At 69.8% G+C, this 53,915-nt stretch carries 60 protein-coding genes, 1 tRNA gene and 1 riboswitch (1 of these 62 cut by a window edge); of the genes, 19 read left to right on the plus strand and 42 right to left on the minus strand.

What is annotated here, in order from left to right; translation table 11 throughout:
• Positions 1 to 343, minus strand: the start of a protein-coding gene (locus tag G412_RS37195; RefSeq protein WP_167546468.1) for a Hint domain-containing protein. 1,280 nt of this gene lie to the left of the window's left edge; only the first 343 of its 1,623 coding nucleotides appear in the window; it begins with the start codon at positions 341 to 343; its stop codon lies off the left edge, out of view.
• A gap of 76 nt (positions 344 to 419) precedes the next feature.
• Positions 420 to 1,157 (minus strand): hypothetical protein, encoded by a 738-nt coding sequence (locus tag G412_RS0116775; protein WP_028813098.1) that lies wholly within the window; start codon positions 1,155 to 1,157, stop codon positions 420 to 422.
• 156 nt (positions 1,158 to 1,313) lie between these two features.
• Between G412_RS0116775 and G412_RS0116780 the strand changes: the two genes are divergently transcribed.
• Complete coding sequence (locus G412_RS0116780) at positions 1,314 to 2,294, plus strand: type IV toxin-antitoxin system AbiEi family antitoxin domain-containing protein (protein ID WP_037649032.1); 981 nt, start codon at positions 1,314 to 1,316, stop codon at positions 2,292 to 2,294.
• A gap of 24 nt (positions 2,295 to 2,318) precedes the next feature.
• Here the strand turns inward: G412_RS0116780 and G412_RS0116785 are convergent, their stop codons facing one another.
• Complete coding sequence (locus G412_RS0116785) at positions 2,319 to 3,722, minus strand: FAD-binding oxidoreductase (RefSeq protein ID WP_051338418.1); 1,404 nt, start codon at positions 3,720 to 3,722, stop codon at positions 2,319 to 2,321.
• 112 nt (positions 3,723 to 3,834) lie between these two features.
• On the opposite strand from G412_RS0116785, the gene G412_RS0116790 reads away from it, so the two are divergent.
• A complete protein-coding gene (locus G412_RS0116790) occupies positions 3,835 to 4,866 on the plus strand; it encodes a helix-turn-helix transcriptional regulator (protein ID WP_028813101.1) in 1,032 nt (343 codons plus the stop codon).
• A 93-nt stretch (positions 4,867 to 4,959) separates the two neighbouring features.
• Complete coding sequence (locus tag G412_RS0116795) at positions 4,960 to 5,319, plus strand: antibiotic biosynthesis monooxygenase family protein (protein ID WP_037649034.1); 360 nt, start codon at positions 4,960 to 4,962, stop codon at positions 5,317 to 5,319.
• A 7-nt stretch (positions 5,320 to 5,326) separates the two neighbouring features.
• Here the strand turns inward: G412_RS0116795 and G412_RS0116800 are convergent, their stop codons facing one another.
• Positions 5,327 to 6,016, minus strand: coding sequence for a TetR/AcrR family transcriptional regulator (locus G412_RS0116800; protein WP_037649036.1), 690 nt, complete (start codon positions 6,014 to 6,016; stop codon positions 5,327 to 5,329).
• Positions 6,017 to 6,121: 105 nt separating this feature from the next.
• On the opposite strand from G412_RS0116800, the gene G412_RS0116805 reads away from it, so the two are divergent.
• Positions 6,122 to 7,072, plus strand: a complete 951-nt coding sequence (locus G412_RS0116805; protein WP_028813104.1) for a zinc-binding dehydrogenase — start codon at positions 6,122 to 6,124, stop codon at positions 7,070 to 7,072.
• Between the two features lie 62 nt (positions 7,073 to 7,134).
• Here the strand turns inward: G412_RS0116805 and G412_RS0116810 are convergent, their stop codons facing one another.
• The gene (locus tag G412_RS0116810; RefSeq protein WP_078607067.1) at positions 7,135 to 7,971 is read right to left on the minus strand and encodes an SGNH/GDSL hydrolase family protein; all 837 of its coding nucleotides are present in this window, start codon (positions 7,969 to 7,971) and stop codon (positions 7,135 to 7,137) included.
• Positions 7,958 to 8,575 carry a PadR family transcriptional regulator gene (locus tag G412_RS0116815; protein WP_028813106.1) on the minus strand — a complete coding sequence of 206 codons (618 nt, stop codon included), beginning with the start codon at positions 8,573 to 8,575 and terminating at the stop codon, positions 7,958 to 7,960. Before G412_RS0116815 ends, G412_RS0116810 begins: the two co-directional genes overlap by 14 nt.
• Before the next feature lie 107 nt (positions 8,576 to 8,682).
• Between G412_RS0116815 and G412_RS0116820 the strand changes: the two genes are divergently transcribed.
• Entirely contained in the window at positions 8,683 to 9,126 is a 444-nt protein-coding gene (locus G412_RS0116820; RefSeq protein WP_028813107.1) for a nuclear transport factor 2 family protein, read from the plus strand.
• 95 nt (positions 9,127 to 9,221) lie between these two features.
• Here G412_RS0116820 and G412_RS0116825 read toward each other — a convergent pair whose 3' ends face one another.
• Together G412_RS0116825 and G412_RS0116830 are read right to left on the minus strand one after the other, a co-directional pair.
• The gene (locus tag G412_RS0116825) at positions 9,222 to 9,914 is read right to left on the minus strand and encodes a permease prefix domain 1-containing protein (RefSeq protein ID WP_028813108.1); all 693 of its coding nucleotides are present in this window, start codon (positions 9,912 to 9,914) and stop codon (positions 9,222 to 9,224) included.
• A 71-nt stretch (positions 9,915 to 9,985) separates the two neighbouring features.
• Entirely contained in the window at positions 9,986 to 10,327 is a 342-nt protein-coding gene (locus G412_RS0116830) for a PadR family transcriptional regulator (protein ID WP_028813109.1), read from the minus strand.
• A gap of 84 nt (positions 10,328 to 10,411) precedes the next feature.
• On the opposite strand from G412_RS0116830, the gene G412_RS0116835 reads away from it, so the two are divergent.
• Both G412_RS0116835 and G412_RS34790 read left to right on the plus strand, forming a co-directional pair.
• Positions 10,412 to 10,900, plus strand: a complete 489-nt coding sequence (locus tag G412_RS0116835; protein ID WP_028813110.1) for a hypothetical protein — start codon at positions 10,412 to 10,414, stop codon at positions 10,898 to 10,900.
• Positions 10,901 to 10,905: 5 nt separating this feature from the next.
• Entirely contained in the window at positions 10,906 to 11,178 is a 273-nt protein-coding gene (locus tag G412_RS34790; RefSeq protein WP_037649093.1) for a hypothetical protein, read from the plus strand.
• A 36-nt stretch (positions 11,179 to 11,214) separates the two neighbouring features.
• Here G412_RS34790 and G412_RS34795 read toward each other — a convergent pair whose 3' ends face one another.
• Positions 11,215 to 11,718 carry an ATP-binding protein gene (locus G412_RS34795; protein WP_051338419.1) on the minus strand — a complete coding sequence of 168 codons (504 nt, stop codon included), beginning with the start codon at positions 11,716 to 11,718 and terminating at the stop codon, positions 11,215 to 11,217.
• 288 nt (positions 11,719 to 12,006) lie between these two features.
• Here G412_RS34795 and G412_RS0116850 point away from each other — a divergent pair, with 288 nt between their 5' ends.
• Both G412_RS0116850 and G412_RS0116855 read left to right on the plus strand, forming a co-directional pair.
• Entirely contained in the window at positions 12,007 to 12,858 is an 852-nt protein-coding gene (locus tag G412_RS0116850; RefSeq protein ID WP_028813111.1) for a helix-turn-helix domain-containing protein, read from the plus strand.
• A gap of 10 nt (positions 12,859 to 12,868) precedes the next feature.
• Positions 12,869 to 13,060, plus strand: coding sequence for a hypothetical protein (locus tag G412_RS0116855; protein WP_028813112.1), 192 nt, complete (start codon positions 12,869 to 12,871; stop codon positions 13,058 to 13,060).
• A gap of 119 nt (positions 13,061 to 13,179) precedes the next feature.
• On the opposite strand, the gene G412_RS0116860 is transcribed toward G412_RS0116855, so the two are convergent.
• The 13 genes from G412_RS0116860 to G412_RS0116920 form a co-directional block, all read right to left on the minus strand.
• A complete protein-coding gene (locus G412_RS0116860) occupies positions 13,180 to 13,836 on the minus strand; it encodes an OmpA family protein (RefSeq protein ID WP_028813113.1) in 657 nt (218 codons plus the stop codon).
• A 4-nt stretch (positions 13,837 to 13,840) separates the two neighbouring features.
• Positions 13,841 to 14,446, minus strand: coding sequence for a hypothetical protein (locus G412_RS40930; RefSeq protein ID WP_028813114.1), 606 nt, complete (start codon positions 14,444 to 14,446; stop codon positions 13,841 to 13,843).
• A gap of 32 nt (positions 14,447 to 14,478) precedes the next feature.
• Positions 14,479 to 15,045 carry a hypothetical protein gene (locus tag G412_RS0116870; RefSeq protein ID WP_037649040.1) on the minus strand — a complete coding sequence of 189 codons (567 nt, stop codon included), beginning with the start codon at positions 15,043 to 15,045 and terminating at the stop codon, positions 14,479 to 14,481.
• 41 nt (positions 15,046 to 15,086) lie between these two features.
• Positions 15,087 to 15,323: a hypothetical protein gene (locus G412_RS34800; RefSeq protein WP_037649042.1), complete on the minus strand. Its 237-nt coding sequence runs from the start codon at positions 15,321 to 15,323 to the stop codon at positions 15,087 to 15,089.
• 143 nt (positions 15,324 to 15,466) lie between these two features.
• Positions 15,467 to 16,549 carry a response regulator transcription factor gene (locus G412_RS0116880; RefSeq protein WP_028813117.1) on the minus strand — a complete coding sequence of 361 codons (1,083 nt, stop codon included), beginning with the start codon at positions 16,547 to 16,549 and terminating at the stop codon, positions 15,467 to 15,469.
• A gap of 88 nt (positions 16,550 to 16,637) precedes the next feature.
• Positions 16,638 to 18,041: a sensor histidine kinase gene (locus G412_RS34805; protein ID WP_244283052.1), complete on the minus strand. Its 1,404-nt coding sequence runs from the start codon at positions 18,039 to 18,041 to the stop codon at positions 16,638 to 16,640.
• Between the two features lie 182 nt (positions 18,042 to 18,223).
• On the minus strand, positions 18,224 to 19,111 hold the full coding sequence (locus G412_RS0116890; protein ID WP_037649043.1) for a DUF5936 domain-containing protein: 888 nt from the start codon (positions 19,109 to 19,111) through the stop codon (positions 18,224 to 18,226).
• 58 nt (positions 19,112 to 19,169) lie between these two features.
• Positions 19,170 to 20,105 (minus strand): type II secretion system F family protein, encoded by a 936-nt coding sequence (locus G412_RS0116895; RefSeq protein WP_028813119.1) that lies wholly within the window; start codon positions 20,103 to 20,105, stop codon positions 19,170 to 19,172.
• A 7-nt stretch (positions 20,106 to 20,112) separates the two neighbouring features.
• The gene (locus G412_RS0116900; protein ID WP_028813120.1) at positions 20,113 to 21,468 is read right to left on the minus strand and encodes a TadA family conjugal transfer-associated ATPase; all 1,356 of its coding nucleotides are present in this window, start codon (positions 21,466 to 21,468) and stop codon (positions 20,113 to 20,115) included.
• A gap of 149 nt (positions 21,469 to 21,617) precedes the next feature.
• Complete coding sequence (locus tag G412_RS0116905; protein WP_037649045.1) at positions 21,618 to 22,007, minus strand: TadE family protein; 390 nt, start codon at positions 22,005 to 22,007, stop codon at positions 21,618 to 21,620.
• A gap of 50 nt (positions 22,008 to 22,057) precedes the next feature.
• A complete protein-coding gene (locus G412_RS34810; RefSeq protein ID WP_051338420.1) occupies positions 22,058 to 23,635 on the minus strand; it encodes a CpaE/TadZ family protein in 1,578 nt (525 codons plus the stop codon).
• Between the two features lie 10 nt (positions 23,636 to 23,645).
• Positions 23,646 to 24,353 (minus strand): Flp pilus assembly protein CpaB, encoded by a 708-nt coding sequence (gene cpaB, locus G412_RS0116915; protein ID WP_028813122.1) that lies wholly within the window; start codon positions 24,351 to 24,353, stop codon positions 23,646 to 23,648.
• A gap of 154 nt (positions 24,354 to 24,507) precedes the next feature.
• Positions 24,508 to 25,425, minus strand: coding sequence for a hypothetical protein (locus G412_RS0116920; RefSeq protein ID WP_028813123.1), 918 nt, complete (start codon positions 25,423 to 25,425; stop codon positions 24,508 to 24,510).
• A 262-nt stretch (positions 25,426 to 25,687) separates the two neighbouring features.
• Between G412_RS0116920 and G412_RS0116925 the strand changes: the two genes are divergently transcribed.
• Positions 25,688 to 25,771: transfer RNA gene (locus G412_RS0116925), tRNA-Leu, on the plus strand.
• A 46-nt stretch (positions 25,772 to 25,817) separates the two neighbouring features.
• Here the strand turns inward: G412_RS0116925 and rdgB are convergent.
• From rdgB to G412_RS0116945, 4 genes are all read right to left on the minus strand, one after another.
• Positions 25,818 to 26,420: an RdgB/HAM1 family non-canonical purine NTP pyrophosphatase gene (gene rdgB, locus G412_RS0116930; protein WP_028813124.1), complete on the minus strand. Its 603-nt coding sequence runs from the start codon at positions 26,418 to 26,420 to the stop codon at positions 25,818 to 25,820.
• A gap of 19 nt (positions 26,421 to 26,439) precedes the next feature.
• On the minus strand, positions 26,440 to 26,835 hold the full coding sequence (locus tag G412_RS0116935) for a hypothetical protein (RefSeq protein ID WP_028813125.1): 396 nt from the start codon (positions 26,833 to 26,835) through the stop codon (positions 26,440 to 26,442).
• Positions 26,836 to 27,000: 165 nt separating this feature from the next.
• Positions 27,001 to 27,732: a ribonuclease PH gene (rph, locus tag G412_RS0116940; protein WP_028813126.1), complete on the minus strand. Its 732-nt coding sequence runs from the start codon at positions 27,730 to 27,732 to the stop codon at positions 27,001 to 27,003.
• 116 nt (positions 27,733 to 27,848) lie between these two features.
• On the minus strand, positions 27,849 to 28,082 hold the full coding sequence (locus G412_RS0116945; protein ID WP_028813127.1) for a PTS sugar transporter subunit IIB: 234 nt from the start codon (positions 28,080 to 28,082) through the stop codon (positions 27,849 to 27,851).
• A 219-nt stretch (positions 28,083 to 28,301) separates the two neighbouring features.
• Between G412_RS0116945 and G412_RS0116950 the strand changes: the two genes are divergently transcribed.
• Entirely contained in the window at positions 28,302 to 29,597 is a 1,296-nt protein-coding gene (locus G412_RS0116950) for a PTS transporter subunit EIIC (RefSeq protein WP_028813128.1), read from the plus strand.
• 317 nt (positions 29,598 to 29,914) lie between these two features.
• Positions 29,915 to 31,183, plus strand: coding sequence for a PTS transporter subunit EIIC (locus G412_RS0116955; RefSeq protein ID WP_028813129.1), 1,269 nt, complete (start codon positions 29,915 to 29,917; stop codon positions 31,181 to 31,183).
• 76 nt (positions 31,184 to 31,259) lie between these two features.
• Here G412_RS0116955 and G412_RS0116960 read toward each other — a convergent pair whose 3' ends face one another.
• The gene (locus G412_RS0116960) at positions 31,260 to 32,012 is read right to left on the minus strand and encodes an MBL fold metallo-hydrolase (protein WP_028813130.1); all 753 of its coding nucleotides are present in this window, start codon (positions 32,010 to 32,012) and stop codon (positions 31,260 to 31,262) included.
• A 174-nt stretch (positions 32,013 to 32,186) separates the two neighbouring features.
• On the opposite strand from G412_RS0116960, the gene G412_RS0116965 reads away from it, so the two are divergent.
• The gene (locus tag G412_RS0116965) at positions 32,187 to 32,648 is read left to right on the plus strand and encodes a type II toxin-antitoxin system PemK/MazF family toxin (protein ID WP_028813131.1); all 462 of its coding nucleotides are present in this window, start codon (positions 32,187 to 32,189) and stop codon (positions 32,646 to 32,648) included.
• A 447-nt stretch (positions 32,649 to 33,095) separates the two neighbouring features.
• Here the strand turns inward: G412_RS0116965 and G412_RS0116970 are convergent, their stop codons facing one another.
• The 5 genes from G412_RS0116970 to G412_RS0116985 all read right to left on the minus strand — a co-directional run bounded on the left by G412_RS0116970 (position 33,096) and on the right by G412_RS0116985 (position 36,649).
• Positions 33,096 to 34,046, minus strand: a complete 951-nt coding sequence (locus G412_RS0116970; protein WP_028813132.1) for a PLP-dependent cysteine synthase family protein — start codon at positions 34,044 to 34,046, stop codon at positions 33,096 to 33,098.
• Positions 34,046 to 34,324, minus strand: a complete 279-nt coding sequence (locus G412_RS0116975; protein ID WP_028813133.1) for a MoaD/ThiS family protein — start codon at positions 34,322 to 34,324, stop codon at positions 34,046 to 34,048. The genes G412_RS0116970 and G412_RS0116975 overlap by 1 nt, the downstream gene beginning before the upstream one ends.
• A gap of 113 nt (positions 34,325 to 34,437) precedes the next feature.
• Entirely contained in the window at positions 34,438 to 34,551 is a 114-nt protein-coding gene (locus G412_RS41620) for a putative leader peptide (RefSeq protein WP_341860590.1), read from the minus strand.
• 259 nt (positions 34,552 to 34,810) lie between these two features.
• Positions 34,811 to 35,794, minus strand: coding sequence for an ABC transporter substrate-binding protein (locus G412_RS0116980; RefSeq protein ID WP_425274481.1), 984 nt, complete (start codon positions 35,792 to 35,794; stop codon positions 34,811 to 34,813).
• A 40-nt stretch (positions 35,795 to 35,834) separates the two neighbouring features.
• Positions 35,835 to 35,962: riboswitch (cobalamin riboswitch) on the minus strand.
• Between the two features lie 48 nt (positions 35,963 to 36,010).
• The gene (locus G412_RS0116985) at positions 36,011 to 36,649 is read right to left on the minus strand and encodes an HD domain-containing protein (protein ID WP_028813135.1); all 639 of its coding nucleotides are present in this window, start codon (positions 36,647 to 36,649) and stop codon (positions 36,011 to 36,013) included.
• A gap of 795 nt (positions 36,650 to 37,444) precedes the next feature.
• Here G412_RS0116985 and G412_RS0116990 point away from each other — a divergent pair.
• Entirely contained in the window at positions 37,445 to 38,659 is a 1,215-nt protein-coding gene (locus tag G412_RS0116990) for a glycosyltransferase (protein WP_028813136.1), read from the plus strand.
• Positions 38,660 to 38,837: 178 nt separating this feature from the next.
• Here the strand turns inward: G412_RS0116990 and G412_RS0116995 are convergent, their stop codons facing one another.
• Entirely contained in the window at positions 38,838 to 39,368 is a 531-nt protein-coding gene (locus G412_RS0116995; RefSeq protein ID WP_028813137.1) for a GNAT family N-acetyltransferase, read from the minus strand.
• A 144-nt stretch (positions 39,369 to 39,512) separates the two neighbouring features.
• Between G412_RS0116995 and G412_RS0117000 the strand changes: the two genes are divergently transcribed.
• The gene (locus tag G412_RS0117000; protein WP_028813138.1) at positions 39,513 to 40,496 is read left to right on the plus strand and encodes a GlxA family transcriptional regulator; all 984 of its coding nucleotides are present in this window, start codon (positions 39,513 to 39,515) and stop codon (positions 40,494 to 40,496) included.
• Here the strand turns inward: G412_RS0117000 and G412_RS0117005 are convergent.
• The 4 genes from G412_RS0117005 to clpS form a co-directional block, all read right to left on the minus strand.
• A complete protein-coding gene (locus tag G412_RS0117005) occupies positions 40,480 to 40,896 on the minus strand; it encodes a M67 family metallopeptidase (RefSeq protein WP_028813139.1) in 417 nt (138 codons plus the stop codon). The two genes, G412_RS0117000 and G412_RS0117005, sit on opposite strands and share 17 nt — an antisense overlap.
• Positions 40,897 to 41,193: 297 nt before the next feature.
• Positions 41,194 to 42,639, minus strand: a complete 1,446-nt coding sequence (locus tag G412_RS0117010) for an amino acid permease (protein WP_028813140.1) — start codon at positions 42,637 to 42,639, stop codon at positions 41,194 to 41,196.
• A gap of 407 nt (positions 42,640 to 43,046) precedes the next feature.
• Positions 43,047 to 43,649, minus strand: coding sequence for a DUF2017 domain-containing protein (locus tag G412_RS0117015; RefSeq protein WP_028813141.1), 603 nt, complete (start codon positions 43,647 to 43,649; stop codon positions 43,047 to 43,049).
• On the minus strand, positions 43,649 to 43,963 hold the full coding sequence (clpS, locus tag G412_RS0117020) for an ATP-dependent Clp protease adapter ClpS (RefSeq protein ID WP_037649048.1): 315 nt from the start codon (positions 43,961 to 43,963) through the stop codon (positions 43,649 to 43,651). The genes G412_RS0117015 and clpS overlap by 1 nt, the downstream gene beginning before the upstream one ends.
• 82 nt (positions 43,964 to 44,045) lie before the next feature.
• Here clpS and G412_RS0117025 point away from each other — a divergent pair, with 82 nt between their 5' ends.
• Both G412_RS0117025 and G412_RS0117030 read left to right on the plus strand, forming a co-directional pair.
• Entirely contained in the window at positions 44,046 to 45,374 is a 1,329-nt protein-coding gene (locus tag G412_RS0117025) for a nicotinate phosphoribosyltransferase (RefSeq protein WP_028813143.1), read from the plus strand.
• A gap of 212 nt (positions 45,375 to 45,586) precedes the next feature.
• Positions 45,587 to 46,171 carry an isochorismatase family protein gene (locus G412_RS0117030; RefSeq protein WP_028813144.1) on the plus strand — a complete coding sequence of 195 codons (585 nt, stop codon included), beginning with the start codon at positions 45,587 to 45,589 and terminating at the stop codon, positions 46,169 to 46,171.
• Positions 46,172 to 46,264: 93 nt separating this feature from the next.
• On the opposite strand, the gene G412_RS0117035 is transcribed toward G412_RS0117030, so the two are convergent.
• Positions 46,265 to 46,579, minus strand: coding sequence for a hypothetical protein (locus G412_RS0117035; protein WP_028813145.1), 315 nt, complete (start codon positions 46,577 to 46,579; stop codon positions 46,265 to 46,267).
• A gap of 122 nt (positions 46,580 to 46,701) precedes the next feature.
• Positions 46,702 to 49,059: an immune inhibitor A domain-containing protein gene (locus G412_RS0117040; RefSeq protein ID WP_106964115.1), complete on the minus strand. Its 2,358-nt coding sequence runs from the start codon at positions 49,057 to 49,059 to the stop codon at positions 46,702 to 46,704.
• 430 nt (positions 49,060 to 49,489) lie between these two features.
• Here G412_RS0117040 and G412_RS40185 point away from each other — a divergent pair, with 430 nt between their 5' ends.
• Positions 49,490 to 49,831, plus strand: a complete 342-nt coding sequence (locus G412_RS40185; RefSeq protein WP_037649051.1) for a hypothetical protein — start codon at positions 49,490 to 49,492, stop codon at positions 49,829 to 49,831.
• On the opposite strand, the gene G412_RS0117050 is transcribed toward G412_RS40185, so the two are convergent.
• Both G412_RS0117050 and G412_RS40935 read right to left on the minus strand, forming a co-directional pair.
• A complete protein-coding gene (locus tag G412_RS0117050; protein WP_028813147.1) occupies positions 49,820 to 50,596 on the minus strand; it encodes an RDD family protein in 777 nt (258 codons plus the stop codon). The genes G412_RS40185 and G412_RS0117050 overlap by 12 nt on opposite strands.
• A 73-nt stretch (positions 50,597 to 50,669) precedes the next feature.
• On the minus strand, positions 50,670 to 52,718 hold the full coding sequence (locus tag G412_RS40935; protein ID WP_078607072.1) for an RDD family protein: 2,049 nt from the start codon (positions 52,716 to 52,718) through the stop codon (positions 50,670 to 50,672).
• A gap of 323 nt (positions 52,719 to 53,041) precedes the next feature.
• On the opposite strand from G412_RS40935, the gene G412_RS0117065 reads away from it, so the two are divergent.
• On the plus strand, positions 53,042 to 53,515 hold the full coding sequence (locus G412_RS0117065; RefSeq protein ID WP_028813149.1) for an SsgA family sporulation/cell division regulator: 474 nt from the start codon (positions 53,042 to 53,044) through the stop codon (positions 53,513 to 53,515).
• Positions 53,516 to 53,521: 6 nt separating this feature from the next.
• Here G412_RS0117065 and G412_RS0117070 read toward each other — a convergent pair whose 3' ends face one another.
• Entirely contained in the window at positions 53,522 to 53,905 is a 384-nt protein-coding gene (locus G412_RS0117070) for a VOC family protein (protein ID WP_028813150.1), read from the minus strand.
• Positions 53,906 to 53,915 lie beyond the last annotated feature (10 nt).

A 53,915-nucleotide genomic window follows, 5' to 3' on the forward strand; every position in this document is an offset into this window, starting at 1 on the left:
TACCGTCGCCGTCACCGCCGTCACCGTCGCTGTCGGACGCAGGCTGCTCGCCACCCCGCCCGTCACCCTGCCCGTCACCGCCGTCGTCCCGCGCCTGCGGGTCGCCGCCACCCCCGCTCCCGCAGTCGCCGCCCCCGGTCACCCGGCACACCGCCGCGCCCACCTGCTGCGAGATGGTCTGCCCGAGCCCGGTGGCCACCAGCGCGGCGATGATGGCGGCCACGACCAGCACGAGGCCCGCGTACTCCAGCGTCGTCTGCCCGGACTGGGACGTGCGCAGCCCCAACAGGCGGGCTTGCGTGCGCGGTTGACGCCTGCGGGGCCGGCCGAAGTGGAGTGCCATGTCCGTGACCGTACGGAAACCGCCGCTTCCCGGCATGGGCCCAGGGGCCCACGCCGGGCTCAAATTCCGTCGGCCATCAGGGCAGCTTCGCGGCCTGGGCTGTGGCGAGCCGGGCGGGTATCTCGGGCGTTTTCGCGTCGATGAAGTTCGCGGTGTAGAAGATGACGACCGTCGATCCGGTCCGTACGAGCTGGAAGACGAGCGGCACCCTGGCCCCCTCGAACGACCCGGTGACCTGGTAGGCGAGGGCCTCCTGCCCCGCCTTGGGCGCGGGCAGCTCCTTCACCTCGGTGTACGTGGAGGGGCCGTCGCCACCGGTGGTCCTGAAGCCACGGCCGCACGCTCCGATCGCGTCCTTCACACCCTGGAGCACCTGCACCGCGCTCCCCTGTGGGTACGACGTCAGGATCTCGGTGACGACCGTCTGATCGTCCGTGCCCTCCTCCGACTCGTCCATGAGGGTGCGGTGGACAGCGGCGGACGGGGCGGGCTCGGGGGCACCGTTGATGACGGCGGCGAGCGCCTGGCACTCGGGCTGCTCGGAGCGCTCCTTGCCGGTTTCACCGCCGCCCTGCAGGGGCGTAACGGTGAAGCCCGGTACGTCGCCGCTCACCAGGGCGACCTTCTTCAACTCACCTTCGCCGAGGGTCGCGCCGGTGCTGGTGACGGGCTTGTCCGCGGCGTCGGGGGCCGTCGGCCCGGACGAGGTCGACTCCTTCGTCCCACTTCCGGACGAAGGCGTGCCACATCCCACTGTTGTGAGGAACAGGCACAGAACCAGCGCCGCTGCGGCCGCCGTTGCTGTCTTCTTCACGACTCATCGCTCCTCTGCGCGCGCGGCCACTGGATGCAGGCACGGTAACAACGACCGGCCCACCAGTGCGTGGGCCTGTGGACCCAGACGTCGTAGGGCGCGAGAGTTATCCACAGGGGTCGCGCGGGCCGGGCCCCGCCTGCGAACCTCGATGACATGAGCCGCACCACGGGGGAACCGGAACTGGTCTCGCTGACCGCATTGGCCCAGAGCCAGCGCGGTGTCCTGCTGACACGTCAGGCCGCCGAGCTGGGCTGGACGCCGTCCCGCCTCCACCGCCGGCTCAAACGGGACGGCTGGACTCCGGTCCGCCGGGGAACCTGGGCCGTACCCGGACTCGCGGTCGACCGGACGGTAAGACTGCGAGCGGTTCAACTCGCCCACCCCCGACTGATCGCAAGCCACCGGACGGCGGCGTGGCTGCACGGGATCGAGCTGCCGTGGACGACGAACACCACGGAGCCGGGGCTGGAGTTCACGACTCCCACTGACACGAGCACATCCATCACCCTGCCCCCACAGGCCCGCGTACACCGGGCGCCGCTGCCCTCGGGAGCCACGGCGTACATCTCCGGGATCCGCGTCACCGCGGTCACCCGTACCCTCGCGGACCTGCTGCGGTCGAGCCCGAGGGAGGAGGCGCTGGTCGCTGTCGAGTCCGCGGTGTCCATCCGCCCGCTGCGGGGCGACCCAAAGTCCAGACGCCCCGCGTTCACGCACCTCGCAGCGATCGGCGACGCGCTGGAATCCGGCCCTCGGCGGGGGGTACGGGCCGGGCGCGCCCGGCTGGCACTCGCCGACCGGAGGAGCGGCTCACCCGCCGAGACCGTAGCCCGCCTGCGCATACACGACGCGGGCCTGCACCCCGAGCCCCAGGCGCACGTCAGACGGCCGGGCGGTCGGCGTCTGTCGGTGGACTTCCTGTTCCGGGCGGAGGGTGTAGCGGTGGAGATCGAGGGCTACGCGTACCACGGCGACCGAACGGCCCACGACCGCGACGTCCGCCGCTTCAACGAACTCGCCCTGTGCGGAGCCATCCGCAGGTCGCTGCGCTTCACCGCGATCGACGTCTACCGCCGACCGGACACAATGATCGACGAGATCCGCAGCGCACTGACACTGGCAAGCGCGGTCTGACGCCCAACGCCCTCCACCCCGTCCCTAGACCGTTGCCCGTCCCCCGTCCCCCGTCCCCCGCGGCGGGATGTTGTAGTTGAGGCGGAAGAGGTTCTCCGGGTCGTGGGCCGCCTTGATCTCGCCCAGCCGCTTGATCACTTCGGGTGTGTAGGCGGTACGGACCCGCTCCCGGCCGGCGTTCTCGCCATAGCCCATGAAGTTCAGGCTTCTGCCTGTGCTCCAGGGCTCCAGCGCGTCGAAGAGGCGCTGGAGGACCGGTCGGCTCTCCTTCTCGGTGCCGCCGAACAGCAGCGTGACGACGGACAGGATGTACTGCGCCTCCCGGTGCGACACCGCGTTGGGGTGCGCGGGCGCCGCAGCCAACGCGCCGCCCAAGTGCCGCAGTTCCACCACACACGGCACCGTCGCCTGCGGCCCGGCGTGCTCCAGGACCGTACCCAGCGCTTCGTCGCCGAGCCCCTCGAACAGGGCGACCTCCCGCAGGAACGGCACCGCCACCGGCGGGTCGTCATGGATGGACGCGCTCTGTGCGTACGGCATCTCCCGCAGCGCGTCGAAGAGCGCGGGGCCGGCCGTGTCACGCAGCGGTGCGACCAGCCGCTCGCCCTCTTCCTGGCTGCCGGTGAACGCGATCCGTACGTGGTAGATGTGCCGGCCGCGCATCGGCTCAGGCACTTCCTCGACGTCCGGCATCGGGATCAGCGCCACCGAGGAGTTCATCTCCTGCGGCAGGCCGGCGGTCCAGCGAAGGTACGCCCGCAGAACATCGGGCGCCGCTTCGGCGTCGTAGAAGATCCCCCCGCCGTACAGCCTGGCCACCGGGACGAGGCCCATGCGCAACCGGGTCACGATGCCGAAGTTGTCCCTGCCGCCCAGCAGCGCCCAGTACAGGTCGGGCTCGCTGTCCGCGGTGACGTGACGCAGGCTGCCGTCGGCGGTCACCACGTCCATGCTGCGCACCTGGTCGGCCGCGTAACCGAACGAGCGCACCAGCAGTCCGATTCCACCGCCCAGGACGTAGGAGACGACGCCGACGTGCGGCGCGGAACCGTTCAGCGGCGCCAGCCCGTACGGGACCGTCTCGGGGATGACCTGCTCGAAGCGGACACCGGCCTCGACGGTCACGGTGCGCGCGGCGGGGTCCACGTCCACGCCGCTCATCCGGCCGGTCGTGATCAGCAGGCCGCCCTCGGCCGGCACCGAGTAGCCGTGCCCGGTGGCCTGCACCGCGACAGGCAGCCCGTGCTCCGCAGCGAACCGCACAGCCGCCTGGACGTCCTCCGCCCGGGTGGCGCCGACGATCACGTCGGGCCGGTGCCGCACCGCGAGGTTAAACCCGGTCCGCTCCTCGTCGTAACTCTCGTCGCCGGGCCGCAGGACCGGGCCCTCGACATGGGATACGAGCGTTTCGATGTCAATGTGCCGCACAACGTTCTCCGTTCGGTTCGTCCGACGGCCACGATCTTGAGGCTGAAACCTGACACCCACCGACAGGTATGCAGGAGAGAAAGCAGAGATAAGAGGAGAGGAGACTCCACACATGAAGTTCGACCGACTGTTGTCCACCCTGCTTCTGCTGCAACAGCGCGACCTGGTCCCGGCGACCGAGCTCGCCAAGCGTCTGGAGGTATCGGTTCGCACCGTCTACCGCGACGTCGAAGCGCTGTCGGCGGCCGGCGTGCCGGTCTACACGGAGCGCGGCAAGTACGGCGGCATCCGGCTCCTCCCCGGCTTCCGTACGGACATGACCGGGCTGACCAGGGACGAGGCGCGGGCGCTGTTCGTACTGGTCGGCCAGAGCGCGCACTCGGCGCTCGGGCTCGACCACGCCCTCGGTTCCGCGCTGCGCAAGATGATGGCGGCGCTGCCCGAACCGCACCGGCCAGTGGCCGAACTCAGCAGCCGCCGCGTCCTGATCGATCCGGACCGCTGGCTGGCCGGGCCACGCGCCGAGGCCGGCCTGGAGGTGCTGTACACCGCCGTGCTCGCCGACCGGCGGCTGAGCATCGGCTACCGGCACAGCGGCAGCACGAAGCTGAACCGCTACACCGTCGATCCGTACGGACTGGTCTGCAAGGCGGGCACCTGGTACCTCGTGGCCGACCATGGAGGCGGACCACGGCTGTTCCGCACCGACCGGCTCTCCGACTCCACCGTCACCGCCGAACCGGTGTGCCGCCGCGACGGCATGGAGCTGGCGCAGGTGTGGGAGGAACTTCGGCTCGAGGTGGAGGACCGCGGTACGGCGATACGAGTGGTGGCACGGGTGCGCCGGCACCGACTGGACATGGTCAGACGGATCACCGGTGCGAACTACCGCGGCCCGGCCTCGCCCGCCACGACCCCAGGCGGCAGCGCCGAGGCGGGCGCAGGCCCGGGCGCAGGCCACGGCGCCGACCAGGACGCCGGCGAGTGGCTCACGGCCGAGCTGACCTATCCGGTATTCACCGCTGTCCGCCAGTTGCTCCAGTTCGGCACCGACGTCGAGGTCCTCGGCCCGCCGGAAGCCTTGCGGGAACTGTCCAGGGCTGTGGCCAGCCTCTCCTCGCTCTACCCACCGAGCACGGGTTGAGCCGACCACGCGGCACTGCTCGGCGATGTGCAGGGAGTACGTCCAACTCGGCCTGCTAGAGGGACAGTTGTAGGCCACCTATAGAGTTCGGCCATGACCACAGACAACCAGCCGGTGGACGCACCGGGCTCGTCCGTCACGTTCATCAACATCTTCGAAGTAGCTGCCGAGCAGGTCGACGCGTTCGCCGCCCAGTGGGAGCAGCGCGCCGCAATCATGAGCACCAAGCCGGGTTTCATCGACTCCCGGCTGCACCGGGCCCGTTCGTCGGAGAGCCGGTTCCAGCTCGTCAACGTGGCTCACTGGGAAAGCCAGGAGGCGTGGGAAGCCGCCACCGCGGACACGGAGTTCCAGGCCCGAACCCGAGCCGCGCGGGAGAACAAGCAGACACCGATCACGGCAAACCCAGCCTTGTACGACGTCGCTGTCGACTTCTCCGTGCCCCGCGGCTGACCATGGCCTAACCGGTGCGCAGTGTCGCCGTGAGCGTGAGGCTGCCGGGGAGCGCCGCGCAGGCGTCGCGCACGTGGGCGGCCAGTTCGCCTCGTACGGGCATGCCCGGCTCGGGCACCCACGCGTCCAACGCGCAGTGGAAGGCCGCGACCAGCATGTCCACGGCCAGCCGTGGCCGCAGGTCGACCGGTGCGGCAGCGGCAGCGGCACCACCGCCACCGCCACCGCCGCCCGCGAAGTCCAGCCGCCGATGCAGCAGCTCCAGCGCCGCCCGGCTCGTGCGGTGGCAGAAGTGCAGGCCGTGCGCGTCCATCGACGGCGTACTCGCCGCCAGTTGGCGGCTGATCAGCACCCGCCTCGTCCAGCGGCCGTCCGCAGCCATCCTCTCCACCGCCGCGAACAACGCGTCCCGCAGCATCTCCAGCACCGGGCGGTCGCCCGGCTCCCGCGTCTCCAGCTCGTCGAGGAAGGCCAGCCACAGGTCCTGCGTGGGCGCCATGGCCACGTCTTCCTTGCTGCTGAAGTACCGGAAGAACGTGCGCTTGGAGACCTCCACCGAGTCGCAGAGCTCGTCGAGAGTCACCCCACCGAAGCCCCGCTCGCCGAACAGCTCCAGAGCGCTGTCGATCAATGCCTGCCGCGTACGCAGCTTCTTGCGCTCTCGCAGCGGCAACTCGTTCGTCATGGGCGCCGTCATGGAGGCAAGAGTACCCAAGGGCACCTGAGAGGTAAAAGCCACTTGCACACTTGTGCCACCCAGTGGCATAAAGAGGGCTCCTCGACCAACGAAAGGGTGCCCCCCATGCGTGCTCTGCTCGTCGACCGTCCTTCCCGCTCCCTGTCCGCATCCGCCGGACTGCGGCTGGGAGAGGCCCCCGATCCCCAACCCGCCCCGCACCAGGCCCTGATACGGGTGACAGCGGCCTCCCTCAACTACGGCGAGGTCCGGTTCAGCCTGGCGGACACCCCCGACGGCACCGTCCTCGGGTGGGATGCGGCCGGCGTGGTGGAGCAGGCCGCCGCCGACGGGTCCGGTCCGGCAGTCGGCACACCGGTCGTGACCCTCGGTCTCGACGGCGCGTGGGCCGAGCTGCGCGCCGTCGACACCGACTGGATCGGCACCGTCCCGGCCGGAGCCGATCTCGGGTCCGTCAGTACGGTTCCCGTCGCGGGAACCAGCGCCCCGCGAGCCCTGCACCGCCTCGGCCCGATCCTCGGCAGGCGGGTCCTCGTCACCGGAGCCACGGGCGGCACGGGCCGGTACGCCGTCCAACTCGCCCGGCGCGGCGGCGCGTACGTCATCGCATCCACCGGAGACCCCGAGCGCCACGGCGACAGCCTGCGCGCCCAGGGTGCGCACGAGGTGGTGACGGGGTCCGGACTCCCCCACCTCAAGGAGCCGGTGCACGGCGCCGTGGATCTCGTGGGAGGACAGCAACTCATCGATGCCTACAGCATGCTGGCCGAGCGCGGCACACTGGTCGCCGTCGGACACGCCGCGCATGAGGGCGAGACGTTTCCGTACGGCGCCCTCTTCGGCGACAACGGCCGGCACGACCGCTCGATCGTCACCTTCTCCCTGCCTGCCTGCGACGGCCTCGCCCCCGACCTGACGTGGCTCGCACAACGTGTCGCGTCCGGCGAGCTCGACCCGCAGATCTCATGGCGCGGCGGCTGGGAGAAGGCCGGGGACGCCATCGGCGCACTGCTCGAACGCCGGCTCCACGGCAAGGCGGTCCTGGACATCACCTGACACCCCCGGTCCGTGACGCCCCGCTCCCTGACGCCCCAACCCCCCCGGCTCCATGCCGTGTGTTACGGGGGCGGAGACACCGCCCACAGCTGCGACCGCTTCGCCGTACGCCCGTCGCCGGAGGATTGGCCGCGCAGACGCCGGCCCAGCCAGGGGCCCAGATGCGCGGCGATCCAGCGGAGTTCGGCCGTCGCTGCCCGCCGGCCGGTGACGGCGGTGTACGGCGGCAGGGGTCGCGTCCACCCGTCGTCGGCGCCGGGGAGCTGGACGGCGTGGGCTGCGGCGGCAGCGAACCGTTCGTGGCCGAGAGGGCTCAGATGGAGCCGGTCCTCCGTCCAGACGCGCGGGTCGACGGCGAAAGCGTGCCCAGCGGTTTCGACGACCGGGACACCGTGGCGGGCGGCCGCCGCGCGAATGCCCGCGTTGAGGGCGTGCACACGGGGCCGCAGCGGCCGGGCGAGCGGCACGATCTTCCCGACATCGGGGAAAGTGACCGTCACCACGCGGGCCCCCGCAGCCGTGAGCGCTGCGAACATCGCCTCCAGGTGCCCGACCACCTCAACGGCGTCGAACCGTGGCCGCATCAGGTCGTTGACCCCGGCGACGACCGTCGCGAGGTCGGGGCGCAGCGCCAGGGCAGGCGCAAGCTGCTCGGCGCGGACCTGGCCAGCGAGGCGGCCCCGTACGGCGAGATTGGCGTACTGCAGGTGGGGGTTGACCGCCGCGAGATGTTCGGCGAGACGGTCCGCCCAGCCGCGCAGGCCGGTGGCGTCGTCGCCGTCGCCGAGGCCTTCGGTCTGGCTGTCACCGAGGGCGACGTAACGCTCGTACGGCAGGCCGGGCGCACGCGGCACGCCCGGCACCCCCGGCGCGTCCGGCACACGCTCAGCGCTCGACATGAGCCGCCCGCCTCTCGCGCAGTACGGCCGCGACGCGCATGCTCCACTCCCGGTTCTCCTGCTCCAGGGCCAGGCCCCGCAGGCAGGTGAGGTACGGGCCGATTCGTTCGCCCCGGCGCAGGAACTCCTCCTCGTCCAGCTCGCCGCGCATCTTGCGGAGCACCTTGCCGAAGAGCTCGATCTTGGCCTCGGCCACGGACGCCCGTTCCTCAAGCTGCTCGATCACCGGACCGGTGTCGACGGAATCGGCGGCCTGAACCTTGACCAACAGGTCGTCACGGATGAAAGACGGCTTCGACGAGGCGGCGGCGAAGGCGTCGAGCTCGGCGAGACCGGCGTCGGTGACGCGGAACAGCCGCTTGTTGGGCCGCGTCTCCTGGATCACTTGCCGCCCTGCGACCAGGCCCTCCTTCTCCAGCTTCGCCAGCTCGGCGTAGAGCTGCTGGGGCAGGGCGTGCCAGAAGTTGGCTACGCCGATGTCGAACGCCTTGGCGAGCTGGTACCCGCTGTACTCGCCTCGGCCACCACTGTCGCCGCCGGTGTCACCGGCGTCACTTCCGTCACCGACCAGCAGCGCGGCGAGTACCGCATGTCGCAATGCCATCGATGCGACCCCTTCCCTTTCGTAGCACTCCCCGCCATCATCATAGTCAAGAAAATGACTATTCAGATCGCTGACTATAAGAACGAGGTGAGGTCACGGCCATGACTATGGGAACCGCTACCGCCGATCGCTTCCGCGCCGCCGTGGAGAAGGGGGATCTCGGCGCCCTGGACGCCCTGTTCACCGACGACATCCGCCTCTACAGCCCGGTGAAGTTCCGCCCGTTCGAAGGCAAACCGTTGGTCATGGGACTCTTCGGCGTGCTGCTGCGCACCTTCGAGGACTTCCGTTACGTCGGCGAGTTCGCCGGCACGGCGGAGACCGGCGCGGATGGCACCGAGACGGCGTCGGCGGTCTTGCTCTTCCGTACGGTGGTGAACGGCAAGGCAATCCACGGCATCGACCTGCTGCACTTCGACGAAGCGGGCCTGGTCAAGGAGTTCACGGTGATGGTCCGCCCGCAGTCAGCGGTACTCGCACTAGGGGAAGCGGTGCTGGCAGGCCTCGTGGCGGACGGCCTGGTGGCAGCGCCGACCACACCGACCGCGTGACCGTGAGCCCTGCCTCTTGACCGGCGCGGTCGACGATCCGCGACTGATGCCGTCCTTGTCTTCGACGACGGGGTCCTCGACGACGGGCTACCCGGTCACCGGGCAACCGCCGCCCCCACCCGGATCGGCAACCGGGCACATTGCCGGCACATGCGGGCCGAGGCCGCCATGGCGGCGTGCGACGCGGCTGCGAGCGAGCCGGCCAGCGCGACCAGGGGCCAGTTCGTGGCCAGGAGCGAGGCGATGGCGAGCGCGAGGGTGGCGATCGCCATGGCCACGCTCGCGGTCGTACCAGCCCATGCGACCGCGAGCGGCAACCGGTGCGGCGTAGGCAGCCAGCGGGCGAGGGTGCCGGTGGCTGCCAGCCCGGCCGCGGCGAGCAGTGCGCCGACGCCCGCGACGCTGGCCAGGTGAACAGCCAGCAACTGGGCCGTACGCGGCACCATCCACTCCCCGCCGGGATCGGTGCTCCACACCAAGTACCAGCAGGCGATCAGGAACGGCGCGGTGAGTACGACGGCTCGGGCGGTGTGCCGGGCCTGGGCAATGGTCAGCTCCCGCTGACAGCTAGGCACGAGTTCGTCGGGACTTCCGAACTCCCGCACCGCTTGCCGGGCGGCTCGCTCGCGCGGCACTCCCTCGCGGGTGTACGCCGCGACCGTCTCCGCGAGGCCGTCGCGTACCTCCTCGATCATCCGGGCCTTGACTCGGGCCGGACCGCGCAGGGCGCCCGCCAAGGCCACGACGTAACCCTCGACAGGGTCGTCGAGTTCGGAGTCGGGATCCAGGACGAGGCCGCCGTCGAGGCCGCGATCGAGGCCGTCGTCGCGGTCGCGGTCGGCCGGCCGACTGGCGGCGTTCACGTGGCAGGCCGGGGCGGCGGCGCCGGGTTCAGGACAGAGCCGATCGCTGCCGTGAACTCGCGCCATGCCGTGCGCTCATTGGCGAGACTGTTCCGGCCGGCGTCGGTGAGCTCGTAGCAACGCCGTCGCCGTTCGCCGACGGAATCCCAACTGCTGCTCAGCAGCCCCAGCCGCTCCAGCCGGTTCAACGCCGGATAGATCGTGCCCGTACGCAGATCGAGCACGCCTCCGCTGCGTTGCTGGACCGCGGCGATGATCGCGTAGCCGTGCAGCGGGCCCGCTTCGAGCACGGCCAGCAGCAGCCCGTCCAGGTGTCCTCGTACCGCGTCTGCCCTCATAGGTAGGCAGCCTACCCAAAGACGCTGTAGGCATGGTACCTATTGGCAGCCAACATATAGCTGCCCGGCCCCGAGGAGCCCGCAGTGACCAAGCTGCTGCTGTCCATACATGTCCTGGCGGCGATCCTGGTGGTCGGACCGATCACCGTGGCCGCCTCGCTGTTCCCCCGCTACGCCCGGCAATCGGCAGCCGGCGGCGAGGAGCCTGACGACCGAGCCGCCGGGATCGCCGCGCTCCTGCACCGGATCTGCCGCGGCTACGCCATCGCCGGAGTCGCCGTCCCGGTCTTCGGGATCGCCACCGGCGCACAGCTCGGCGTCCTCACCGACGCCTGGCTGATCGCGTCGCTCGCCTTGACCGCGATCGCCGCGGCCGTCCTGGTCCTGGCCATCCTGCCCAGCCAACAGCGCCTGCTCGCGCCGCCCACGCCCCCGCCCCCGCACCCGGCGGGCCACGACGGGCGACCCCCCACGGTGACCCGGCTGACGATGCTCACAGGCATGTTCAACCTCCTGTGGGCGATCGTCGTCGTCCTGATGATCGTTCGCCCCGGCTCGACGACGGGAGCGTGAGCCCGTTGCGCGCGTTGCGGATCGCGGCCGGTGTCGAAGCGGCCTCCCTCGCGGCCCTGCTGCTCAACCTGCTCACCACGCACACGGAGGCGGTCAGTACGCTCGTCGGCCCCCTCCACGGCACCGCCTACCTCGTTGTCATCGCGACCACTTGGCCTGTCCCGGCCGCCGCCTCATCGGGCGCCCGATGGCTGGCCCTCGTCCCCGGAGTGGGCGGCCTGCTAGCCCTGCGGCGGATCCGCAGCCACCTTCGCCGCCCCCGCGACGCCATGACCTAACCCTCCGGCTGGAACGACGCCACCCGTGCGCCGAAGTCACCGGGGCAGGAAGGCCCAGGACTTGGTGCCGTGGTGGCGTGACTCCGGGCGTACTGCCGCCTCACCCACGCCCCAGTCGCCGCCCCAGTCGTCGACCACGGCCGCGAGCAGCCAGAGGGAACGCCGGCGCCGGTCCTCGCAGAGGATTACGGCGTCAGGGTCGACGTGGCGGGGGTGCTGGTCCCAGACGACCACGCGGAGCGCGTCGTTGCGGTGGCGGAGGGAGAGATAGAGGTCCTCCCCATGGGCCGACTTCGTCGCTGCGGCCACGAACTCAGTCGCGACGAGGAGGGCGGGCAGCCCGAAACGGTCCAGACCGTGGGCGCGCAGTGCGGAGGCCATCGCACCGCGCACGATGGCAGCGCTGCGGGGTACGCAGGGCACCGTAAGGCTGAGCGCGAGCCCACTGTCCGGGCGCCGAGGCAGGTACGGGCCGGGCTCGGGCCCCTGACCGTGCCCGGCGCCGGCCGGGCAGAGTGCGGTGCGGATGAATGGAAGCATCGTCGACTCCCTTGGTGGAGGGCAGGGCGTGTGGGTGTACGTGTGGCGTAGCGGTACGGGTGATGAGTGGTGGGCCTGTCTCCCTGACGCGGGACCGCCCCTCCCAGGGCAGGAGGTTGCGGGCAGAACCGCGCGATGCACTTCCAACTCACGTACGCGAGCCGTGCATTACTTACCGTAGGGCCGTCACGGCCTAATTTGGCCTTCCAATCCGCGAATTAAGCCCATCGTGGCTCTCTCGCACGCACAAGCGGCAGACTGCACCCGACGCACATCGAAGGGAGCGGCATGGCAGCGAGGACCTCGCCCACGGAGCGGCAGAAGCGACTGGGCGCCGAGCTGCGCAAAATGCGAACATCCGCAGGGATGTCAGCCGAGTTCGCGGCTGGGCTCCTGGCGATCGATCGCGGCAGGCTCTCGCACATCGAGACCGGCGTGCGTGCGATCGACGCCGACCGTGTGCGCACGTTGGCCTGCAACTGCAGCTGCACAGACAAGGAGTACGTCGACGCGCTGATCGAAATGGCCCAGCCCCGCCAGCGCGGCTGGTGGGAGCGGTACCGGGGCAGTCTGCCGGCCGGACTGCTGGACATCGCGGAACTGGAGGCCGGCGCCACTCGCATGCGTTCGGCCCACTCCGTGCACATCCCAGGCATGCTGCAAACGAGCGACCACGCCCTCGCCGTCTTCCGCGTCGTTGTCCCGCCCCTGCCGGAGCACGAAGTTGCGCTGAGGCTCGCACATCGCGTGGAACGTCAGCAGGTCCTGGAGGGTACTTCCCCACCCGAGTACGTCGGCATCGTCCACGAAGCCGCCTTGCGTATGCAGTTCGGCGGACGAAACGTGGCACGCGCCCAACTTCAACACCTACTGGCACTGTCGGAGCGGGACCACATCAGCTTGCTGGTCATCCCGTTCGCGGCCGGGGCCTTCCCAGGGGCCGGTCAAACGGTCAACTATGCCGAGGGGCCGGTTGCCCAACTGGACACAGTGCAGATCGACAGCACACACGGCCCGGAATTCCTCTATGCCGATGCCCAGTTGGCGAAGTACCGAGCACACCTCGACTGGATGGAACGGATCGCCCTGCCACCTGAAGCGTCACGGGACTTCATCCATGACATCGCACGACAGATCTGAGGAGGCCTCCATGCCGGACATCATGTGGGAAGAGCCGTTCTGCGGCGAGGGAGCCAGTTGCTTCCGTCTCGGTACCGACGCACAAGGCAACGGTTACATCGCCATCAACGGCGAGGAGGCGCACTACCTCACCGACAGCCACGAGGCGCTGCGCACCATGATCCGCGACATCAAGGCCGGCAAGGCGGACCACCTCTTGTAGTCATCGGCGGACCCGGTCGGCGTCGGCAACCAATTCGCCGACGCTGGCCGGGCTCAGCGAGCCATCCTCCCGCCAGGCTTCCCCGCTCGCTTCTCTCATGTGCCAGCTCATGTGCCAGCTCAGCTCTCAGTGCCCGACTCGGACACTTCGCCGCGCGGGAACGAGACCTCTACACGCCTGTTCTTCTTGCGGCCTTCCTCCGAGTCGTTATCGGCGATCGGATAGTCCTCGCTGTACCCGCGAATCTCGAACGTGACGGTGGAGTCAAGGGACTTGTTCAGTTCCTGCTGCACCGCGTCCGCTCGCTTCTTGGACAACACCTTGCCGTGCTCGTACGAGCCGAGGTCGTCCGTGAATCCGAAGACCCGGATCTTGGTCGCCTTCTGGGCGAGGATCTCGTCGGCAATGGCCTTGATACGGGACGCGGCCTCCGCGTTGAGCTTGGCACTGTCCTTGCCAAACAGCACCTCTGCCTGAAGCGCGAACTTCACGTCGGAGTTCGTGTCCTCGCGCCGCTCCTCGCCGCCGAGGTCTTCGACGACGGACTTGATGTCGATGACGCGGGCGGGGGCGAGGGTGGCCCCGTCGCCCAGTTTGAGGCCTGGTGAGTTGGAGTCGACTTCGGGGGGCGGCGATGACGTGGTGCTGCCGGGGGGTGCGCTGGGTTCGGGGTCGGCATGGGCGCTCGTCACGGACAGGCCCGTGAACAGCACCGCTGTGGCAAGAGTGGCTGCGGCGAGGTGCGCTGGGCGACTTCGGGAGAGGGTGAAGGACATGGGGTCACTCGCCATCGGAGATCTCGATGGTCGCCACGGGCATGTCAGCGATTTGGAAGTCAACCTTGACGGTTTCCGCCGGGGGGGCAGGGAACTGGGCGTACCACGTCTTCTCCTCGTTCTCCTTGAAGCCGCCGGAGAACTGAGTGCACAAGCAGCGCCCATCGGTGTCGCGAAGAATGAGGTACTTCTTCTTCCCAACCTGGTCCACCAAGGAAGCGCCAGCCATGGAAGCAGCGTTGCCGGAGAGCTCCTTTTCGTTTCCCCTCCAAGAAGTGGGGTTCCAGAACTTCCCACTACCGTTCTTCATTTTGCCGGAGATCGTGAGGAAGCCTCCCTCGTCCCGCACCGCTGAGTTGACAATGAGAGTGGTGTTGTTTCCGCCACCAGTCACCTCAGCCAAGACAGTCTCTTCAACCGGGCCCGGTGACTCCTCGTCCCTGGGCTTCTCCTTTCCCTTCCCGCCGGAGTCAGCGGGCGTCGAAGACGAGCCCGCATTGGGCTTGTCGCCCTCGTCCCCGCCGCAACCGGCCACCGTGAGGACCAAGCCAGTCGTGATCGCCACCGCGGTCAGTGCCCTTCGGGCCTTCATGGCGTGCCGCATGCTCATCGCTTACTCTTCCTTTTCTTTACGTTCGCTCGTCACTCGGCCAGATGAACGGAGAACAGGTCCTTCGGGTACGGCAAGTCAGCTTCGACGAAGTCTTTAGGGTCGATTTCCCAGAGCCCGCTACCCTCGCAGTCAATCTCGATCAGCTTCGCCGGGTCGCTGCCGCCCACCATCTCGCATCGGGGCTCGATCACAGCAGTGGCGTCGGCCTTGGCGCGTGTGTTCTCCGTATCCGGGATGACAGAGTCACCCACCGTGAAGCGGGTCTCGATCCTGGCCGTAAATGCGGGGTAACCGTTGACCTCGGTGAGTTCGACCGGACCATCAAGGTTCGAGTCGTTTTCACCAGCGAGCTGCGCCGCAGCAGCCTCATATCCGCCGCCGAAGTCCCCCTCGGCCATCAACCACCTCGGCCATGCAACGGGATCACCCAGGTGCTCGAAGAAACCGTCGGTCAGCTCGTCCCGTGCATCCTGAGCCGCAGCGAGTGCTGCCGCGTCAGCGGCCGACTGGCCGGCATTGCGGGCAACAGCCGCCTGAGCGAAGGCAAAGTACGCGAACGCAAGAAAGAGCAGACCCCCCACCACCACGACGTACATGGGGAGGGTCTGCCCTCGGTCCTGCCGAAACCTGCCAGACGTCAGCCGCCGGTGATGTCGTCCACGGCATCGCCGATAGCCGTCGAAATTGTCTCGTCCAAGTTCAGCTCCCGAACCGCCACCACGATCAGCGCGATCACAACCACCAAACCCGCGTACTCCACGACACTCGCGCCCTCGTCCGCCCGCTTCTGCATGCGGGACACGACCGTGTTCCGCCAGTTCGTGATCGCGAGCTGGGTCTTCGTGGCGGTCTTGAGCGCGATGTCCTTCGACATGGGGTACCCCTCCGAGTTGGGCCGACGTGTGTGTCTCGACACGAGCAACGTACGTCGGAACAGGGGTCCCGCCAGAGGGCCCGTGGGCCCAACTCTGGGCCCAATAGCCGGATTGGGCCCGGCACAGCACTGCACTCGTCCGCTCAGCCATGACTGGTCGTCCCCCTCGCCGATCCCAGCCACAACGCGATCGCCTCGCTCCTGCTCGCGCTGTGAAGTTTCGCGAAGATGCGGTTGATGTGGTTTTTGACGGTCTTCTCACTGATGAAACAGGTGGCGGCGATCTGCTGGTTGCTCATCCCTGACGCGATCAGGTCCATGACCTCCACCTCCCTCGCACTCAGCCCGAAGTCCTGCGTACTGCGCCCCCGCCGACCCGGTGGCCGACCAGTTGAATACTGTGCCATGTCCGATTGCATCTGCGAAGAGTTTTCGCTCAGTCGTCCCGAATCCAAGACATCTGGCCCGCTATTGGGCTCCCGCGAAGCGTGTGCACTCGCATCGCCCGCCCCCGCGTGGCCAGGAATCCGACTCGCGCCCGTGTACGGCGCACCCGTGGCGTACACCGTGCCGAGCCCCTCCGGAAGCTCCGTCCCCGCCCCGGCCGGGGCAGCGCCGCCACCACCGCGCATATGGGCCAGCAGCGCGTCCTGCGCCGACGCCGTGAAGTGGGCGCGGCCCTCCTTGATGTCCCGTACCGCGCCGACCAGTTGCTCTGCCGTGAACTCGCCGTGCACCAGGTAGCCGCCCGCGCCGAGCCGCAACGCCTCGCGCACGATCTCGCTCTCGCGGCTGTACGTCAGCATCATCACCGGCGCCACCTGGACCAGGTACGGCAGCGCGGAGATGCCGTCGACGCCCGGCATCCGGACGTCCAGCAGCACGACATCCGGGCGGTAGTGCTGAGCCGCGGCCAGTGCCTGGCGGCCGTCGGCCGCCTCGGCGACGATCTCCACGTCGTCGCGGCCCCCGAGCAGGACGGTGAGGCCTGCCCGTACGACCGGATTGTCGTCGGCGATGAGGACGCGCAGGAGGGACGGCGGACCGAAGGGTTCCAGGGGGAGGGAAGGGTCGGGGAATGCCGCCGCCGGCGGGGGAACGCGGATCCCGGCGGGGGTGTGTTCCGAGCGGGGTTCGACCGTGTGCGACGACGTGTGCTGGGACACGTGGGACGGCGACGACACGGACTGACGGGGCCCGGAGCTGTACGAGCTTTCGTCCGGCATGGTGCGGCCTCCTCTCGGGAGAGTGAGTGGGGACGGAGTGACGGGGGACGGTGACTGGGGACGGTGTGGGCGGGCGGTCGTTGGCGGCTCAGTTCGTCAGGCGGCGTGTCGACGGTGGCAGCGGTGGAAGCGGTGGCAATGCCGGCAGGGGCTGTCGCGGCTGAGAGCCTGTCGCGCCCGCCGGTACCAGCGCCGCCGTCGGGAGTTCCAGGCGTACTTCAGTGCCTCCCGCGCTGCGGCCCCGGCCGATGCGGATACGAGCACCGATACCGGCCGCCCGCTCGACCATCCCCACCAGCCCGAAGTGGCCGGCCTTGCGCAGGTCGTCGAGGCTGATGCCGGCGGGCAGGCCCCGGCCGTCGTCGAGCACGCTGATGCGCAGTACGCCGTCCACCAGGCCGCACTCCACCGTCACGCGGGAGGCGTGGGCGTGGCGGTGGCTGTTCTCCATGGCCTCCGTGGCGATCGTCAGGAGGTGGCGCGCGATCGCATGGGGAACGGTCACCGGCACGGGAGAGGGGGCGGGAGACAAGGCCGGGGACGGCGACCCACCCAGCGGCGACAGCGGCGTCCCGCCCGCCACCCGAAACGCCGTCGCGATCCCCGTCCGGTGGCCGAAGTCCGCCAGCCGCGCCGCGAGTTCGTCCGCGACCAGCACTCCGCCGGTGTCGTAGTCCGCCTGTCGGCGCAGGTCGGACAGGATCTCGCGGGACTCCGCCGCCGCCCGCCGCGCCGAGCGCGCGACCATGCCCGCCTGGTGCTTGACGGTCAGCGGGTCCATCCGGTCGGCGGACTGCGCCAGCCCCTCCGCCGCCATCGCGACGCCGTGCAGGGTCTTGGCGACCGAATCATGCATCTCCCTGGCCAGGCGTGCCCGCTCACCCTCCACCGCGTCCGTGACCGCGAGCCTGGCATTGGCCTCGGAAAGCGCCTGCGTGGCCGCCCCGAAGCGGAACATCAGGTTCCGCAATGTCACGCCGATGATTCCGGCCGCCACGCAGAAACCGCTTATCAGCAGCGTGCTGGCCGGGCTCGCCATCCGCTGCGCCCACGCCGTGTAGGCCGCCGCCAGCAGCAGGATCTGGATCGCGGTGAAGATGCCAGCGCCCCGCCAGCCGTACAGCAGGCCCGCGAGGAGCGGCGTACAGACGGTGGCGTAGCCGAGGGCCGAGTCCGGTGAGGCCGTCAGCAGCAGGACGGAACCGAAGAGCACGTCGACGCCCATCAGCGTGCGGTACTTGATGAGCAGCGGGCCGAACACCTCCCAGTCCCGCAGCATCGCGTACGAGCCCACGAAGCTGAACACCACGGCACCGCCGACCAGCCAGCCCCCGACCTGCCCCTCGGCCCTGGCGAGCGCGAAGGGTGCCCCGAGCGCGATCATGGCGAGGCGGAAGCCGAAGACCTGGCGGCACAGCGCCTGGAGGGCGTTGATCTGGATCGGGATGCTCGGTGCCGGTACGTCGTCGGCCAGGGCGGACGCGGGGGGCATGTCCGGGGCGGCCACACCGCCTTGCAGCGCCGGCCCGCCACTGTGCGAAGACCGGGGGCGGGAGCGGAACCCATGCCGCAGCCCATCCCCCGGCCCGCGCCCCAGCCCGCGCCGCAGCCCATGCCCCAGCGCCTGCCCGAGCCCCTGACCGAGCCGGATCGTCGGAAGCGACACCATGGCCGTCAGCCGCCGAAGACCGAGCCGAAGTCGGTCTCCGACCCCAGGAACATGTTGGCCACGATGAGAAGCAGCGTGGCCGGGACCATGAACGCGAGCGTGACCACCGTCGTCTTGGGGATGGCCTTGGCGGCGCGCCGCCGGGAGTTCTGGGCATCGGTGCGGCGCATGTCGTTGGCGATCTGGATCAGGGTGTCGGCGATCGGAGCGCCGAGTTCCTCGCCCTGCTGGAGCGCCGTCACGAACTGGGAGACCTGTTCGGACTCGTTGCGCCGGCGCAGTTCGTCGAAGGCCTGGCGCCGGCTCACGCCCATGTCCATCTGGCGCAGGGTGATGCGTACCTCGTCGGCCCATGGGCCTTCGTACTTCTCCGAGACGCGGTCCAGGGCCTGCCGGAAGCCGAGGCCCGCGCTGACGACGACGGCGAGTACGTCGAGGAAGTCGGGCAGGGTCCGCTCGATGACGTCCTTGCGTTCACGGATGGCCTGCCAGATGGTGACGTCGGCCGCGAACCACCCGTAGGCGATGCAGAAGACGCCGAAGAGCGGCAGGTCCTTCATCAGAAGTACGAGCGCCGAGAAGCCGCCGAACAGGCCGTACACGGCGCGGCGCGCGGCGTACCGGTCGACGGTGAGGCCGCCGGGGTTGCCCGCCATGTCGATCTTGCGGCGCTTCTTGTCGACGAGCCTCGGCCCCATGATGCGAAGGACGGTCGGGGCGAAGCGCATGCCGAGGCGGTCGACCGCCGATTCCGTCCCCGAGACGCGCGAGGCGCCGATCTCCAGGGCGACGGCCAGGTCGCCGGGGATCTTGGCCTCGGCGCGGTACATCCTGATGCCCTGGAACACGCCCGCGACGCTCAGAGCGACCACCAGCGCGAGAAGCAGTCCCATGCCGGACACCTCCTGTTTCAGCTCGTACGGGCGATTCGGGTTTCAGGGGCGGGCGGGCTCAGACGTCGATCTTGCCCAGGCGGCGCATCGCTATGAAGCCGAGCGCGTAGAGACCTATGGCCACGATCACGACGATCTGGCCGACCGGGGTGCCCGTCATCCGTGCCATGGAGCCCGGAGTGACGGAGTTCAGCATGATCATCGCGCCGAGGCCGAGCAGCGGGATGGTGTACGCGGTGGCATTGACCTCGGCCAGCATGGTGCGAACCTCGCGACGCGTCTCCTTGCGCTCCTCCAGCGTCTCGGTGAGGTTGCGGAGCGATCCGACGACCGTGCCGCCGGCCCGGTTGGAGAGCACCAGGGTCGTGACCAGGACGACGAGTTCGCGCGACGGCAGGCGTTCGGCCAGCTCTCCCAGGGCGTCGTCGATGGACCGGCCGACCGCCAACTGGTTCGCCACGCCCGCCAGTTCCTCGCCCGCCGGTGCTTCCAGCTCCTCGGCCGCCATGCTCAGCGCGGTACGGAGGGCCAGTCCGGCGGCCGTCGCGTTGGCGAGTATGCGGGACAGGTCGGGAAGCTGGTTGATGAAGGCCTCGATCCGCTTCTGCCGCTGCCAGTTGAGGAACGCGCTGCCGCCCCAGACGGCGACCAGACCGGCGACGGGGCCGAAGAAGGGCGCCAGTACCGAGGCGGCGATCAGCCAGAGGGCGGCCACGCCGACGACCACGTAGACGAAGAACTCGCCCGCTGTCAGGTCGAGTCCGGTGGCCGAGAGGCGTACGTGGATCCTCTTGCCGAGAGCGGTCTTCCGCAGCCGCCGGTCGACCCCCCGGAAGCGCCGCTGCCTGCCCACGGCGTGCGGGCCCGTGATGGCCAGGCGGTCGACGATCGCGGCACGCTGGGCCTTGCCCGAGACGTACGTGTGAAGCCCGGCGACACCCAGGGCGCCGCAGAGCAGCGTGCTGCCGATCGCCAGCATTGCGGGATTGTTCATCGCGTACCTACTGGGCCTCTCGTACGTAGAGCGGATTGAGCGGGTCGAGCGGATCGTCGGGGTCCGTCACGCCGAACGCGGGCGGGATCGGCTCGTTCGCCAGGTGGAGCCGGTCCGCGATACGGCGTGGCAGCCCCAGATGTTCGAACCGGCCGTGGACGACGCGGTCCGCGCTCATCGGCTGGGCGGCGAAGCGCGAGACGGTCGCGATCTGGAACCGCTCCCGGCCGTGGGACACCAGAATCGCGATCTCGCTGATCTTGCGGGAGCCGTCCGCCATGCGCGCCAACTGGACCAGGACGTCGACGGCGCTGTTGATCTGGTCCCTGAGCGCCTCGAACGGAATCTCGACCTCCGACATCGAGCCGAGCGTCTGGAGGCGCATCAGGGCGTCCTCGGCGCTGTTGGCGTGGACGGTGGCGAGCGATCCGTCGTGGCCGGTCGACATCGCCTGGAGCATGTCGAGCGTCTCGCCGCCACGCACCTCACCGACGATGATGCGGTCGGGGCGCATGCGCAGGGAGTTGCGTACGAGATCACGGATCGTGATCTGCCCCTTGCCCTCGACGTTGGCCGGGCGGGTCTCCAGGCGGATGACGTGCGCCTGCTGGAGCTGGAGCTCGGCGGCGTCCTCGACGGTGATGATGCGCTCGTGGTCGGGGATGAGACCGGAGAGCGCGTTGAGGAGCGTGGTCTTGCCGCTGCCCGTACCGCCGGACACGATGACGTTGAAACGGGCGCGCACGAGGGCCGACAGGAGCATCAGCATCTGCTCGTCGAGCGTCCCGAGTTCGATCAGTTCCTGGAGGCGGTACGCGCGCGGGAAGCGGCGGATCGTGAGCGTCGGGCCGGTCAGGGACAGCGGCGGGATGATGACGTTGACGCGCTCGCCGGACGGGAGACGGGCGTCGACCATCGGATTCGACTCGTCTACACGGCGGTTGACGGTCGAGACGATGCGTTCGATGGTCTGCATGAGCTGCTCGTTGGACGCGAAGCGCATGGGGAGCTGCTCGACCCGGCCGGCGCGCTCGACGAAGATCGAGTCGGGGCCGTTCACCATGATCTCGGTGATGGACGCGTCTTCGAGGAGCGGTTCCAGTACGCCGAGTCCGAGCGCCTCGTCGACGACGCGGCGGATGAGCTGGGAGCGCTCGGCGGTGGAGAGGACGGGCCCCTCGCGGCTGATGATGTGGGCGAGTACGCGCTCCAGCCGGGCCCGCCGCTCGGCGGCCGCGAGCGAGGACATCTCCGCGAGGTCGATCTCCTCAAGCAGCTTGGTGCGGTAGGTGGCGACCAGGTGGCCGTCCTCCCGCCCTCCCGCGTGCTCGTCGGGGGCGGTGATGCGTGCCCGCAGACTCATGTGCGTGACTCCTTGTTGGTGCGGATCGCTGGTGCGGACCTCTCGTGGGGCCTCTCGTGGGGACGTTCCGTGCGGACCTCTCGTGCTGACCTCTCGTGCGGACCTCTCGTGGGGGCTCTCGTGGGGCCTTCCGTACGAAAGTGGGGCGGTTACGGCTCTTCCTCGTCGGCGGGCATCGTCACCGAACGCTCGACCTCGCCGAAGCCGTCCATGCCGGGGACGACCGAAGGGATGGACACCACGGCCGTCGCGGTGACGTTGGAGCCGCCGCCCACATTGATGTCCGTACGTCCGGCCAGCCAGTTGCTCATGGCCGCCTTGCCCGTGGCCGCTCCCTGCCCCCGCAGCTCCTCCTGCGCCTCCGTACGCGCCGCCGCCCGCGCCGCCGTGCCCGCCTGGGAGGCGGCGTAACCGACGATGCCGAGCTGGATGCCGGCCATGGCGACGATCAGCAGAATGGGCAGGAAGCCGGCGAACTCCAGAATGGCCGCGCCCCGGTCCCGCTCCCGGCCGTTGATCCGGCGGCGTAAGACATTCATTGCCCGTCCCCTTCCAGCGCGGCGCCCGCCTTGCCGTCCACGTCCCACGGTTAGCTGCCGGCGCCGGGGAACAGGATCGGGGTGCTCAGACCCACATCGGCCTTCCACAGGTTGCCCTCCTGCCCACAGTCGATCCCGGTGGCGTCCTCCTGCCACGACGACGGCAGGTGCTCCTCGGCAGCGGCCACACATGCCGCCTGCGGGTCATCACCGCGCGTCGCCGCCGCCGTTGCCGCCCGCGCCCCCTCGTCCGCCGCGTTGCCCGCCAGCGAGAACGTGTAGCCGAACAGCACCGCCTGCCACATCGCAATCATCACGAAGAGGATCAGTGGCGCCATCCCCGCGAGCTCGACCGTCACCGCCCCCCGGTCCCGGTCCTTGCCCCGCCCCAGGAACCCGATCGCGCCCCGGTCGCTCCGCAGCAGCTTCCCGCCGCCCTTGCTTCCCGCGCCCGCCGCCGGCTTCACCAGCCCCAGCTCGCCCGCCAGCGCCCACAGCGCCTGCCTGACCGTGCCCCGGCTGTCCAGGTCCTGCATCCGGCCGGCGTCCGTCGCCGCCTGGAGCTCCTTGAAGCTGGCCGGGATCGCGGCCCGCGCGACCTTCGTGCCCGTGATCCGCTCCACCAGCGGCGGCTGGATCTCCGTGTTGCGGTTGTGGCGGTTGACGACGGTGGTCGTCTCCTCCGCCTTACGGATCTGGAGGCGGTCCCACATCCGCACCATGCGCTTGGCCGCCCGTACCGCCACCACGTCCGGCGTGACGACGAGCAGCGCCTGATCCGCCATCTCGACGGCGGCGGCGTTCGCGCTGTTCATCTGCGTACCGCAGTCGACGACCACGACCTCGTAACGGTTGCGGAGCGCGCTCACCACCTGCCGCGCCACCCGGTCGGTGACCTCCTCGCCCCGCTCCCCCTCGGCCGGTGCCAGCACCAGGCTGACGCCCGTGGGGTGGGAGAAGACGGCGTCCTGGAGTACGCGCGGCGAGATGTCGGCGATGCCGGCCAGGTCGACGATCGAGCGGCGGAACTGCACGTCCAGGTACGACGCCACGTCCCCCGACTGCAGGTCCAGGTCCACCAGCGCCACCGAACGCCCCGACGCCTTCGCCGCCAGAGCGAGCTGTACGGCGACAACCGTGGCCCCCGTGCCCCCCTTCGCGCCGGTCACCGTCACCACCGTGCCACCCGGCCCCGTGAAGACGTCCGGCCCCGAGCCCAGGTGGCGGCGTACGCCCGTGGACCAGGAGGCGGCGCCCTGCACGCGGGCCGCCAGCTCCTCGTAACCGAGCGGCAGTCCGACCAGGCCCCGCGCGCCCGAGTCCATGGCGGCGGTGAAGAGCGCGGGGCCGGTGTCGGCGGTGACGAGCACGACGCCGACCGCCGGGAAGCGAAGAGCCACCTCCCTGATCAGCTCCAGCGCGGGCACGGGCCCGATGCGCTCGTGCACGAGGACCACCTCGGGCAGCTCGTCGAGCGATTCGCCCGCGAGCCGCGCGAGGGTGTCGAGGAGCGAGGTGGAGTCGGTGACGGGCGCGGCCGGTTCCGCGTCGGGGAGCTGGCTGAGGAGAGTGGTGATGGCGCGGGCGGCGTCAGGATCGCCGACCGCCGGGAGGATACGAGTCGTCATACGCCGGTCCTCACTTGTCCCCGTCGAGGGTGTACTCACGGTCGCGCGGCGAGATGGTGGTGTCGCTGCCGTCGGCCACGAGGGCCAGGCGCACATGCTCGGCGAAGGACTCTGCGTACGCCACGCGCTGGGCATCGAGCGTGTTCAGAGCGAAAGTGATCGGTACGGCGTCCTTGGCCCGCCGGCTGCGGTCGTTGCTGCCGGGCTCCAGGGCCGTGATCTTGCCTACGTCGAGCACACGGGCGCCGGAGACGATCACCTGGGACTTGTTCGGCTGCCCTTCGTCCTCGCCCTCGAAGGTCGCGTAGATATTCACTCTCGAACCGGGGTTGATCTTGCCCGCCACCCCGGTGGCCGCATCGATCATGATCGCGATTTCCTGCTCGCCCGAACCGAGTTCGGGTTTCTTCACGATCATGTCGCTCTGGAGGAGGGAGCCCTTCTGGAGCTGGGTGACCGCGATCTTGCCCCGTACCTCTGCGATGTCGGTTACGGCATTGGCGGAAAGCCATCGCTTCGGCATCGAGATCTTCTCGAACTGCCCCGCGTCGAGCTGTTTGTACGGCGCCACGTCGTTCTTGAGCCGGTACGCCGCGACTTCCGGGCCCACTTTCGAGTTCACATCGCTGATCACCGAAAGCACGCCGGCGAACGCCCCGAAGGCGCAGAGAACCGACAGGAGCAGCAGGATGATGCCGCGGCGCTGACGTGAGTTCATGGAAACGGGCTACCTCGATCAGAACGTCGGATCAACGGACAGTGAGCGGGGTGGTGCGCGGTGCGGCTCGGGGGGCTCGGGTGCGGCGCGTGCATGAGGCGGTGGAACGGTGGAACTGCCGTGCTGCTTGAGGGATATGGTGCCCCGCACGGCGCTACGGCGACCCCTGGTTCAAGACACCGGCCGCGCGGGATTGGTTCTCCGGCGGGGTGAGGGGGGCCGAGCAGAACCCGCAGCGGTCACCGATGAGTTCGATGCCGCACCAGTGGCACTTCTCCCGCCGTACGGACGCCACGAGTTGGTAGAGCACGGAGATGTCCGGCAGAAAGGCGGCGAACTCGATCATTTTCGCCGTCCCCCACCAGCGCGGGGAGTCGGCGGGCAGTCCGGTTTCCTGTACGCCGGAAACCTGCCAGGCGGGGGCGAGCGTCGCGGTGACCCAGTCGGAGACGAGGGTCCCTTTGCCGACGAGGAGTTGGGTGGCGAATTCGGGCCCGCTGAGCCCGGCGCCGGCCCCGGAACCACCGCCCACACCTCCACCGGCCCCCGCACCCGTCCCACTGCTGCTGATTTTGATCAACTGCGGATCGGGATTGGCCAGTACGCCGAACTGCGAACCCGGCATCCAGGATTTCGCGTGCGACTTGAGACTGACCGGCACCCGGTCCAGCTTCGTGACCGAGTTGAGCAGCGCGCCCGCGTAGATGTAGTGCGACAGCAGCCGAGCCGCCGACGCGACGACGCCGGCGCTGAAGTCGCAGATGGACAACTGCCGGAGCTGGCGCACGAGTACGGCGATGCCCAGCGGCGGAAGGTCCAGCTTCAGCAACGCCAGCCGGTCCGTCTCCAGCATGGAGCGGATGGTGTGGAGGCGGCGTTCATGGGCGGTGGCGATCGATGCGGGGTAGACGGCAACGACGTACCCGTACCGCTCCAGCATGACGTTCATGCCGACGAGCGCGGCTTCGAGCGGCTGGGCGTCCGGGGCCTGGAGAAGGGCGGCGGTCGGAGTCTGCTGATCGGTGGGCGGCAACACCAAGTCGGCACTGGTGACTGCGATCGCGGTCGGCACGTTGGTTTCCCCGTTCACTCCGTACGCCGCTGCTCCCGGCGTCCGCAGATCGATGCTGCTCCGTCGTGCTGCACCAGCACTTTATCCACGGCCTACGTGGCGGAGAACACTTTTCGTTTTTCTCATGCGCAGCCGTGGCCGGCCGGGGCCGAAGTGGGTCGCTCGCGGGTGAGCACGCCAACGGGCGGGCGCGGCAGGGGCGGCGCGTCAGCGACAGCGCGCACCATGGCTGCCGCCGGCCCAGTAGAATGGCTGGCGGCTAGCGGCCGTTGCTGAATGGTATAAGCGGAGGTTTTAGGTGCCTCTGGGCGTTTCGCCCATGTGGGTTCGAATCCCATCGGCCGCACAGCATCGAAGGGCGCCCCGGTTGACGGGGCGCCCTTCCTCGTACCTCAGCCCAGCAGTTCCCGCACCACCGGCACCAGCGCCCGGAACGCCTTGCCGCGGTGGCTGATGGCGTTCTTCTCCGCCGGGGTCAGTTCCGCGCAGGTCACCGCGTAGCCGTCGGGCTGGAGGATGGGGTCGTAGCCGAAGCCGTTCGTGCCGGCCGGGGTGTGGCGCAGGGTGCCCTGGAGGCGGCCTTCGACCACGTGTTCCGTGCCGTCGGGGAGGGCCAGGGCCGCCGCGCAGGCGAAGTGTGCCGCGCGGTGCGGGGCGTCGATGTCCGCAAGCTGGGCCAGCAGGAGGTTGAGGTTCGCCGCGTCGTCGCCGTGGGTGCCCGACCAGCGGGCCGAGAAGATGCCGGGGGCGCCGCCCAGCACGTCGACCGCGAGGCCCGAGTCGTCGGCCACGGCGGGGAGGCCGGTGGCCCGCGCCATGGCGTGGGCCTTGAGGAGGGCGTTCTCGGCGAAGGTGACGCCGGTTTCCTTGACGTCGGGGATCTCGGGGTACGCGTCCGCGCCGACGAGGTCGTGGTGGAGACCTGCGTCGGCGAGGATCGCGTGCAGCTCGGTGATTTTCCCGGCGTTGCGGGTGGCGAGGATCAGGCGGGTCATGCCCCCAGTATCTACGGGCTTACGGAGTGCAGACCTTGCCGATCTCGGCGGCGGCGTCGGTGACGGGCCCGATGTCAGGGGTCTCGTCGCCCTTCTCGACGGCGGTGCGGACGTTGTCGACGGCCTTGTTCATGTCGTCGACGGCCTTCGACAGGTCCGCGTTGTCCGTCGTGTCCTCCAGGCTCGTCAGTTCCTTGTCGATGTTGTCGAGGGCCTCGGTGAGCTGCGTGGGGTCGTCGGCCGCGGTGGACACGGCCGTGGACAGCTTGTCGACGCTGGCGGCGATGGCCTCGGCGGTCTTCACGCAGTCCATCGCCTTGTCGAGGGCTCCGCAGCCGGCCAGGCCGGTGAGCGTGACGGCGGTGACGACGGCGAGTGCGATACGGCTGCTGTGACGGCTACGGCGACTGCGCATGGAGCGGGTCCTCCCCCAGGTACACGGATGTCGGTGTACGGATACGGGCGTGCGGTGTGCGTGTGCGGTCTTCGGGTGTGCGGACGGGCGTACGGTTCGGCCCGTACGCCCGTGCCGCGAAAGACGCACAAGTGGGCGTCCGCGGTTGCTCGCGGGCCGTCGGGGTCAGAGCGAGCCGTCCAGCGCCTTCACCTGGATCGCGGTGAGGTCGGCGCAGCCGCCGCTCGCGAGGTCGAGGAGCGCGTTCAGTTCCTTGCGGTCGAACGGTTCCGCCTCCGCCGTACCCTGGACCTCGACGAAGCGGCCGTCGCCGGTGCAGACGACGTTCATGTCGGTCTCGGCGCGGACGTCTTCCTCGTAGCAGAGGTCGAGGAGCGGGACTCCGCCGACGATGCCGACGCTGACGGCGGCGACGGTGCCGATGAGCGGCTTGCGCCCGGCCTTGACGATCTTCTTGGTCTGAGCCCAGGCGACGGCGTCGGCGAGGGCGACGTACGCGCCGGTGACGGCTGCGGTGCGGGTGCCGCCGTCGGCCTGGAGTACGTCGCAGTCCAGGACGATGGTGTTCTCGCCGAGGGCCTTGTAGTCGATGACGGCGCGCAGCGAGCGGCCGATGAGGCGGCTGATCTCGTGCGTACGGCCGCCGATCTTGCCGCGTACGGATTCGCGGTCGCCGCGGGTGTTGGTGGAGCGGGGCAGCATGGAGTACTCGGCGGTGACCCAGCCTTCGCCGCTGCCCTTGCGCCAGCGCGGGACGCCTTCGGTGACGGAGGCGGTGCAGAAGACCTTGGTGTCACCGAAGGAGATGAGGACGGAGCCCTCGGCGTGCTTGCTCCATCCGCGTTCGATGGTGACCGGGCGGAGCTGTTCGGGAGTGCGGCCGTCGATTCGAGACATGGAGTCGAGCGTAGCCGCCGGACGGGCACATGCGTGAGGGGCCCGTTCCGGTTCGAGCTTCCGCGCGATTCCGCGAGTTTCCGGATGGGGCCCCTCACGACCGAGTCATGGGCGACTCACATCATGTCTTCGATGTCCGCGGCGATGGGGTCGGCGTCGGTGCCGATGACGACCTGGATCGCGGTGCCCATCTTGACGACGCCGTGGGCGCCGGCGGCCTTGAGGGCGACCTCGTCGACGAGGTCGGGGTTGTGGACCTCAGTGCGCAGGCGGGTGATGCAGCCTTCGATCTCGTCGATGTTGTCGATACCGCCGAGCCCGGCGACGATCTTCTCAGCCTTGCTGGCCATGTCTTTCTCCCTGTTGTCAAAGCGCGAAGCTCGGCCCACCGTGGCCGCTTTGCCACGGTAACTCACGGTTGGCCCAACTTCGCGGGCGAGTAACCGCCCTGTACCGAATGATGGCGATCACCGGTGCCCTGTCTTCCGGCCGAGCTCCGGACCGTACCGCAACTGGTCTACACCAGTTTGCTACGCCCGCCAAACCTAGGTGGTTCCGGGAGGACGCCGATGAGTTCGAACAGCGGGGCCGTGCCGCGGAAGAAGTGGTGGAGTGGTCTGTTCCAGGGGCTGCAGAAGATGGGACGCAGCCTCCAGCTCCCGATCGCCGTACTGCCTGCCGCCGGCATCCTGAACCGCCTCGGTCAGCCGGACGTCTTCGGCGATGAGGGTCTGGGCTGGACGAACGTCGCCAAGGTGATGGCGGGGGCCGGTGGCGCGCTGCTCGACTCTTCGCTGGGGCTTCCGCTGCTGTTCGCGGTGGGGGTGGCGATCGGCATGGCCAGGAAGTCGGACGGTTCGACGGCGCTCGCCGCGGTGGCCGGCTTTCTTGTCTACTACGCGGTGCTGCGTCAGTTTCCGGTGGACTGCCCGCCGGGCACCATGACCGTCACGGGCGGCTGCCTCGCCGGTGACGACACCTTCACGGCGGCGACGTACCAGAATCCGGGGGTCTTCGGCGGCATCGTCATGGGCCTGCTGGCGGCGTGGTTCTGGCAGCGTTTCCACCGGGTGAAGCTGGTCGACTGGCTCGGCTTCTTCAACGGCCGCCGGCTCGTCCCGATCATCATGGCGTTCGTCGCGATCGCTTTCGCCGCGCTCTGTCTGTGGGTATGGCCGCCGGTCGGTGACGCGCTGACGAGCTTCAGCAGGTGGCTGGTGGACGCGGGGTCGTGGGGCGCGGGCATCTTCGGCGTCGCGAACCGCGCGCTGCTCGTGGTGGGCCTGCACCAGTTCCTGAACGTCTTCGTGTGGTTCCAGTTCGGTGATTACACGAAGCCCGACGGCACCGTCGTGCACGGTGACATCAACCGCTTCCTGGCGGGTGACCCGACGGCCGGCCAGTTCCTCACCGGCTTCTTCCCGATCATGATGTTCGCGCTCCCGGCCGCCGCGCTCGCCATCGCGCACACGGCGAAGCCGCATCGCCGGAAGGCGGTGAGCGGCATGATGCTGTCGGTCGGTCTGACGTCGCTCGTCACGGGCATCACCGAGCCGATCGAGTACTCGTTCCTCTTTATCGCGCCGCTGCTGTACGTGGTCCACGCCCTGCTGACCGGTGTCTCGATGGCCGTGACGTGGGAGCTGGGAGTGAAGGACGGTTTCAGCTTCTCGGCCGGGCTGATCGACTACGTCATCAACTGGAGTCTCGCGACGAAACCCTGGTTGATCATTCCGATCGGTCTGGCCTTCGCGGTCGTCTATTACGCGATCTTCCGCTTCGCGATCGTCAAGTTCAATCTGCCGACTCCGGGGCGGGAACCGGAGGAGGTCGCGGAAGAGATCGAGCGGGACGTAACCAAATAGGCGCAGACAAGCCCCCAAGGCACCCAAGGCATCCAAGACACCACCCAAGGCACCAGGACATCCAAGACATCGAAGGCGCCAAGGCCCTCGGACGAGCCCGGTCCGGGGGTCTTTCGCCCTGCCTGTGGGGTCCTGTGGCGGTGTGTCCTTGAGCACGGGAATCGCGGGTTCCTTATCCGTCCTTCACCGTGCTAAAACTGGTCTACACCACTGGAGTGGTGTAGACCACGTGGCGAGCGAGTGAGTGCGCCGCGTCATTCGAAGACGCCGCCGTCCCCCATTTCCCCCTGGCGGCGCCTTGCCCCTTGGAGGAAATGATGTCCACGGACAGCGCCGCCGCCCCCGCGGCCGCCAAGAAGAAGGGCTCCGGCGCGATGGCTGTCATGCAGCGCATCGGCCGCAGCCTCATGCTGCCGGTCGCCGTGCTGCCCGCAGCGGCGCTCCTGGTCCGGCTCGGCAACACCGACATGTTCGGCCACGAGTCGTTCCCCACGTTCATAACCAAGATCGCCGGCTACATGGCCGCGGGTGGTGGCGCCATCCTCGACAACATGGCGCTGCTGTTCGCCGTGGGCATCGCCATCGGCTTCGCGAAGAAGTCGGACGGCTCGACCGCGCTCGCGGCCGTCACCGGTTACCTGGTCTTCAAGAACGTCCTGGCCACCTTCACCGACTCCAACCTGCCCAAGGTGGCGAAGGTCGTCGAGGGCAAGATCGTCATGACAGAGGCGCCGGTCGACGCCAAGGTGCTCGGCGGTGTCGTCATGGGCATCGTCGTCGCCCTCCTCTACCAGAAGTTCTACCGGAAGAAGCTGCCGGACTGGCTGGGCTTCTTCGGCGGCCGCCGCCTCGTCCCGATCCTCTCCGCCTTCGCGGGCCTCGTCGTCGGCATCGTCTTCGGTTTCGTCTGGCCGGTACTCGGCACGGCTCTGCACAACTTCGGTGAGTGGCTGGTCGGCTCCGGGGCGGTCGGCGCCGGAATCTTTGGTGTCGCCAACCGTGCGCTGATCCCGGTCGGCATGCACCACCTGCTGAACTCGTTCCCGTGGTTCCAGGCCGGTACGTACGAGGGCAAGAGCGGCGACATCGCCCGCTTCCTGGCGGGTGACCCGTCCGCCGGGCAGTTCATGACCGGCTTCTTCCCGATCATGATGTTCGCGCTCCCGGCCGCCTGCCTCGCGATCGTGCACTGCGCCCGCCCCGAGCGCCGCAAGGCCGTCGGCGGCATGATGCTGTCCCTGGCACTGACCTCCTTCTTCACCGGCGTGACCGAGCCGATCGAGTTCACGTTCATGTTCATCGCCCCGGTGCTGTACGGGATCCACGCGGTACTGACCGGTGTCTCCATGGCCCTGACATGGGGCCTGGGCATGAAGGACGGCTTCGGCTTCTCGGCCGGCGCGATCGACTTCGGCCTGAACATCGGCATCGCGACGAAACCGTGGATGCTGCTGCTGGTCGGTCTGTGCTTCGCGGCGGTCTACTACGTGGTCTTCCGCTTCGCGATCACCAAGTTCAACCTTCCGACGCCGGGCCGTGAGTCCGACGAGGAGATCGCCGAGCTGCAGAAGGCGGAGGCGAAGTAGCCGCGCGGTTCGCGCAGCACAGAGGAGGGCCCCCGGACCGTTGTCGCTGGTCCGGGGGCCCTCCTCTGTGCGTACGTCAGATCTCGTACTCCGCGCCGGCGACAGCCAGTTCCGCCGGGCCGTCGTACACCGCGCGCGCGTCGGCCAGGTTCACTTGCGGGTCCGTCCACGGCGGGATGTGCGTGAGGACCAGCCGGCCGACAGCCGCCCGCCTGGCGTGTTCGCCCGCCTCACGGCCGTTGAGGTGGAGGTCCGGGATGTCCTCTTTGCCGTACGTGAACGACGCCTCGCACAGGAACAGGTCCACGCCGTCGGCCAGTTCGTGCAGGGCCGTGCACACTCCGGTGTCGCCGGAGTACGCGAGGGACCTGCCGCCGTGCTCGACGCGGATGCCGTACGACTCGACGGGGTGCGCCACCTTCTCCGTACGTACCGAGAAGGGGCCGATGTCGAACACGCCCGGCTTGAGCGTGTGGAAGTCGAAGACCTCGGCCATCGACTTCTCGGTCGGGGTGTCGGCGTACGCCGTCGTGAGGCGCTGCTCGGTGCCCTCGGGGCCGTACACGGGGATCGCGGGGGCGCGGCCGCCCTCCTGCCGGTAGTAGCGCGCGACGAAGTAACCGCACATGTCGATGCAGTGATCGGCGTGCAGGTGACTGAGAAAGACAGCGTCGATGTCGTAGAGACCGACGTGGCGCTGCAGCTCGCCGAGGGCGCCGTTGCCCAGGTCGAGAAGCAGCCGGAAGCCGTCGGCCTCGACGAGGTAGCTCGAGCAGGCCGATTCCGCGGACGGGAACGACCCTGAGCAGCCGACGACGGTGAGCTTCATGGAGCGTGAACCTCCGTAACAGGGACGGGGAGGGTTCGTGCGGGTTCGTCGAGCGTAAGGCGCGAAAGAGCTGGTCGCTCCTTGATGGCGGGCCGTTGTGGTTGAAGTCACCGGCACTGTCACCGGTTCGGGCGGAGCGCGCGGGGCGGGCGGGGCGCCGGTACGGTCGGGGGCATGGACATGTCCTGGTGGGTGGCGCTGGCCGCCGTAGTGGTACTTGCGCTGGTCGCGGCCGTGGTCGACGGCCGGGGCCGGGGCCGGCGACCCGAGGGGCGCACGCGGCCGCCCGCGCGCCCCGGCGAACCGCGTCGGCGCGCGCCGGAACGGGCGCCTCGGGCGGGTGAGATCTGGTGGGCCGATGTGCCGTACGAGGACGGGCCCGGCTCGAAGGACCGGCCCTGCCTGGTGTTGTCGGTCCGGGGTGACAGTGCCCTGATCGCGAAGATCACCAGCAAGCACCACGACGAGCGACCGGGGGTGATCGCGTTGCCGCCGGGGGCGGTGGGGGACGCACGGGGGCGACGCAGCTTCCTGGAGACGGATGAGCTGCGGGATGTGGGGGTGCTGGGCTTCCGACGCCGGGTGGGGGTGGCGGATCCTGCGGTTTGGGAGCGGGTGCGGCATTTGGGGCGGTGAGGGGGGTGCGGTGGCGCGGTGCGGTGCGGCGGTGCGGTGGCGAGGTGCGGCGGTGTGCTGGCGCGGTGACGCCCGCCGAGCTGGCGCGGTGAGGCGGTGCGGTGCGGTGGCGCGGTGACGCCCGCCGAGCTGGGGCGGTGCGGTGGCGCGGTGCGGCCCGCCGAGCTGGGGCGGTGCGGTGGCGCAGTGACGCCCGCCGAGCCGGGGTGGCGAGGTGTGGGCGGCGGGCGGAGCCGGGGGCGTGCCTGGCGTGAGCGGGCCGGCGCGGCAGCCTGGGCGGGCCGGGCCGCTGCGCGGAGCTTTCCCCACCCCGCCCCTTCCCGAACTGGGGCTCCGCCCCAGACCCCGCTCCTCAAACGCCGGAGGGGCTGAATGGCCCGGGGGTGGGGAAAGCCCCGCCGCAGGCGTCGCGCCGTCGCACGTCGTCGCACGCCCGCCCGCGCCCCCCTACGCCCAGAGCTGACCCTGCAGGGTTTCGATCGCCGCCTCGGTGGTCGGCGCGGTGTACACGCCCGTCGACAGGTACTTCCAGCCCCCGTCGGCCACGACGAACACGATGTCGGCCCGCTCCCCCGCCGCGACCGCCTTCTTCCCCACCCCGATCGCCGCGTGCAGCGCCGCCCCCGTCGAGACGCCCGCGAAGATTCCTTCCTGCTGAAGGAGTTCGCGCGTACGCGTCACCGCGTCCGCCGAGCCGACCGAGAAACGCGTGGTCAGGACGGACGCGTCGTACAGCTCGGGGACGAAGCCCTCGTCGAGGTTCCGCAGGCCGTACACCAGGTCGTCGTAGCGCGGCTCGGCCGCGACGATCTTGATGGCAGGGACCTGTTCGCGCAGGTAGCGGCCTACGCCCATGAGCGTGCCCGTCGTGCCCAGGCCCGCCACGAAGTGCGTAATGGTCGGGAGGTCGGTGAGGATTTCCGGGCCGGTGGTGGCGTAGTGCGCCCCCGCGTTGTCGGGGTTGCCGTACTGGTAGAGCATCACCCAGGAGGGGTTCTGCACCGAGAGTTCCTTGGCGACCCGTACGGCCGTGTTGGAGCCGCCCGCCGCCGGGGACGAGATGATCTTCGCCCCCCACATGGCGAGCAGGTCACGCCGCTCCTGGGAGGTGTTCTCCGGCATGACGCACACGATGTCGTAGCCCTTGAGGCGGGCCGCCATCGCGAGCGAGATGCCGGTGTTGCCGCTGGTGGGCTCCAGGATGGTGCAGCCGGGCGTCAACCGGCCGTCCTTCTCCGCCTGTTCGACCATGTGGAGCGCGGGGCGGTCCTTGATCGAGCCGGTGGGGTTACGGTCCTCCAGCTTGGCCCAGATGCGGACGTCGTCCGACGGGGACAGCCGCGGCAGGCGCACGAGCGGCGTGTTGCCGACCGCCGCCAGCGGGGAGTCGTACCGCATCAGACCATGCCGCCGGCGACGGCCGGGAGGATGGTGACGCTGTCGCCGTCGGCGAGCTTGGTGGAGATGCCGTCGAGGAAGCGGACGTCCTCGTCGTTGAGGTAGACGTTCACGAAACGGCGCAGCTGACCACCGTCGACAATGCGCTCCTGGATGCCGGTGTGGCGGGCTTCCAGGTCCGCGAAGAGGTCGGCGAGGGTGTCGCCGTTGCCCTCGACGGCCTTGGCGCCGTCGGTGTAGGTGCGGAGGATGGTCGGGATGCGGACCTCGATGGCCATGGCTTTCGACTCCTGTCAGGAGGGTGGCGTGAAAGGCGCGCGGCAGTTCGTCCCCCGCGCAGGGGCAAGCGTGTGCGTGTAGAGCGTGTACGTGTGCTGAACCGGCCCGCGGCTCAGGCCGCTCGGGCCGTACAGATTGCGCTGGCGAGCCGGCACAGGTCGACGTGCAGGCGCGCTACGAGCAGCACGGTGCTCGGCGTCGTCTCACTCACGTCGTGGGGAACCATGCGGTCATCGTATAGATTCCCGGACCACTTCCCGGTATGTGATCTCACATGGTGGTCGAAAAACGTTCGCTGCGTGGACACAGGAGGCATCCAACGGTCGGTGCGCCGGTCGTCGGATGCACGCTGACCTCGGCGGACACCCCGTAAACCGTGTGCGGGAGGTCGGTCGTGAGGACCTCCTGCTCGCGTCCTGGGACTCATGGTGTGCAGGTCGTCGCCGTCGAGGACGATCGTGCGGTACGGGCCGGGCGGCCGCCCGCTACTTCTTAAGCTCGGGGTGGAGCTGGCGCGCGAGGGTCTCGACGGCGGCCGGGGCGCGTACGCCGAGGACCATGTCGGAGAGGGGCAGGACGGCGAAGCGCCTGTTCTTCACGGCGGGGACGTCGGCGAGGGCCGGATCGTCGAGGAGGCGCTGCTTCTTCTGGGCGGCGGTGGTTCCGCCGTATTCGAGGATGACGATGGTCTCGGGCTTGCGGTCGACAACGTTTTCCCAGGAGGCGTCGGCGAAGGGCTTGGAGAGGTGGGCGAAGACGTTCTTGCCGCCCGCGCGGATGATCATCTCGTTGCCGATGCCCGCGCCGCCGACGGTGGAGGCGGTCTTGTCACCACCGTCGTACACGAAGACGGAGACGGGTTCGACGGCCGCCACGTCCTTCCCGGTGGCGGCGTTGGTGGCCTTGGCCGCTGCGATCCAGCCCTCGGCGCGGTCGGCGACGCCGAAGGTGCGGCCGACCTCACGGATCTCCTGGTAGAGGGCGTCCATCGAGGTCTTGCCGTCGGCGCAGTATTCGATGTTGAGGCGGGAGTTGATGCCGGACTTCTTCAGCGCCTCGCGGCTGCGGCCGTCACCGGCGGAGAAGGCGGTGGCGTAACCGCCGTACACGAAGTCGGGGTTGGCGGCGAGCAGCTTCTCATATGAGGGGTATTCCCTGGTCAGCACCGGGGTGGCTTTGTACTCCTTCTCGTACTTGGGGAGCACCATGTCGTCGAGGTAGGCGGTTCCGGCGAGGGACTTGGCGAGGCCGAGCTCCAGCATCACTTCGGTGACGTGCTGGTTCATGGTGACGACGCGGGTGGGCGGTGCCTTGTAGGTCGTCTTCACGCCGCAGTTGGTGACGGTGTAGGGGAATCCGGTGGCTGCTTTCGCTGCCGGCACGGAGTGTCCCCCCACGGTGCAGGCGGTGAGCTGGAGCAGGGCGGCTGTGATGAGGGCACAGCGGGAAGGCCAAGTACGACTGGACACGGTGGTGCCTCCTCCGGGAGATTCCTCGTCCCCTGGTCGGTGGTGAAGAAGGCGGCAGGTCAGTTCCTGGCTTCCGGGCATGGCGACGGCAGTCGCCATGCCCGGACACAGTGGCGGGACCGTGCCGGATTCGCACCGGCTTCCTGGGCCTGCCGCCCGGGTCGCGCACAGTCTCCCATCAGCCCTTTCGCCGGCCCTGCTCGGGACTACTCGGGATTACTCGGGCCAGGAGGAACTCTGAATCGTCTCGACGAAGTCACCGCGCCGGTATCCGGGCACGAAGTGCGCCAGTACGTCGGCCTTGACGTTGCCGAAGGTGGTGTCCGGCTTGCGGGCGATGCCTTCGGTGAAGGCGGCGAGGATGCGCTTCTTGAAGTCGGGGCGGGGGTGCAGGGCGGTGATCGCGGCGCGGTCGTCGGCGGTGATGTCGTCATAGCCGATGCCGAGTACGTCGTACTCCACTCCGGCGGTGACGAGGGCGACTTCCGGCTCCATGAACTGCGGGATGCCGGGGGTGGTGTGCAGGGCGATGGCTGTCCAGACGCGGCGGACGCTGTCCTCGGGGACGCCGTGGCCCTGGAGGAAGCGGCGGGCCTCGTCGGCGCTGTCGACCTCGAAGCGGCGGCGGCTGGTGCGGAACTCCTGATTGAGCCCGAGGTCGTGGAACATGGCGCCGATGTAGAGGAGCTCGGGGTCGAAGCTGAGGCCACGGTTCTGCCCCTGGAGGCTGCCGAACCAGAACACCCTGCGGGAGTGGTGGTAGATCAGCTCGGTTGTCGTGTCGCGGACGAGTTCGGTGGCGGCGGTGGCGAGCTTGGTGTCGGGGACGGCGATTCCGGCTGCGTTGTCGGTCATGGCTCAAGACTGCGCGTCACGCGTACGCCGCCACCATGTCCCCAGGGCCAGCCTTCCCACACATCGGGACACGAACAGGCACCGCCTGAACCGGTAGCTCCGGCCGCGTCTGAGGGCCCGGTGCAACGAACCCAACAGTTGATGAGTCCCAATGCCCCTCCAGTCCCACACGTCACAGTCGTATCGGTTTCGACCGTCACGGGAGCGTTTCCGCCCAGACCCAGTACAAGGAGCCAAGCGGGCCGCTGGGATGACCGGCCTGGAGTGGTTGCTGTGGTTGGTGGGGGTTGCTGTGCTGGGTTTCGGCGTGCGGTGCACCCAACCGCAGCCGTGCCACCACCCGCAGGCCGATTGGTCCGCAGGTCGGCCTGGCGGCTTGCCGTCCACCGGCGTGGGTGTCACGTGTGCGTCGGGAGTGTGGTGTCGCACCAGCGGCCGTTCCCGCACCCGCTGAACCAGGGGCCGCGCCACCCCTGGACCTCACGCGCCCCACCCACCGGACCCGCCGCCCGGCAGCGGCGAGCCGCCACTCCCCGAGCCGTCCCGTGGGCTCCCCCCGGGGGCCGCCCCCCAGAAGCATTGCGGCGGAGGTCCGGCGGTCAAGGGTGAAGCGAAGCGCAATCGCCGCAGGCGACGCGACGCAGGAGCGCCCTTTACCGCCGGGCCTCCGCCGCCACACTTACTCCAGGCGGCCCCCACCCCAGACGCAACCAACGCCCCAGGCCGACCAACACCCCCGCCACCAGCAGCCCCCCACATCCACGGCCAGCACACCGTGCAGAGGAGAATCGCCGCATGCGGATTCTGATCATCACCGCCGGTTCACGGGGAGATGTCGCGCCCTTCACCGGCCTGGGGCGGCGCCTGCTGGACGTGGGTCATCAGGTCGCCGTGGCCGCTCACCCGTCCTTCGCCGCGCTCGTCGGCGGGTGCGGTCTCGACTACCGGCCTGTGCCGGGAGACCCGCAGGGCCTGATCCGAGCCTGGTCCCGCGCGGCGTCGCGGGAGGAAGCCCGGGCCGCGACAAGAGCGTATGTGGACGGGCTGGCCGACGGGGTGACGGAGGCCGTGGCGGGCGGAGCCGACCTGGTGCTCACCGCCTTCGGCCCGGCACCGCTCAGCCGGACGGTCGGCGAAGCGTTCGGCGTCCCCGTCATCGGCACCTACCTCACGCCGGCGTTCGCCACCAGGCAGTTCCCGCTGCCCGGCGCACAGGGCACCGACGGCCTGGGGCCGGAGGGCAACCTCGCCGCGGGCCAGGCAGTACTGAAGCGCGCGGAAGGGCTCTTCGCAGGCGCCGCGACCCGGCTGCGCGCCCGCCTCGGGCTGCCCGCCGGCGCGCCATCGGCACCGGAGGACATCCAGCCGGTCTTCCACGGCTTCAGCCCGCTGGTGGTGCCGCGCCCCGAAGACTGGCCGTCCCGCGTCGAAGTGGCGGGCTACTGGTGGCCCGCGCGGCCGTACCGCTGGGAACCTCCAGCCGAGCTTGTTGACTTCCTCCAGGCCGGTCCGCCCCCGGTGTTCATCGGGTTCGGCAGTATGGCGCCGGGGCAGGGGGAACGGCTCAGTGAGCTGGTGGCCGCGGCGGTGGAGCGGGCAGGCGTGCGCGCGGTGGTGCAGGCGGGGTGGGCCGAACTGAGCGGCTGCGGCGCCGACGTCCTGGCCATCGGCGACGTCCCGCACGACTGGCTGTTCCCTCGCACCGCCGCCGTCGTCCACCACGCCGGGGCGGGCACCACCGCAGCCGGACTGCGGGCCGGAGTACCCGCCCTGCCCGTACCCGTCATGGCCGACCAGCCGTTCTGGGCGTCTCGGCTCTACCGGCTAGGAGTTGCCCCCCGGCCTCTGCCGTTCCAGGATCTCACCGCCGAAACCCTCGGCGCCGCAATCACGGCCTGCCTGTCCGAGCCGGCCCACCGCCACCGCGCGGCCGAACTCGCCCACCACATCGCCGCAGAGGACGGCGCCGCTACGGTGCTCGACCACATCGGCTCTAGGGGCGCCGGGTGAACCCGAGGGATGCTCCATCGCCGAACCGCTGTGCTGCTGTGCTGCCGTGCCAGGCCATCCGAGGCACTCTGCCGCATCCGGTGCTGCGAACGCCCCCCGGCCGCCTCCCAAAGTCGTGAGCAAACGCTGCCAAAGTCGTGAATGTAACCACCCGTCGCCCGCAGCCCTGCCCGCGACCTCAGCCCACCCGCCTGGCCAGCACCTGTCCCGGCCAGGATCCGAACAGAAAACGGTCGGTGGGGGTGAAACCGTTGCGCTCGTAGAACGCGACCAGTTCCCCCCCGCCGCCCGCCCAGCAGTCGACCCGCAGCAGCCCCACGCCTGCCCGCCGGGCCTCCTCGGCGGCATGGGCCAGCAGCGCCGCCCCGATGCCCAGACCGGCGTACCGTCGCTCAGAAACCAGCAGCCGGACGTACCGCTCGGGCTCCTCGGCCGGCGCGATCGGCATCTGCGGGCTGGGTCCGGAGTCCAGCACCAGGGCTCCGACAGGTCTTCCGCCCAACTCCGCGATGTATGGGACGTTCTCGGTCGTGTACCGCTCCACCCGCGCCACCCCGCCGGGCTTCTGCGAATACGGTGTCGTGCCCCACTGCTCGGTGTTGCCGCGACCGTTCATCCAGACCACCGCGGCGTCGAGCATGTCCAGAATGGCCGGTGCGTCGGCCAGGCTGCCGGGTCTGATCCGTATGCCATGTGTGGTGTCATTCACGGCGGAAGCCTAGCTAGGGCCTGCCTGGCTGCTGGCTGCTGGCTGCTGGCTGCTGGCTGCTGGCTGCTGGCTGCTGGCTGTTCGATGGATCCCCCCCGTCAGCCCTCAAGCCGAGGCCGACACGGTGCCGTTTAACCTCCTCGGATGACTCACTCCGTAGTGGTGTTCGCGTTCGACGGTGTGCGGCTTATGGATGTCTCCGCGCCGCTGGAGGTGTTCACCACCGCCGGCAACGGCTACACCGTGCGCGTCTGCACGCCCGACGGGCGTGACGTCACCACCTCCGCCGGGCTGCGCATCGGCGCCGACGTCGCCGCCGCCGAAGTCCGCCGGGCGGACACCCTCGTCGTGCCGGGGGCCGTCGATGTGGACGGGTTTCTCCGTACGGTGGGGGCGGTTGAGCAGGTCGCCGCGCTGGCGGCGGTGTCCGGGCGCGTGGCCGCCGTGTGTACGGGGGCGTTCGCGCTCGCCGCCGCCGGGCTGCTCAACGGGCGGCGGGCCACCACGCACTGGGAGCACGCCGACGCGCTCGCCCGCCGGTATCCCGACGTCGCCGTCACGCCGGACGCCATCTACGTGCAGGACGGACCGGTCTTCACCTCCGCCGGGGTGACGGCCGGTATAGACGTCTGCCTGGCCCTCGTCGAGCAGGACCGGGGGCCGGGAGAGGCCCGGCGGGTGGCGCGGGATCTGGTGGTGTTTCTGCAGCGGCCCGGCGGCCAGTCGCAGTTCTCCGCAGCGTCCCGTACTCCCCCGACCCGGCATCCGCTCGTACGCCCCCTCCTCGACGCCGTCGTCGCCGACCCGGCGGCCGACCACAGCCCGCGGGCGATGGCCCGCAGCGCCGGGGTGAGCACGCGCCATCTGACGCGGCTGTTCCGGGAGCAGACGGGAACCTCGCCCGCCGGGTTCGTGGAGGGCGTACGGCTGGAGGCGGCACGCATCCTGCTGGAGGCGGGGGCGGGGGTCACCCGGGCGGCCGCGCGCAGTGGTATCGGCAGCGACGAAAGCCTGCGCCGGGCCTTCGCCCGGCACTTCGGGGTGACCCCGTCCGCGTACGCCGCACGCTTTCGCAGTACGGCCGTGGGCAAGGGGCCGTGGGCAAGGGCGGTTACGCCTCGACCTTGACCTCTTCCTCCGTGATCACGCCGTCCACGATGCGGAACGAACGGAACTGGAAGGGGCCCGCGTCGTCCTTGTCCGCGGTGGAGACCAGGACGTAGTGCGCACCGGGCTCGTTCGCGTAGCTGATGTCCGTGCGTGACGGGTAGGCCTCGGTCGCCGTGTGGGAGTGGTAGATGATCACGGGCTCTTCGTCCCGGTCGTCCATCTCGCGGTAGAGCTTCAGCAGGTCCGACGAGTCGAACTCGTAGAACGTTGGCGAGCGCGCGGCGTTCAGCATCGGGATGAAGCGCTCGGGGCGCCCGGACCCGGCGGGACCCGCGACCACGCCGCAGGCCTCGTCGGGGTGGTCGGCGCGGGCGTGCGCGACGATCTGGTCGTACAGGGCCTGGGAAAGGGTCAGCATGGGCCCCAGGATAAGCAAAGGGTCCCGCCCGTACCGAGGGATGGTACGGACGGGACCACATGCTGGACTGGCGACGATCCGGAGCCCGCAGCTCGCGGCTCGGAGTTCGCGGCCCGGAGCCCGGAGCCCGGAGCCCGCAGCTCGGAGCCCGCGGCTCGGAGCCCGCGCCCCGCAACCCGGAAGCCCGCAGCCCGGAAGCCCGCGGCCCGCAGCCCAGAGCCCGCGCCCCGCAACCCGGAAGCCCGCAGCCCGGAAGCCCGCGGCCCGCAGCCCGGAAGCCCGCAGCCCCCGCCGCCCCTACGCCTTGGGCGAGGCGACCTGCGTCGCGCGCTTCTTCAGCACCAGCCACGACACACCCAGCAGCAGCGCCCACAGCGGCGCGCAGTACAGCGAGATCCGTGCGCCCTCGTCGATGCCCATCATCACGATGACCATGCCGATGAAGAGCAGCGCGAACCAGCTGGTGTACGGCGCTCCCGGTGCCCGGAAGGTGGACTTCGGCAGCTCGCCGCGGTCGGACTTGGCCCGGTAGCGGATGTGGCTGACCAGGATCATGATCCAGGCCCACATGCCGGAGATGGTCGCGAAGGAGACGACGTAGTTGAACGCCTCGCCCGGCCACTGGTAGTTGATCCACACGCCGACCAGCATCAGTGCCGCGGAGAACGACGTGCCCACGAGGGGCAGGCCGTTCTTGGTCAGCTTGGTGAAGACCTTCGGGCCCTGGCCGTTGAGCGCGAGGTCGCGCAGCATGCGGCCGGTGGAGTACATGCCCGAGTTGCAGGACGACAGGGCGGCGGTGAGGACCACGAAGTTGACGATGGCCGCGCCGACGCCGAGGCCCATCTTCTCGAAGGCCGCCACGAACGGCGAGACGCCCGGCTGGAAGTGGGTCCACGGGACGACCGACAGGATCATGATCAGCGCGCCGACGTAGAAGACGGCGATGCGCCACGGGACGGTGTTGATGGCCTTGGGCAGCACGGTCTCCGGGTCCTTGGCCTCACCCGCGGTGACGCCGACCAGTTCGACGGCGAGGAAGGCGAACATGACCAGCTGGAGGGTCATCAGCGTCTGGCCGATGCCGTTGGGGAAGAAGCCGCCCTGGTCCCAGAGCATGGTCACCGATGCGGTGTCGCCTGCGTCGGAGAAGCCGATGGTGAGGATGCCGGCGCAGATCAGGATCATGCCGACGATCGCCGTGACCTTGATCATCGAGAACCAGAACTCCAGCTCGCCGAAGAGCTTCACGGAGATCAGGTTCACGCAGAAGAGGAGGACCGTGAAGATCAGGGCGAAGACCCACTGCGGCTGGTCCATCCAGCCGTCCGTGCCCTTGGTCCAGTACTGCATGTACTCCGAGGCCGCGGTGACTTCGGTGATGCCGGTGACGACCCAGAAGAGCCAGTACGTCCAGCCGGTCACGAAGCCGGCGAAGGGGCCGACGAACTCGCGGGCGTACTCCGAGAAGGAGCCGGAGACCGGGCGGTACATGAGGAGCTCGCCGAGTGCCCGCATGATGAAGAAGATGACCAGGCCGGCCATGGCGTAGGCCAGGATCAGGCTGGGGCCCGCGATGGAGATGCCCTTGCCGGCCCCGAGGAAGAGGCCGGTGCCGATGGCGCCGCCGATCGCGATCATCTGGATCTGGCGGGCGCCGAGTCCGCGCTGGTAACCCTCGCCGGATGTCGCGCCTTCGGCCTCACTGCCGTCGTGCTGCTTGTCGACCTGCACTGAGGTCATGGTGTGTCGCGCCTTTCTCCATGCCGATCCGGCCTTGAGCGGCTCGGATCGACTGTGACGATCCTTTGAGGGGCGGAGACCCCCGGATGTGGAATGGAGTGCGTGTCGGCGGTCAGCCGACGTCAGCGCCTCCGGGGACAGGGGTGGCGTCCCCGGGCGGTCGTGAAGATTTATCACGATCGCGACAGTGATCCACTGCACCCAATGTGGCGCACACCACTGGAAAAATGGGACAAACAGCGCCTGGAGCCCCAAAGGAACCCCAGGCGTTAATGCGATCGTTATTCGGATTTGAGTGTCCGTTGAGCGAACAGCATGATCGAAATGTCCGGACAGATCAGGGCATGAGTGTCAAGGCGCGAGCGTCAGGGCACGCATGTCAGGGCATGAGCGTCAGGGCACGAGCCTCAAGGCATGAGCGTCTCGACGAGGCTCTCCTGGAGCGCGCCGAGCCACAGGTACGCCATCACCATCGGCTTGCGCGGATCGGAGTCCGGCAGCCGGTAGAGCTCACCGTTCTCGTCCTCGTCGGTGACCTCCAGACGGGTACCGATGGTCAGCCGCAGATCGTTGAGCGTGCCGAGCCAGCGCTTGCACTCGTCGTCCGCCAGCTTCAGTACGGCGCCGCGCTCGCCGGCGGTGGCCAGCGAATCGAGGCTGCGTACGACCGCGAGCGCGTCCTCGCGCTTGCGGTCGCGCAGGTCGTTCTCCGTGAAGCGCCGGAACTCGGCCGAGTTGGCGCGCACCTCCCGCTCGTGCGCGTCCTCGGGATCGGCCTGCGGATCGCCGTACCCGTCGGGGAAGAGCCGCGCGAGCGCGGGGTCGGCCGGCGCCTCGCTGGGGCCCTCCGCGAACAGCGCGGCCAGCGGGTCCTCGCCGGCCGCCGGCTGATCGCCGGGTCCGACGAGTTCGAGAAGCTGTACGGCCAGGCTGCGCAGGATCGCGATCTCGACCTCGTCGAGCACGACGGCCGCGCCGCCGCCCGGAACCTCCTCGAAGACCCCGGCCATCAGCCGCGGTCCTGAGTGAGCGTCGCCCAGAGTCCGTAGCCGTGCATCGCCTGCACGTCACGCTCCATCTCCTCGCGGCTGCCGCTGGAAACAACCGCGCGGCCCTTGTGATGGACGTCCAGCATCAGCTTGTGCGCCTTGTCCTTGGAGTAGCCGAAGTACGTCTGGAAGACATACGCGACATAGCTCATGAGATTGACGGGGTCGTTGTGGACCAGCGTCACCCAGGGGACGTCGGGTTCCGGGACGGCGGAGGTTTCCTCGGCCGACTCTGGGCGTTCGATCTCTGCGGGAGCCGTACTCACTTGTCCCATGGTGCCACCCGTGAGGGGCCCTCGCACAAACGGCCACGTAGAAATCGTCACTCTGACGAGATGAGGGGGTAGCATCTTTGCCATGAACACTGCGGACCTTGGGCTGCCGGTGGATGTGCCGTCGACAGCGCTCTTCACCGACCAGTACGAGTTCACGATGCTGCAGGCCTCCCTCAGGGCAGGCACCGCCGACCGGCGCTCCGTCTTCGAGGTCTTCACGCGCAGACTGCCCGAGGGCCGCCGGTACGGCGTCGTGGCGGGCACCGGGCGGGTCCTGGACGCCGTGGAGAACTTCCGTTTCGATCCGGGCGTGCTCGGTTTCCTGCGACAGCACGCGATCGTCGACGAGCCGACGCTCGAATGGCTCGCCTCGTACCGCTTCACGGGCGACATCTGGGGCTATCCGGAGGGTGAGGTCTACTTCCCGGGCTCCCCGATCCTGCGCGTCGAGGGCAGCTTCGCCGAGTGCGTGCTCCTGGAGACCGTCATCCTCTCGATCCTCAACCACGACTCGGCCATCGCGGCCGCCGCCTCCCGGATGGCAGCCGCCGCCGGCAGCCGCCCGCTGATCGAGATGGGCGCCCGTCGTACGCACGAACTGTCCGCCGTCGCGTCGGCGCGTGCGGCGTACGTCGGCGGCTTCACCTCGACGTCGGACCTGGCGGCCGGCTTCCGCTACAACATCCCCACCGTGGGCACCAGCGCGCACGCCTTCACCCTGCTGCACGACAGCGAGCGTGACGCCTTCCAGGCGCAGGTCTCCTCGCTGGGCAGCGCCACGACGCTGCTGGTCGACACGTACGACGTCGCCGAGGCGGTCCGTACCGCCGTCGAAGTGGCGGGGACGGACCTCGGGGCGGTCCGTATCGACTCCGGCGACCTGCTGCTGGTCGCGCACCGGGTGCGCCAGCAGCTCGACGAGCTGGGGGCCACCGGGACGAGGATCGTGGTGACCAGCGACCTCGACGAGTACGCCATCGCCTCGCTCGCGGCAGCTCCCGTGGACGCGTACGGCGTCGGCACGCAGTTGGTGACGGGCAGCGGACACCCCACGTGCTCCATGGTCTACAAGCTGGTCGCCAGGGCCGACTCGGCGGACCCGAAGGCTCCGCTCCAGCCGGTGGCGAAGAAGTCGATGGGCGGGAAGACCTCGATCGGCGGCCGCAAGTGGGCGGCGCGCCGGGCGGACGCGGACGGCGTCGCCGAGGCGGAGGTCGTGGGCACCGGGCCCGTACCGCCCGAGCTGGCCGGCCGGCAGCTCCAGGTGGAGCTGATCAAGGGCGGAGAGGTCGTGGCGCGCGAGCCGCTGGACGACGTACGGGAGCGGCACATCGCGGCGCGCGGGGCCCTGCCGATGTCCGCCGTGCAGCTTTCCAGGGGCGAGCCGGTGATCCCCACCGAGTACGCATGAACACGGGGTGAGTGGGCAGCGGCAGGCCAGAGGGCGGGCGCCGGGAGCGCCGTCGGCCCTCTAGCAGGCAAAGGCCCCCTGCCGCAAGGCCGTTGGAGTCTCTACTCTCGAACCATCGCCCGGACCGACCACCGGCCGGACAGGACAATTCCATCGCCCGGACAACCGGACACGCACCCCCCACCGCTGATCCCCACCGAAGGGCACCCGCCATGCACCGCGCCTTGATCGTCGTAGACGTTCAGAACGACTTCTGCGAGGGCGGCAGCCTCGCGGTGGCGGGCGGCGCCGATGTCGCCGCCGCCGTCACCGACCTGATCGGCGAGGCCCCGGCCGGGTACCGCCACGTCGTCGCCACCCGCGACCACCATGTCGATCCCGGCGACCACTTCTCGGCCAACCCGGACTACGTCCACTCCTGGCCGGTGCACTGCGTCGCCGGTACGGAGGGCGTGGGCTTCCACCCGAACTTCGCGCCGGCCGTCGCCTCGGGCGCCATCGCCGCCGTCTTCGACAAGGGCGCCCACGCGGCGGCGTACAGCGGCTTCGAGGGCGCCGACGAGAACGGCGTCGGGCTCGCCGACTGGCTGCGGGCACGCGGCGTCACCGAGGTCGACGTGGTCGGCATCGCCACGGACCACTGCGTACGGGCGACGGCCCTGGACGCGGTCCGCGAGGGCTTCACCACCCACGTACTGCTCGACCTGACCGCGGGTGTCTCCGAGGCGACGACGGAGCGGGCGCTGGAGGAGATGCGCGAGGCGGGCGTCGAGCTGTCGGGGAAGCCGGTGGTCTAGCCGGGGGCCCGGCCGGTAGTCCGACCGGCGGGCTGGCCGGCGGTCCGGCCGGTCGTCCGGCGGGCGGGCCGGCCGGCGGACCTCCCCGTGCGCTCACGCCGGGCGTACGGGCCTGAACAGGGCTCGTATGGGGTGCCAGAGCTCCACGGTCTGCTGCGGCGCCGTGCGCCACAGCAGGCCGTCCGGGTGGTGCAGGACCGCCGTGATCTCGTCCGGCGTCGGCGGGTGGGCGTTGCCCCGCAGGTAGACCGCCCGCAGACCGAGGTTGCGCAGCCGCGTCAGGGCGCGGGCCCGGTTCACCGAGTGGACCAGAACGCGGACCTTGCGGCCGTCGGCCCACGGGCTGGGCAGCGTGAGAGCGACCACCACACTGCCGCCGGGCAGCCTTACGAAACCTCCACCGGACATGCCGATCAATCCCCCATGAGACGTCGTGTCAACAAGAGCTGGTCAAGAGGCATCTAAACGTGAACGGCCGCCGCCCGCTAGAGGGCGACGGCCGATCGTGCTCTGACCTGCGGTGTTACGAATTACTTGGTCGACGGACCGATCTTCACCGTGACCGTCGAGCCGCTCTTGGGCTCGCTCACGATCGAGATCTTGGTGTTGGTGTCAGGAACCTGCACCCCACCGGTCGGGTTCTCCTTGTACCAGTACGTCCCCTTACGGTCGTCGAAGGACGAGACGCCCTTCCGCGACGCCAGCTTCAGCGGCACGTTCGCGTTGTGCAGCGTGAAGCCGTCGGTGCGGTACCGGCTGAAGGTCGAGTCGAAGGACTGGATCTTGTTCCTCAGCAGCTTGCCGTCCGCCCACTTCAGCGGCTTGGCGTGCGCGTCGACCGGAAGGATCAGACCCTTGCCCGGATGGGCGCTGGTGTTGTTGTCCTTCTGCGAGGTGTCCCACAGCCAGATCATCAGGCCGTTCTGGTACGGGTAGTGCTCCACCCAGCTCGGCCGGTCCGGGGCGAATCCGAAGTTGTACGGGCCGACCTTCAGCGTCTTGTCGTACGACACGTACTGGCGGTTCTCGGCCAGGTAGTACTGGTCGTACTCCTTGGTGAAGGACTCGCCGACCCTCGTGAAGCCCTTGGCGGTCCAGCCGTTGTCGTCGCCCTCGGCGTTGTCCGAGAAGAGCGGCGCGCCGTCCGCCGTCACCGTGATCGCGTCGGCCGCGAAGCCCTTGCCGCCCGCGCCGCCGTCCGTCTGGTAGCGGAAGCGCAGGTCGATCTTCTTGCCGGCGTACGCGTCCAGCGGGAAGGCGAGCTTCTTGTACGCGCCGCCCACGCCGGTCAGACCCGGCTTGTCGGCGGCGTCGCGCGGCAGCGCCTTGCCGTCGGCGGTCCCGTCGAGAGCCGTCCATGTTCTGCCGCCGTCGGCCGAGACCTCGGCGTACAGCCAGTCGTAGTTCGCCTCGATGTCCCACCAGCCCTGGAGCGCCAGCTCGGCCTTGGTCCTGCCGGTGAGGTCGACGGGCCGGGTGAGGGTGTTCTTGAGGTCGTCACCCATGTCGCTCCACCACTGCCTGGAGCCCTCGGCGGGCTTCACGACAGTCGTGGTGACGGCCTTCTTGGGCAGCTCGACGACGAGCGCCTGCGGGTTCTTGGTGTTGTACGCCGAGACGCCCAGCTTGTGCTTCGACTTGGTCGCGGCCTTGGCCGTGTCGTAGTCGAGCCAGCCAAGCTGGAGCTTGTCCCAGGCCGTCATGTCGCCGGGCAGGTCACCGATTTCGGTCTTGCCCTTGCCGAGCCAGGAGCCGGCCGACATCAGCGACCAGAAGCCGACGCCGTTCTCGCCCTTGCCCGAGGTGTCGTACAGGTCGGGCAGGCCCAGGTCGTGGCCGTACTCGTGGGCGAAGACGCCGAGGCCGCCGTTCTCCGGCTGCATGGTGTAGTCGCCGACCCAGATGCCGGTCTTGCCGATCTCGGTGCCGCCGGACGGGTTGCCCGCCGGGCCGGTCTTGCCGGCGTCCGTGCCGTACGCGTACCAGCGGTGCGCCCACAGGGCGTTCTCGCCCTGGGCGCCGCCGCCCGCCGACTCGTCCTCGCCCGCGTGGACGATCTGGAAGTGGTCGATGTAGCCGTCGGGCTCGTTGAAATTGCCGTCGGAGTCGAAGTCGTAGCGGTCCCACTGGTCGTAACCGGCGAGCTGCGCCTTGATCTCGGCGTCCGTCTTCCCCTTGGCCTTCTGGTCGGCGGCCCAGGCGGTGACACCGTCGCGGACGGTGTCCCACACGTTGGCGCAGTTGCTGTCGCCGCAGTAGTTCGAGCCGTAGCGGGCCTCGTTGTAGTCGACCTTTACCCAGTCGGAGACCTCGCCGTCGACCGAGTAGCGGCCGGAGGAGGTCTTCTCGTAGTACGTCTTGAGGGAGTCCTTGCCCTTGCCCTCGCCGAAGTACAGCTCCTGGAAGTGCTCGCGGTCGTAGTCCTTCTGCCAGGCCGTCGAGTTGTCCTCGGAACGGTCCGGCTCCGCTATCTGGTTGTGCGCCGGCCCGGCGTCCCCGCCGTACTTCTTCACGGGCGGCTTCGGCCCGTCGCCGTCCGGGTCGAACATGGTGGTGTTGTCGACCTTGTCGCCGAACTCCACCAGGATCGTGAAAATCTTGTCGGTCTTCTCGCGGCCCAGCTCGACGTACTTCTTGTCGTCCAACTTCACGACCTTGGAGGCGCCGCGCTTCTGCACGGTGGCGTCGCCGGCGATGACCTGTTCGAGCGCGGCCTTGCGCTCCATCTCCTGCTGCTTGCTGAACGGTCCTTCGAGATCGTGCTCGACATGGCCCTTGGCCGGCGCCGGGTCACGGCGCTCGATACCGGCCTTGTCCGCCGCACCCGCAGGCTTCTCGTCAGCCTGGGCAGTGGCGAATGCGGAGGCCGTCGCGGCGGTCGCGGCCATGGCCACGACTACGGCGGCGGCTCTGATCCGCCCTCTGTTGGTGGTCACTTGATGATGTCCTCCCCCGCGGGCCGCGTCAGCACGGAAGAGGGTGAGGGGTATCCGGGCGCGGCGCGCGTCTCAAGTGACGACATTCGACCGGACTTGCCGGAGAAAAGACAGATCTTGACTTGGTCAGCTCAAGTGCACTATGCAGACGATCGGTTCCGGATACCGGACGCTTTCGCATCGATCGCGGTCCGGCCGCAGGGCGCGTCGATCTCGCCTGTCGGGATACGGAATGACTCCGTGCGCCCCCAGTGCACCGGCACCGTGGGTTAGGTCACGCTTACTACCCGTTCCGTGGGGGCACTCACCGTCGTAGAGTCGCTTGCAGTGCGACCCGGTTGAGACAGACCCCCCTACCGCTGCTCCGAGGACGGAAATCGCCATGCCGCGTCCGACTGCCGCACAGTTCGCATACGGTTCAGCCACCGTCGTCTTCTCGACCCTCGCCCTGCTGCTGCTGTCACAGACGGCGTCGGGCATCGGCGTCGCGATCATCGCACTCGCCGCGCTCGCGCTGGGCGTGCTGGTCTCGCTGACGGTGCCCATGCCGAAGACGGCGCGCACGGTTCGCCGTACGGACGACGCCGCCGTCTCCGGGACGACCGACGCGGCGACCGCCGACGCGAGCACCGGCTCCGACGCCGCCGAGGCGCGGGTGCCGGGCCCGCGCACCTTCTCCTCGCGGGCCCACTCGGCGGTCGGCGGGCACTCGCTACGTGGTTGAGACCACCACCGTCTTGGCCGCCTTGTCGTGCAGGCCCTGTTTGTAGGGCTTGTCGATCAGGATCATCACGAGGTTGATGAGCCACCACAGGCAGAAGCAGCAGATCAGCGCCGGCACCCACAGGACCACGGCGCGCAGCAGCGACGCGTTGGTCTCGGGGACCATGCCGTTGTTGAGCATCGCGACGCGCAGGTTCATCAGCCGCTTGCCGACGGTCCGGCCGTCCTTGGCCGTCATATAGGTGTCGTAGCCGATGTACACGACCATGGTGACGAGCTGCCAGATCAGCGACTTGCCATCGGACATGGTCGTGACTTCGTCCCAGTCGTCGCTGGTGTAGTTGTCGAAGATGCCGACCAGCCAGCCGATGAGCCCCAGCGGGATGGCGACGATCAGTCCGTCGATGATGCGAGCCGCGATGCGCTTGCCGGTGGGGGCGAGCGGTGGCATCCCAGCGAGCGGGTCGGCGGCGCCGCCGCTGTAGGGCGGCGGCGGGGTGCCGTACGGGGGGCCGCCGTAGGGCGAGTCGCCGTACGGGGATCCGCCGCCGGGGCCGGGTCCGGTGGGGCCGCCGGGGCCGCCCGGTTCGCCGGGGCCGCCTGGTCCGCCCGTGTCACCGGTGTCGCCCGCCCCGCCCGTGTCGAACGGTCCGCCGCCCGCCGAGGGTGGCGGCGGCGACGGCGGCTGGTCCTGGTCCGGCGGGGGCTTCTTGAGGAACGGGTCGTCATCGGGCGGCTCGCCGGGCGGCGGCTGGTCGGTGCTCATAACGGCAGTCGACCGCGCCCGCCCGCCGCCCGCATCCGGTCGGGTGCCGTTCGGGGGACCCGGCGGAAGGCCTTCAGTCCCCCGCGACGAACGTACGGGCCGCCTTGTCGTGCCAGCACTGGCGCCACGGGCGGTCGAACAGACACCACGCGGCGTTGACGACCCCGATGGCGAGGACGCCGAGCAGGCCGTACACCAGCCAGCGGCGCAGCGCGGCGCCGAACGTCGGCGGTTCGTGCGCCTCGATGTCGCGTACGTGCATCCGGCACAGCTTCTTGCCGAGCGTACGGCCCCACTTGGCGGTCGGCAGCACCTCGTACACCACTCCGATGAGGAGGTACGTACCGAGGACGATGCCGAGGTATCCGGCGGTGGTTCCGTCGAGCAGCCATACGGTCACGGTCTCGCCGGAGAGCTTCGCCGCCTCGATCTTTTCGTCGATGTGCGCGAGCGTCGCCGAAACGAGCGGTACGGCGACGGCGCTGACCGCGGCGCCGAGGACGACGGTGTCGATCAGGCGTGCGGCCAGCCGCTTGGCGAGCCCGGCGGGCCTGGCCGCGGCCTGGGCCTGGGCGGCCTGCAGGAACGGATCGCTGACCGGCGGCTTCCAGGGCACGACGGGCGGCGCGCCCGCCTCGTCCCGGTCCGGCTGCGCCAGTTGGTGCACCTGCTGCGCCCAGGAGGCGGCCCCGCCGCCGGCTCCGGCAGAGACGGGAGCGGCGGCAGCCACTCCACCGCCGGCCTGAGCCCCCGCTTGCCGCTGGGAGGGACCCTGCCCCTGACCGGGCACCTGTCCCTGCCCCAGCCCCTGCCCGGCGGCCTGCGCCGCCCGGCCGCCCTGGCCGGAGGCGTTCCCCTGGCCGGGGCCCTGACCCTGGCCGGCGGCCTGTGCCGACCCACTGGCCCGCCCCGCGGCCTGACCGGGCGTCTGCCCGTGCCCACCGGCGTGGAACGGAGCGGAGGCCTGCGCCTGCCCGGAGGCGTGCCCCTGCCCCGGCGTCTGACCTTGCCCAGGTGCCACCCCCTGGCCGACAGCGCGCCCTTGCCCGGAGAGCTGCGCCTGGCCGGGAGTTCGGCTCTGCCCCGGCGTCTGGCCTTGCCCAGGTGCCACCCCCTGGCCGGGGACGCCCTGCCCGGAGGGCTGCGCCTGGCCGGGGGCATGCCCCTGACCGGAAGCGTGACCTTGCCCGGCGGCGTGCCCCTGACCGGAAGCGTGACCTTGCCCGGCAACGTTTCCCTGGCCGGGAGTGTGACCTTGCCCGGAGTCCTGGCCCTGGGCCGGGACTTGGGGGCGGCCGGCTCCCGGAGTCATGGTTCTGATGGCCATCGTGCCGTCGGCCTGGGCCGTGCGCGGGGACTCCCCGGCGCCGCGGCGCAGGGCGCGGATGGTGACCGTACCGTCGTCGCGGGGCGACGTGCGGCCGGGCTTGCGGACGCCGGGCAGCGCACCCCCGCTGGGGTCGGCCGCGGTGCCGCGCCCGTCACGCTCGCCGGGGGCTCCGGGCGCCGCGCCCGAGGCGGCTTCCGGCGAGGAGCCGCCCGTACGCCGGAGGTCGACCCCGCCGCCCCCACGGCGCTGACCGCCCGAAGCGTGACCCGCCGCCGGGGCACGCCGGGGGTCCTCCGACCCGCCGGAAGCGGAACCGGACGTATCAGCAGAGCCTTGCCGCCCGCCGGGCCCGGGCTCGCCGCCGGGGGCGGACGGACGGCCGCCGGGGCCGGAGGACGGGCCGCCGGCCGCGGCGTCCGCGGTGGCGGAGCCCCAGGAGACGCGGCGGTCACGCTCGCCGCCGAACCCGGTCTGGCGGGACGTGTCCGCCTGCCAGGCCGACGCCGGCTCCGGGGTGTTGCCGTGCAGGTGCGCGCCCTCGGGCTCCTCGTCGAAGAAGACCGGACCGGTCTCCTCCACGGAGGGGGAGGGCGAGGGGGCCGGGGCGGGCGTGGGGACCGCCGCACCGGCAGGCGCGGCCGGCATCACCTCGCCGTCCGGCGGGGCGGGGCGGCTGGTGCCGGGCACCCATGAGGCCCCGTTCCAGAACCGGACGTAACCGGGGATGGACGGGTCGGGATAGTAGCCAGGAGTGGGGCTGCTGTCGCCGCTGGCCGGGGTGGGGGCGCTCATCACCGTGTCCCGTATCTAGTCGATGGCCTCGTTATTGAGGTCCACATCTATCAGACCGCCGCGACGCGCCGGGCCTGTCCCAATGGAAGCACTTCTTTCCGGGCATCCCCAGAGTCTCCCCGTAGCCTCTTCGCAGCCTCCCCACGGCTTCCCCGGACCGCTTGGAACCGGGCCGCTTGGAACCGGACCGCTTGGAACCGGACGGCCTGGAACCGGACGGCCTGGAAGTTGTCGGCGAAAGTCGCGTAATGAGCCGCGGGCAAGCCCCTCTCTCCCTGCGAGGCCCGCTCGAAGGGCACGTACGTGGAGAGGAAGGGACCTTCATGCACACCGTGGTGGAACGCGAACTGGAACTCGACCTGGTGCTGTCGCCCGAGCGCAGCATCCCCGTCCCCGCCCGGCTGGTCTACCGCACGGACGACCCGTACGCCGTGCACATCATTTTCCACATCGGCTCCGACTCCCCGGTCCACTGGACGTTCGCCCGCGAGCTGCTCGTCGAGGGCGTGTTCCGGCCGTGCGGCAACGGCGACGTACGGATCTGGCCGGCCAGGACCGGCTCGCGGAGCGTGGTCTGCGTGGGCCTGACGTCACCCGACGGAGACGCCCTCCTGGAGGCGCCGTCCCCGGCCGTGTCCGCCTGGCTGGAGCGGACACTGCGGGCGGTTCCGCCGGGGACGGAGTCCGGGTGGCTCGGCCTGGACGAGGCGCTGGCCGAGCTGCTGGCGCCGAGCCCCGGCGATCTGTGGCTGCTGGATCCTTGGCCGCCGGGTGAGTCCCAGGACGGTGAGGCGTAGGTGGTGTCAGTCGGTGACGTACGTATGGGTGAGGAACTCGAGGGAGTGCCCGTCGGGGTCGTCGATGTAGAACCCGCGGCCCTGGTGGTGATGGTTGATCTGCTGCGGCTGCTCGTGGTGCGGGTCGGCCCAGTACGGGAGTTCGCGCTCCCGCACGCGCGCGAGGATCTGGTCGAACTCACCGTCCGGCACCAGGAACGCCAGGTGCTGCGAGACGATCCGCGCGCTCGCGGAGTCGAGGTAGTCGAGCGTGACGCCGTTTTCCAGCGGCACGCTCGCGAACGGACCGAAGGGCTTGGGCTCCGGGGCGCCCATCAGCTCCGTGAGGAAGCGGGCGGCGGCGAAGCGGTCGCGGCTGTGGACGATGGTGTGGTCGAGGCGCGCGGGCACGGTTCCTCCT

The organism is Streptomyces flavidovirens DSM 40150 (assembly GCF_000429085.1).
Classification (GTDB): Bacteria; Actinomycetota; Actinomycetes; order Streptomycetales; family Streptomycetaceae; genus Streptomyces; species Streptomyces flavidovirens.

Bases quoted from the DNA above. Each gene is read 5' to 3' on its own strand.
- G412_RS0116780 (WP_037649032.1), top strand. From the start codon at position 1,314: ATGAGCCGCACCACGGGGGAACCGGAACTGGTCTCGCTGACCGCATTG.
- G412_RS0116790 (WP_028813101.1), top strand. From the start codon at position 3,835: ATGAAGTTCGACCGACTGTTGTCCACCCTGCTTCTGCTGCAACAGCGC.
- G412_RS0116795 (WP_037649034.1), top strand. From the start codon at position 4,960: ATGACCACAGACAACCAGCCGGTGGACGCACCGGGCTCGTCCGTCACG.
- G412_RS0116800 (WP_037649036.1), bottom strand. From the start codon at position 6,016: ATGACGGCGCCCATGACGAACGAGTTGCCGCTGCGAGAGCGCAAGAAG.
- G412_RS0116805 (WP_028813104.1), top strand. From the start codon at position 6,122: ATGCGTGCTCTGCTCGTCGACCGTCCTTCCCGCTCCCTGTCCGCATCC.
- G412_RS0116810 (WP_078607067.1), bottom strand. From the start codon at position 7,971: ATGTCGAGCGCTGAGCGTGTGCCGGACGCGCCGGGGGTGCCGGGCGTG.
- G412_RS0116815 (WP_028813106.1), bottom strand. From the start codon at position 8,575: ATGGCATTGCGACATGCGGTACTCGCCGCGCTGCTGGTCGGTGACGGA.
- G412_RS0116820 (WP_028813107.1), top strand. From the start codon at position 8,683: ATGGGAACCGCTACCGCCGATCGCTTCCGCGCCGCCGTGGAGAAGGGG.
- G412_RS0116830 (WP_028813109.1), bottom strand. From the start codon at position 10,327: ATGAGGGCAGACGCGGTACGAGGACACCTGGACGGGCTGCTGCTGGCC.
- G412_RS34795 (WP_051338419.1), bottom strand. From the start codon at position 11,718: ATGCTTCCATTCATCCGCACCGCACTCTGCCCGGCCGGCGCCGGGCAC.
- G412_RS0116850 (WP_028813111.1), top strand. From the start codon at position 12,007: ATGGCAGCGAGGACCTCGCCCACGGAGCGGCAGAAGCGACTGGGCGCC.
- G412_RS0116855 (WP_028813112.1), top strand. From the start codon at position 12,869: ATGCCGGACATCATGTGGGAAGAGCCGTTCTGCGGCGAGGGAGCCAGT.
- G412_RS0116860 (WP_028813113.1), bottom strand. From the start codon at position 13,836: ATGTCCTTCACCCTCTCCCGAAGTCGCCCAGCGCACCTCGCCGCAGCC.
- G412_RS40930 (WP_028813114.1), bottom strand. From the start codon at position 14,446: ATGAGCATGCGGCACGCCATGAAGGCCCGAAGGGCACTGACCGCGGTG.
- G412_RS0116870 (WP_037649040.1), bottom strand. From the start codon at position 15,045: ATGTACGTCGTGGTGGTGGGGGGTCTGCTCTTTCTTGCGTTCGCGTAC.
- G412_RS34800 (WP_037649042.1), bottom strand. From the start codon at position 15,323: ATGTCGAAGGACATCGCGCTCAAGACCGCCACGAAGACCCAGCTCGCG.
- G412_RS0116880 (WP_028813117.1), bottom strand. From the start codon at position 16,549: ATGCCGGACGAAAGCTCGTACAGCTCCGGGCCCCGTCAGTCCGTGTCG.
- G412_RS34805 (WP_244283052.1), bottom strand. From the start codon at position 18,041: ATGCCCCCCGCGTCCGCCCTGGCCGACGACGTACCGGCACCGAGCATC.
- G412_RS0116890 (WP_037649043.1), bottom strand. From the start codon at position 19,111: ATGGGACTGCTTCTCGCGCTGGTGGTCGCTCTGAGCGTCGCGGGCGTG.
- G412_RS0116895 (WP_028813119.1), bottom strand. From the start codon at position 20,105: ATGAACAATCCCGCAATGCTGGCGATCGGCAGCACGCTGCTCTGCGGC.
- G412_RS0116900 (WP_028813120.1), bottom strand. From the start codon at position 21,468: ATGAGTCTGCGGGCACGCATCACCGCCCCCGACGAGCACGCGGGAGGG.
- G412_RS0116905 (WP_037649045.1), bottom strand. From the start codon at position 22,007: ATGAATGTCTTACGCCGCCGGATCAACGGCCGGGAGCGGGACCGGGGC.
- G412_RS34810 (WP_051338420.1), bottom strand. From the start codon at position 23,635: ATGACGACTCGTATCCTCCCGGCGGTCGGCGATCCTGACGCCGCCCGC.
- cpaB (WP_028813122.1), bottom strand. From the start codon at position 24,353: ATGAACTCACGTCAGCGCCGCGGCATCATCCTGCTGCTCCTGTCGGTT.
- rdgB (WP_028813124.1), bottom strand. From the start codon at position 26,420: ATGACCCGCCTGATCCTCGCCACCCGCAACGCCGGGAAAATCACCGAG.
- G412_RS0116935 (WP_028813125.1), bottom strand. From the start codon at position 26,835: ATGCGCAGTCGCCGTAGCCGTCACAGCAGCCGTATCGCACTCGCCGTC.
- rph (WP_028813126.1), bottom strand. From the start codon at position 27,732: ATGTCTCGAATCGACGGCCGCACTCCCGAACAGCTCCGCCCGGTCACC.
- G412_RS0116945 (WP_028813127.1), bottom strand. From the start codon at position 28,082: ATGGCCAGCAAGGCTGAGAAGATCGTCGCCGGGCTCGGCGGTATCGAC.
- G412_RS0116950 (WP_028813128.1), top strand. From the start codon at position 28,302: ATGAGTTCGAACAGCGGGGCCGTGCCGCGGAAGAAGTGGTGGAGTGGT.
- G412_RS0116955 (WP_028813129.1), top strand. From the start codon at position 29,915: ATGTCCACGGACAGCGCCGCCGCCCCCGCGGCCGCCAAGAAGAAGGGC.
- G412_RS0116960 (WP_028813130.1), bottom strand. From the start codon at position 32,012: ATGAAGCTCACCGTCGTCGGCTGCTCAGGGTCGTTCCCGTCCGCGGAA.
- G412_RS0116965 (WP_028813131.1), top strand. From the start codon at position 32,187: ATGGACATGTCCTGGTGGGTGGCGCTGGCCGCCGTAGTGGTACTTGCG.
- G412_RS0116970 (WP_028813132.1), bottom strand. From the start codon at position 34,046: ATGCGGTACGACTCCCCGCTGGCGGCGGTCGGCAACACGCCGCTCGTG.
- G412_RS0116975 (WP_028813133.1), bottom strand. From the start codon at position 34,324: ATGGCCATCGAGGTCCGCATCCCGACCATCCTCCGCACCTACACCGAC.
- G412_RS41620 (WP_341860590.1), bottom strand. From the start codon at position 34,551: ATGGTTCCCCACGACGTGAGTGAGACGACGCCGAGCACCGTGCTGCTC.
- G412_RS0116985 (WP_028813135.1), bottom strand. From the start codon at position 36,649: ATGACCGACAACGCAGCCGGAATCGCCGTCCCCGACACCAAGCTCGCC.
- G412_RS0116990 (WP_028813136.1), top strand. From the start codon at position 37,445: ATGCGGATTCTGATCATCACCGCCGGTTCACGGGGAGATGTCGCGCCC.
- G412_RS0117000 (WP_028813138.1), top strand. From the start codon at position 39,513: ATGACTCACTCCGTAGTGGTGTTCGCGTTCGACGGTGTGCGGCTTATG.
- G412_RS0117005 (WP_028813139.1), bottom strand. From the start codon at position 40,896: ATGCTGACCCTTTCCCAGGCCCTGTACGACCAGATCGTCGCGCACGCC.
- G412_RS0117010 (WP_028813140.1), bottom strand. From the start codon at position 42,639: ATGACCTCAGTGCAGGTCGACAAGCAGCACGACGGCAGTGAGGCCGAA.
- G412_RS0117015 (WP_028813141.1), bottom strand. From the start codon at position 43,649: ATGGCCGGGGTCTTCGAGGAGGTTCCGGGCGGCGGCGCGGCCGTCGTG.
- clpS (WP_037649048.1), bottom strand. From the start codon at position 43,963: ATGGGACAAGTGAGTACGGCTCCCGCAGAGATCGAACGCCCAGAGTCG.
- G412_RS0117025 (WP_028813143.1), top strand. From the start codon at position 44,046: ATGAACACTGCGGACCTTGGGCTGCCGGTGGATGTGCCGTCGACAGCG.
- G412_RS0117030 (WP_028813144.1), top strand. From the start codon at position 45,587: ATGCACCGCGCCTTGATCGTCGTAGACGTTCAGAACGACTTCTGCGAG.
- G412_RS0117035 (WP_028813145.1), bottom strand. From the start codon at position 46,579: ATGTCCGGTGGAGGTTTCGTAAGGCTGCCCGGCGGCAGTGTGGTGGTC.
- G412_RS0117040 (WP_106964115.1), bottom strand. From the start codon at position 49,059: ATGGCCGCGACCGCCGCGACGGCCTCCGCATTCGCCACTGCCCAGGCT.
- G412_RS40185 (WP_037649051.1), top strand. From the start codon at position 49,490: ATGCCGCGTCCGACTGCCGCACAGTTCGCATACGGTTCAGCCACCGTC.
- G412_RS0117050 (WP_028813147.1), bottom strand. From the start codon at position 50,596: ATGAGCACCGACCAGCCGCCGCCCGGCGAGCCGCCCGATGACGACCCG.
- G412_RS40935 (WP_078607072.1), bottom strand. From the start codon at position 52,718: ATGAGCGCCCCCACCCCGGCCAGCGGCGACAGCAGCCCCACTCCTGGC.
- G412_RS0117065 (WP_028813149.1), top strand. From the start codon at position 53,042: ATGCACACCGTGGTGGAACGCGAACTGGAACTCGACCTGGTGCTGTCG.